General features: G+C 43.0%; 53 protein-coding genes and 6 tRNA genes. 30 read left to right on the top strand and 29 right to left on the bottom strand.

Annotated elements, in window-relative coordinates:
- Nucleotides 1-133 precede the first annotated feature (133 nt).
- Together ACM0P2_RS10795 and ACM0P2_RS10790 are read left to right on the top strand one after the other, a co-directional pair.
- Nucleotides 134-225, top strand: a tRNA-Ser gene (locus ACM0P2_RS10795).
- 142 nt (nt 226-367) lie between these two features.
- Nucleotides 368-1,834 carry a DUF3360 family protein gene (locus ACM0P2_RS10790; protein WP_173358565.1) on the top strand — a complete coding sequence of 489 codons (1,467 nt, stop codon included), beginning with the start codon at nt 368-370 and terminating at the stop codon, nt 1,832-1,834.
- 29 nt (nt 1,835-1,863) lie between these two features.
- Here the strand turns inward: ACM0P2_RS10790 and ACM0P2_RS10785 are convergent, their stop codons facing one another.
- Complete coding sequence (locus ACM0P2_RS10785) at nt 1,864-2,769, bottom strand: LysR family transcriptional regulator (RefSeq protein ID WP_159119062.1); 906 nt, start codon at nt 2,767-2,769, stop codon at nt 1,864-1,866.
- A gap of 165 nt (nt 2,770-2,934) precedes the next feature.
- Here ACM0P2_RS10785 and ACM0P2_RS10780 point away from each other — a divergent pair, with 165 nt between their 5' ends.
- The 21 genes from ACM0P2_RS10780 to ACM0P2_RS10680 all read left to right on the top strand — a co-directional run bounded on the left by ACM0P2_RS10780 (nt 2,935) and on the right by ACM0P2_RS10680 (nt 20,315).
- Nucleotides 2,935-3,384, top strand: coding sequence for a DoxX family protein (locus tag ACM0P2_RS10780; protein ID WP_173358566.1), 450 nt, complete (start codon nt 2,935-2,937; stop codon nt 3,382-3,384).
- 62 nt (nt 3,385-3,446) lie between these two features.
- The gene (locus ACM0P2_RS10775; protein ID WP_173358567.1) at nt 3,447-4,301 is read left to right on the top strand and encodes a DODA-type extradiol aromatic ring-opening family dioxygenase; all 855 of its coding nucleotides are present in this window, start codon (nt 3,447-3,449) and stop codon (nt 4,299-4,301) included.
- Between the two features lie 138 nt (nt 4,302-4,439).
- A tRNA-Ser gene (locus ACM0P2_RS10770) sits at nt 4,440-4,531 on the top strand.
- Nucleotides 4,532-4,850: 319 nt separating this feature from the next.
- A tRNA-Ser gene (locus ACM0P2_RS10765) sits at nt 4,851-4,942 on the top strand.
- 651 nt (nt 4,943-5,593) lie between these two features.
- Nucleotides 5,594-7,705: a 5-histidylcysteine sulfoxide synthase gene (ovoA, locus tag ACM0P2_RS10760; RefSeq protein WP_419226590.1), complete on the top strand. Its 2,112-nt coding sequence runs from the start codon at nt 5,594-5,596 to the stop codon at nt 7,703-7,705.
- Between the two features lie 172 nt (nt 7,706-7,877).
- Nucleotides 7,878-9,368 carry an aminotransferase class I/II-fold pyridoxal phosphate-dependent enzyme gene (locus ACM0P2_RS10755; protein WP_419226589.1) on the top strand — a complete coding sequence of 497 codons (1,491 nt, stop codon included), beginning with the start codon at nt 7,878-7,880 and terminating at the stop codon, nt 9,366-9,368.
- A 169-nt stretch (nt 9,369-9,537) separates the two neighbouring features.
- Entirely contained in the window at nt 9,538-10,275 is a 738-nt protein-coding gene (locus ACM0P2_RS10750; RefSeq protein WP_419226588.1) for a pirin family protein, read from the top strand.
- A gap of 192 nt (nt 10,276-10,467) precedes the next feature.
- Entirely contained in the window at nt 10,468-11,112 is a 645-nt protein-coding gene (uvrY, locus tag ACM0P2_RS10745) for a UvrY/SirA/GacA family response regulator transcription factor (RefSeq protein WP_105931368.1), read from the top strand.
- A 31-nt stretch (nt 11,113-11,143) separates the two neighbouring features.
- Nucleotides 11,144-12,961: an excinuclease ABC subunit UvrC gene (gene uvrC / locus ACM0P2_RS10740; RefSeq protein ID WP_159119054.1), complete on the top strand. Its 1,818-nt coding sequence runs from the start codon at nt 11,144-11,146 to the stop codon at nt 12,959-12,961.
- Nucleotides 12,962-13,085: 124 nt separating this feature from the next.
- On the top strand, nt 13,086-13,658 hold the full coding sequence (gene pgsA / locus ACM0P2_RS10735) for a CDP-diacylglycerol--glycerol-3-phosphate 3-phosphatidyltransferase (protein WP_159119052.1): 573 nt from the start codon (nt 13,086-13,088) through the stop codon (nt 13,656-13,658).
- 169 nt (nt 13,659-13,827) lie between these two features.
- A tRNA-Gly gene (locus ACM0P2_RS10730) sits at nt 13,828-13,903 on the top strand.
- 41 nt (nt 13,904-13,944) lie between these two features.
- Nucleotides 13,945-14,018, top strand: a tRNA-Cys gene (locus ACM0P2_RS10725).
- A 59-nt stretch (nt 14,019-14,077) separates the two neighbouring features.
- A tRNA-Leu gene (locus ACM0P2_RS10720) sits at nt 14,078-14,164 on the top strand.
- Between the two features lie 209 nt (nt 14,165-14,373).
- A complete protein-coding gene (locus ACM0P2_RS10715; protein WP_419226587.1) occupies nt 14,374-15,066 on the top strand; it encodes a tRNA-uridine aminocarboxypropyltransferase in 693 nt (230 codons plus the stop codon).
- 74 nt (nt 15,067-15,140) lie between these two features.
- On the top strand, nt 15,141-15,638 hold the full coding sequence (gene tpx, locus ACM0P2_RS10710) for a thiol peroxidase (protein ID WP_105931364.1): 498 nt from the start codon (nt 15,141-15,143) through the stop codon (nt 15,636-15,638).
- 150 nt (nt 15,639-15,788) lie between these two features.
- Complete coding sequence (locus ACM0P2_RS10705) at nt 15,789-16,625, top strand: sulfurtransferase (protein ID WP_419226586.1); 837 nt, start codon at nt 15,789-15,791, stop codon at nt 16,623-16,625.
- An 87-nt stretch (nt 16,626-16,712) separates the two neighbouring features.
- On the top strand, nt 16,713-17,438 hold the full coding sequence (gene cobB / locus ACM0P2_RS10700) for a Sir2 family NAD+-dependent deacetylase (RefSeq protein ID WP_419226585.1): 726 nt from the start codon (nt 16,713-16,715) through the stop codon (nt 17,436-17,438).
- Between the two features lie 10 nt (nt 17,439-17,448).
- The gene (locus ACM0P2_RS10695; protein WP_419226584.1) at nt 17,449-18,075 is read left to right on the top strand and encodes a LysE family translocator; all 627 of its coding nucleotides are present in this window, start codon (nt 17,449-17,451) and stop codon (nt 18,073-18,075) included.
- Between the two features lie 80 nt (nt 18,076-18,155).
- Nucleotides 18,156-18,887, top strand: coding sequence for a stress protein (locus ACM0P2_RS10690; protein ID WP_419226583.1), 732 nt, complete (start codon nt 18,156-18,158; stop codon nt 18,885-18,887).
- Complete coding sequence (locus ACM0P2_RS10685) at nt 18,880-19,671, top strand: glucosaminidase domain-containing protein (protein WP_419226582.1); 792 nt, start codon at nt 18,880-18,882, stop codon at nt 19,669-19,671. The genes ACM0P2_RS10690 and ACM0P2_RS10685 overlap by 8 nt, the downstream gene beginning before the upstream one ends.
- Nucleotides 19,668-20,315: a DUF2987 domain-containing protein gene (locus ACM0P2_RS10680; protein ID WP_105931359.1), complete on the top strand. Its 648-nt coding sequence runs from the start codon at nt 19,668-19,670 to the stop codon at nt 20,313-20,315. The genes ACM0P2_RS10685 and ACM0P2_RS10680 overlap by 4 nt, the downstream gene beginning before the upstream one ends.
- Before the next feature lie 17 nt (nt 20,316-20,332).
- Here ACM0P2_RS10680 and ACM0P2_RS10675 read toward each other — a convergent pair whose 3' ends face one another.
- The 12 genes from ACM0P2_RS10675 to ccoN all read right to left on the bottom strand — a co-directional run bounded on the left by ACM0P2_RS10675 (nt 20,333) and on the right by ccoN (nt 31,542).
- Nucleotides 20,333-21,358, bottom strand: a complete 1,026-nt coding sequence (locus ACM0P2_RS10675) for a patatin-like phospholipase family protein (RefSeq protein ID WP_419226581.1) — start codon at nt 21,356-21,358, stop codon at nt 20,333-20,335.
- On the bottom strand, nt 21,359-22,312 hold the full coding sequence (ttcA, locus tag ACM0P2_RS10670) for a tRNA 2-thiocytidine(32) synthetase TtcA (protein WP_159119017.1): 954 nt from the start codon (nt 22,310-22,312) through the stop codon (nt 21,359-21,361).
- A 73-nt stretch (nt 22,313-22,385) separates the two neighbouring features.
- Complete coding sequence (gene uspE, locus ACM0P2_RS10665; protein ID WP_159119015.1) at nt 22,386-23,315, bottom strand: universal stress protein UspE; 930 nt, start codon at nt 23,313-23,315, stop codon at nt 22,386-22,388.
- A 249-nt stretch (nt 23,316-23,564) separates the two neighbouring features.
- Nucleotides 23,565-24,305 carry a fumarate/nitrate reduction transcriptional regulator Fnr gene (gene fnr, locus ACM0P2_RS10660; RefSeq protein ID WP_173358569.1) on the bottom strand — a complete coding sequence of 247 codons (741 nt, stop codon included), beginning with the start codon at nt 24,303-24,305 and terminating at the stop codon, nt 23,565-23,567.
- A 46-nt stretch (nt 24,306-24,351) separates the two neighbouring features.
- Complete coding sequence (locus tag ACM0P2_RS10655) at nt 24,352-25,011, bottom strand: sulfite exporter TauE/SafE family protein (protein ID WP_159119011.1); 660 nt, start codon at nt 25,009-25,011, stop codon at nt 24,352-24,354.
- Entirely contained in the window at nt 24,998-25,228 is a 231-nt protein-coding gene (gene ccoS, locus ACM0P2_RS10650) for a cbb3-type cytochrome oxidase assembly protein CcoS (RefSeq protein ID WP_419226580.1), read from the bottom strand. Before ccoS ends, ACM0P2_RS10655 begins: the two co-directional genes overlap by 14 nt.
- Before the next feature lies 1 nt (nt 25,229).
- Nucleotides 25,230-27,659, bottom strand: a complete 2,430-nt coding sequence (locus ACM0P2_RS10645; RefSeq protein WP_419226579.1) for a heavy metal translocating P-type ATPase — start codon at nt 27,657-27,659, stop codon at nt 25,230-25,232.
- The gene (locus tag ACM0P2_RS10640) at nt 27,659-28,138 is read right to left on the bottom strand and encodes a FixH family protein (protein WP_159119005.1); all 480 of its coding nucleotides are present in this window, start codon (nt 28,136-28,138) and stop codon (nt 27,659-27,661) included. Before ACM0P2_RS10640 ends, ACM0P2_RS10645 begins: the two co-directional genes overlap by 1 nt.
- Nucleotides 28,139-28,354: 216 nt before the next feature.
- Nucleotides 28,355-29,308: a cytochrome-c oxidase, cbb3-type subunit III gene (gene ccoP / locus ACM0P2_RS10635; protein WP_159119003.1), complete on the bottom strand. Its 954-nt coding sequence runs from the start codon at nt 29,306-29,308 to the stop codon at nt 28,355-28,357.
- 16 nt (nt 29,309-29,324) lie between these two features.
- Complete coding sequence (locus ACM0P2_RS10630; RefSeq protein ID WP_012518547.1) at nt 29,325-29,486, bottom strand: cbb3-type cytochrome oxidase subunit 3; 162 nt, start codon at nt 29,484-29,486, stop codon at nt 29,325-29,327.
- A 1-nt stretch (nt 29,487) separates the two neighbouring features.
- A complete protein-coding gene (ccoO, locus tag ACM0P2_RS10625; protein ID WP_159119002.1) occupies nt 29,488-30,093 on the bottom strand; it encodes a cytochrome-c oxidase, cbb3-type subunit II in 606 nt (201 codons plus the stop codon).
- Between the two features lie 15 nt (nt 30,094-30,108).
- Nucleotides 30,109-31,542, bottom strand: coding sequence for a cytochrome-c oxidase, cbb3-type subunit I (gene ccoN, locus ACM0P2_RS10620; RefSeq protein WP_159119000.1), 1,434 nt, complete (start codon nt 31,540-31,542; stop codon nt 30,109-30,111).
- Nucleotides 31,543-31,770: 228 nt separating this feature from the next.
- Here ccoN and ACM0P2_RS10615 point away from each other — a divergent pair, with 228 nt between their 5' ends.
- Nucleotides 31,771-32,250 carry a hypothetical protein gene (locus ACM0P2_RS10615; RefSeq protein ID WP_159118998.1) on the top strand — a complete coding sequence of 160 codons (480 nt, stop codon included), beginning with the start codon at nt 31,771-31,773 and terminating at the stop codon, nt 32,248-32,250.
- Between the two features lie 221 nt (nt 32,251-32,471).
- Here the strand turns inward: ACM0P2_RS10615 and bfr (ACM0P2_RS10610) are convergent, their stop codons facing one another.
- The 3 genes from bfr (ACM0P2_RS10610) to ACM0P2_RS10600 form a co-directional block, all read right to left on the bottom strand.
- Complete coding sequence (gene bfr, locus ACM0P2_RS10610) at nt 32,472-32,939, bottom strand: bacterioferritin (RefSeq protein ID WP_120959188.1); 468 nt, start codon at nt 32,937-32,939, stop codon at nt 32,472-32,474.
- Entirely contained in the window at nt 32,939-33,415 is a 477-nt protein-coding gene (bfr, locus tag ACM0P2_RS10605) for a bacterioferritin (protein WP_159118996.1), read from the bottom strand. Before bfr (ACM0P2_RS10605) ends, bfr (ACM0P2_RS10610) begins: the two co-directional genes overlap by 1 nt.
- Nucleotides 33,416-33,549: 134 nt before the next feature.
- Nucleotides 33,550-35,121, bottom strand: a complete 1,572-nt coding sequence (locus tag ACM0P2_RS10600) for a cation:proton antiporter family protein (RefSeq protein ID WP_159118994.1) — start codon at nt 35,119-35,121, stop codon at nt 33,550-33,552.
- Between the two features lie 355 nt (nt 35,122-35,476).
- Here ACM0P2_RS10600 and ACM0P2_RS10595 point away from each other — a divergent pair, with 355 nt between their 5' ends.
- On the top strand, nt 35,477-37,108 hold the full coding sequence (locus ACM0P2_RS10595) for an FMN-binding glutamate synthase family protein (RefSeq protein ID WP_159118992.1): 1,632 nt from the start codon (nt 35,477-35,479) through the stop codon (nt 37,106-37,108).
- A 73-nt stretch (nt 37,109-37,181) separates the two neighbouring features.
- Here the strand turns inward: ACM0P2_RS10595 and ACM0P2_RS10590 are convergent, their stop codons facing one another.
- Complete coding sequence (locus ACM0P2_RS10590; protein ID WP_373996019.1) at nt 37,182-37,655, bottom strand: c-type cytochrome; 474 nt, start codon at nt 37,653-37,655, stop codon at nt 37,182-37,184.
- 192 nt (nt 37,656-37,847) lie between these two features.
- Between ACM0P2_RS10590 and ACM0P2_RS10585 the strand changes: the two genes are divergently transcribed.
- Nucleotides 37,848-38,270, top strand: a complete 423-nt coding sequence (locus ACM0P2_RS10585) for a universal stress protein (RefSeq protein WP_159118990.1) — start codon at nt 37,848-37,850, stop codon at nt 38,268-38,270.
- A 95-nt stretch (nt 38,271-38,365) separates the two neighbouring features.
- Complete coding sequence (locus ACM0P2_RS10580; RefSeq protein WP_159118988.1) at nt 38,366-38,722, top strand: diacylglycerol kinase; 357 nt, start codon at nt 38,366-38,368, stop codon at nt 38,720-38,722.
- Between the two features lie 30 nt (nt 38,723-38,752).
- Here ACM0P2_RS10580 and ACM0P2_RS10575 read toward each other — a convergent pair whose 3' ends face one another.
- The 6 genes from ACM0P2_RS10575 to ACM0P2_RS10550 form a co-directional block, all read right to left on the bottom strand.
- Nucleotides 38,753-39,103, bottom strand: a complete 351-nt coding sequence (locus ACM0P2_RS10575; protein ID WP_159118986.1) for a hypothetical protein — start codon at nt 39,101-39,103, stop codon at nt 38,753-38,755.
- Nucleotides 39,104-39,335: 232 nt separating this feature from the next.
- The gene (locus tag ACM0P2_RS10570) at nt 39,336-40,538 is read right to left on the bottom strand and encodes a tyrosine-type recombinase/integrase (RefSeq protein ID WP_419226578.1); all 1,203 of its coding nucleotides are present in this window, start codon (nt 40,536-40,538) and stop codon (nt 39,336-39,338) included.
- Nucleotides 40,539-42,392: 1,854 nt separating this feature from the next.
- A complete protein-coding gene (locus ACM0P2_RS10565; RefSeq protein WP_159118984.1) occupies nt 42,393-43,712 on the bottom strand; it encodes a DUF2254 domain-containing protein in 1,320 nt (439 codons plus the stop codon).
- A gap of 129 nt (nt 43,713-43,841) precedes the next feature.
- On the bottom strand, nt 43,842-43,997 hold the full coding sequence (locus ACM0P2_RS10560) for a DUF2256 domain-containing protein (RefSeq protein ID WP_159118982.1): 156 nt from the start codon (nt 43,995-43,997) through the stop codon (nt 43,842-43,844).
- Nucleotides 43,984-45,522: a cryptochrome/photolyase family protein gene (locus ACM0P2_RS10555; protein WP_159118980.1), complete on the bottom strand. Its 1,539-nt coding sequence runs from the start codon at nt 45,520-45,522 to the stop codon at nt 43,984-43,986. Before ACM0P2_RS10555 ends, ACM0P2_RS10560 begins: the two co-directional genes overlap by 14 nt.
- Before the next feature lie 3 nt (nt 45,523-45,525).
- On the bottom strand, nt 45,526-46,950 hold the full coding sequence (locus tag ACM0P2_RS10550) for a cryptochrome/photolyase family protein (RefSeq protein ID WP_419226577.1): 1,425 nt from the start codon (nt 46,948-46,950) through the stop codon (nt 45,526-45,528).
- A gap of 110 nt (nt 46,951-47,060) precedes the next feature.
- On the opposite strand from ACM0P2_RS10550, the gene ACM0P2_RS10545 reads away from it, so the two are divergent.
- Nucleotides 47,061-48,368, top strand: a complete 1,308-nt coding sequence (locus ACM0P2_RS10545; protein ID WP_159118976.1) for a DASH family cryptochrome — start codon at nt 47,061-47,063, stop codon at nt 48,366-48,368.
- Between the two features lie 11 nt (nt 48,369-48,379).
- Nucleotides 48,380-50,011: a deoxyribodipyrimidine photo-lyase/cryptochrome family protein gene (locus tag ACM0P2_RS10540; protein WP_419226576.1), complete on the top strand. Its 1,632-nt coding sequence runs from the start codon at nt 48,380-48,382 to the stop codon at nt 50,009-50,011.
- Here the strand turns inward: ACM0P2_RS10540 and ACM0P2_RS10535 are convergent.
- Nucleotides 50,008-50,295, bottom strand: a complete 288-nt coding sequence (locus tag ACM0P2_RS10535) for a hypothetical protein (RefSeq protein WP_105931335.1) — start codon at nt 50,293-50,295, stop codon at nt 50,008-50,010. The genes ACM0P2_RS10540 and ACM0P2_RS10535 overlap by 4 nt on opposite strands.
- A gap of 206 nt (nt 50,296-50,501) precedes the next feature.
- On the opposite strand from ACM0P2_RS10535, the gene fabA reads away from it, so the two are divergent.
- Entirely contained in the window at nt 50,502-51,020 is a 519-nt protein-coding gene (gene fabA, locus ACM0P2_RS10530) for a bifunctional 3-hydroxydecanoyl-ACP dehydratase/trans-2-decenoyl-ACP isomerase (RefSeq protein ID WP_120959213.1), read from the top strand.
- Between the two features lie 103 nt (nt 51,021-51,123).
- On the opposite strand, the gene rmf is transcribed toward fabA, so the two are convergent.
- The 5 genes from rmf to rlmKL all read right to left on the bottom strand — a co-directional run bounded on the left by rmf (nt 51,124) and on the right by rlmKL (nt 57,639).
- On the bottom strand, nt 51,124-51,300 hold the full coding sequence (gene rmf / locus ACM0P2_RS10525; RefSeq protein ID WP_105931333.1) for a ribosome modulation factor: 177 nt from the start codon (nt 51,298-51,300) through the stop codon (nt 51,124-51,126).
- Between the two features lie 302 nt (nt 51,301-51,602).
- Nucleotides 51,603-53,360: a DUF3466 family protein gene (locus tag ACM0P2_RS10520; protein WP_173358576.1), complete on the bottom strand. Its 1,758-nt coding sequence runs from the start codon at nt 53,358-53,360 to the stop codon at nt 51,603-51,605.
- A 12-nt stretch (nt 53,361-53,372) separates the two neighbouring features.
- On the bottom strand, nt 53,373-55,313 hold the full coding sequence (locus ACM0P2_RS10515) for an ABC transporter ATP-binding protein (RefSeq protein ID WP_173358577.1): 1,941 nt from the start codon (nt 55,311-55,313) through the stop codon (nt 53,373-53,375).
- Nucleotides 55,310-55,543: a glutaredoxin family protein gene (locus tag ACM0P2_RS10510; RefSeq protein ID WP_159118968.1), complete on the bottom strand. Its 234-nt coding sequence runs from the start codon at nt 55,541-55,543 to the stop codon at nt 55,310-55,312. The genes ACM0P2_RS10515 and ACM0P2_RS10510 overlap by 4 nt, the downstream gene beginning before the upstream one ends.
- Nucleotides 55,540-57,639, bottom strand: coding sequence for a bifunctional 23S rRNA (guanine(2069)-N(7))-methyltransferase RlmK/23S rRNA (guanine(2445)-N(2))-methyltransferase RlmL (gene rlmKL / locus ACM0P2_RS10505; RefSeq protein ID WP_159118966.1), 2,100 nt, complete (start codon nt 57,637-57,639; stop codon nt 55,540-55,542). The genes ACM0P2_RS10510 and rlmKL overlap by 4 nt, the downstream gene beginning before the upstream one ends.
- Between the last annotated feature and the right edge of the window lie 32 nt (nt 57,640-57,671).

The following is a 57,671-nucleotide window of genomic DNA, read 5'->3' as shown; positions in this document are numbered from 1 at the left end:
GTGTCAGGTGAATACAAAACCATCTTTTATACGCGTGAAGCCTTGTATTTGTTTGATTTCTCGGCACTTGAACAACTTTTTTAATTTTTCGCTTTACAGTCATAAAAATATCATTAAGATACGCAGCACTTCAGGAGAGTTGGCAGAGCCCGGTTTAATGCACCTGACTTGAAATCAGACGTGGGGTCAAACCCACCGGGGGTTCGAATCCCTCACTCTCCGCCAAATACGAAAAACCCGCAAATTGTTGCGGGTTTTTTTATGCCCTTTTATTAATTTAAACTTTAGTATAAGACCACAGTCGCATTGTTACATCCCATTCACATGTTTAGGCTTGCGTTTTCTTCGCGCAATCTAAAGGTGTTATGTGTCACAAGAAAGCTCTTCTTATCAAAACCTTCACAAGCCAAGTAACAAATTTAATTCAAGAGACGAATATTTAGACCACGAGCTACAAATATTAGCGCCTAAGCGTTGGCGCTTGAATTTACCAGGAAGAGACTACCGCATTGAGTGGGAAGACTGCGTTCCGGGCATGGCCGCAACGATAGGTAAAATCGTAATGGTTGCAGCGGTTGTCGGTGCATTTGCTGCGCCTTTAGGGCTATCGCCAGAGTTTGTCATTGAAAACGTACGTTTTGAATTACTTATTGCTGCAATCTTATTCGTCGTTTTGATTTCAGGTTTTTTAAACCCTTCTGCTAATTTGGCTGGAACACACGGCCCGCTTCTTCCGCTGGTCCCGCTTATCGTGGCGTCAGGCGGCCATCCAATGGCCCTTGGTTTACTCATAGGCTTATTCGGCTTTATTTTAGGAATAACCAAAGGCGGAAGTCTGTTAGCTAAACTAACCAGTAATGGCGTATGTGGCGGTCTACTATTGTACCTAGGCTTTATTGGTATTACTGGGCAAGTAAAAAAGCTCTTTGCATGGGCAGAAAGCTTCGATATGGCTTATTTAGCCTTTGTGGTAATTATCGCTACTATTTTAATGTATGCATGGCTAGAGCATATAAAGAAACGTTGGTTAGCCATACCACTCGGTGCGGTAATGGCAGCAATTATTGCTTTTTCCTTTGGTGCTCCTTTTGAATTTACCACGTCGCCCGGTATCCCTAATTTAAATCCTGCATATTGGTGGGGCGAAGACACAGGGTGGAAATTAGGTTTACCCGACTGGTCGCATTTCATTGCTGTGTTACCTTTCGCCGTGCTTGCCGTGTCTATGTGGTCACCGGATTTTTTGGGTCACCAAGTATTTCAAAAGCTAAGTTATCCTAAAAAGAGCGAACGAGCCCACATGAATATAGATGACACCATGATTGCTGCTTCGAGTCGTCAGGCTGTGGGCAGCTTGTTGGGCGGCGGAAATATTTCATCATCGTGGGGTACCTATATTATACCGGCTTCCATTGCACGTAGACCCATTCCCGGTGGCGCGTTAGTGACAGGCTTTTTATGTGTGGTCGCAGCACTGTGGGGGTATCCCATGGATTTAGCTATTTGGCCGCCAGTGCTATGCGTTGCGCTAATTGTAGGTGTATTTTTGCCGTTAATGGAAGCAGGTATGCAAATGACCCGTGAAGGTAAGACAACCCAGTCAGCGGCTCTGGTGGTTATCTCATCAGTTCTGGTGAATCCGGTGTTTGGCTGGTCATTCACTATGTTGTTAGACAATTTAGGTCTGGTCGGTTGTAAGGATAGAGCTGGTGAACTTGGTAAAGCGGGCCGTTGGCTGATCCCCGGCATCACGTTTTTAGTGCTTTGTACCGTAATGGCATTAATCGGCATGTTCCCTGGTGTGCCAGCAATAATGGAAGCATTTAGGCAATAAAGATAGTGAATTGGTTATGCGTAACCTTTTCACTGGTCCCAATAGGGCGTATCTTTAAAATATTCGCAGAGAAAGTCTATGAAAACCCTCAGTTTATTTGATATGAGCTTTCGATGTGGGTAAACCGCATACAAAGAAATAGACTGAGGGACATAGTCTTCGAGTATTGATATGAGTTCGCCCTTACTTAAGGCTTCTCCAGCAATGAATGTAGGCTGCAAAACGTAGCCTTCTCCTTGCTTTGCAACATTTGTCAGTACCTCACCATTATTAGCCGTTAGCTTTGGCGTTACTTTTTGCGCGTTCGCCTTGAGGGCTGCAATGAGCGTTGACGCTTCGTTATCATAGTTCACATAAGAATATTCAAGATAGTGTTCAGGTTTAAGATCTTTTGGGTGGCGTGGTGTGCCATATTTTTGAAGATAAGCAGGAGAGGCGCATAGCGCGAGTTTGATGGAGGTGATTTTCTTAGCAATAAGCGATGAGCTAGTCAGGTTTCCAGCTCGCAAAGCAACATCGAACCCCTCATCTATCACATCAATTTTTCTATCATTTAATTGCAAATTTATAGAAACGTTTGAATGTGCCTGCTGAAATGCGCTAAGCGCTCCAGCTAAATGTAACGTGGAAAATGAAACTGGTGCACTCACGTGCAATAAACCTTTTGCCTCAGAACTTAACTGTCCGAGCTGACTCTCCATATCATTAACGCTTTCAAGAATATGATTTGCATGTTGCAAGCACTGCTGGCCCGCTTCTGTAAGATGTATTTTTCGCGTGGTGCGATTAAATAGTCGGGTATCAAGTTGTTTTTCAAGCTCAGCGATATATTTACTTACCAGCTGATTAGACGTATCGAGCTTAAGTGCTGCCCTTGTAAAGCTTCCTTCATTCGCAACAACACTGAATGTTTTCAGCAGAGATAACTTATCCATAATTTTTGATGATTAACAACAATTTGTTGGTAATCATTCTATATTTTGCCGCTTTATTCAATAGCTGTTGGTAACTATTCTAACGGCATAGGGTTAGCGGGCCACGTGGTTAAGAGTGAGTAGGTCGCTGATCAAATCTAATACTTAATATTCGAGGATACGACAATGAACAATCAATTTATCGCAAATATTTTCACGTCTAACAACAGTGTTTCTAGCCTAGTGCTGCGTGTACCTGTGGGCATTATTCTAACCGCCCATGGGGCGCAAAAGCTTTTTGCGTGGTTCGGTGGCTACGGTCTTGAGGGCACAGGTCAATGGATGGAAAGTATCGGTCTAGCCCCAGGCTTTTTAATGGCACTACTTGCGGGGAGTGCAGAATTCTTTGGTGGGCTAGCGCTTATTTTGGGGGCGCTTACTCGTCCTGCAGCATTGGTGAGTGCATTTACAATGTTGGTAGCGATATTTAGCGTTCATGCATCAAACGGCTTGTTTATGAGCAATAACGGTTATGAATTTGCGCTTGCACTGCTAGCAGTTACAGCTGCTTTAACTATTCAGGGTGGTGGCAAGTTTTCTGTTGATGGTCTTATCAGCGATAAATTGACAAAGTGAATAGAGTTAAAAATAAGCGTTACTAAAACTGACCAATATTCACGTTTATAAGGACTATATCGATGGTGCGCTCCACACAAATTACAACGGCGTATATTTCTCATGGCGGAGGTCCGCTTCCGCTTCTTGAGATGCAATCAAGTGAGGCGGCAGCGCGTCCTGATTACCATAGAGAAATGATTGACGTTCTAACCGCGCTTTCAGAAGAAATACCAAAGCCAAATGCAATAGTTGTGATAAGCGCACATTGGGAGAGCCGTGAAATCAACGTAACAACAAACGCTTGTCCAACGTTAATTTACGACTATTACGGGTTTCCTGAAGAGGCATATTCAATTAGATATGACGCGATAGGGGAGCCTAGCCTAGCTACATCAATCGTAGACGGTCTAAATAAAAAGGGAATTAATGCAAGCGGGAATGGAACTCGTGGCTTTGATCACGGGATGTTTATTCCACTTAGCATTATGTACCCGGATGCAGACATTCCCGTCGTTCAGCTTTCGCTTGCAGCAGACCTAAACGCTGCAAAGCATGTTGCACTTGGTGAAGCGTTAAGGGATATACTGGCAGCTCATCAATCCATGGATCGGATTTTAGTGTTGGGGTCAGGGTCTTCTTTTCACAATATGAAGGGCTTTTTCGATAACTCCGACACTGCGCTAAAAAGAGCACGTAATTTTAACGCTTGGTTACAAGATACTATACATTCTAGTGCTTACAGCGAAAGCGAGCGAAGGGGAAAATTGATAGAGTGGTTTAAAGGGCCTAACGCCCTATATGCACATCCGAGGGAAGAGCACCTGTTACCCTTACATGTGTGTTACGGTTTAAACAATAGGGCATCAGACAAAGCAATATCGCTAACTTTGCTAACCAAGCCTGCAAGCATGTTCCTGTGGCAAAACACCCTGTGAATGGGTCGTCTTTTTTCTTGAATCTTCTTATGTTTGTCAAATATTAAACATATCGTTCATCAATTGTTCGCTTGAGCGTGAAAGTTCAAATTAGTGCTTTACACCCTTGGTTAAATCATTAAGATACGCAGCACTTGAGGAGAGTTGGCAGAGCTCGGTTTAATGCACCTGACTTGAAATCAGACGTGGGGTCAAACCCACCGGGGGTTCGAATCCCTCACTCTCCGCCATATTACGAAAAACCCGCACACTGTTGCGGGTTTTTTTATGTTTGAAATTCACTCGTCAACTAATTGAAAACTATTGGTGCTTGAAATTACGGACGCACGAGTGCGCTAAACTTAATGGTTTGCAAATTAACGCCCGCAACATACGTTGCATATCGCTTTGCGAAAACGTTGTTTAAACGATAATCAAGCAGAAAGGTCATGTCGTTGTTCTTGAAGTTATGGCCAAAAAACGAAAGGCCAATATTTCACCAGTTGATTGATTTAATTGAAATTAGTGCTTTACAGAGACATTTAAATCATTAATATACCCATTACTTCAGGAGAGTTGGCAGAGCCCGGTTTAATGCACCTGACTTGAAATCAGACGTGGGGTCAAACCCACCGGGGGTTCGAATCCCTCACTCTCCGCCAAATATGAAAAACCCGCACACTGCTGCGGGTTTTTTTATGGGTCAAATAAAACTTCTATAGAGTGAGGGTGAGAGCCCCCGTTGTTCGACCAATCGTCGGGAACGATTGGTGCCGCCGCAGGCGCCCGAAGGGGCGGGTACAGGACGTACCCGAGCACATCCCTCACTCTCCGCCAAATACGAAAAACCCGCACATTGTTGCGGGTTTTTTTTATGGGTTAAATAAAACCTTTTAATATGTGGCTTGTAACGATGAATACAAATACCACCACGGTTTCAAGTCTTGGTCTACCTTCATTTGCTTATTACATACTCAATATGACGAGTAATAAGCCAAATAATCCTGCCGGTAGTTACTACTTGAGTGAATATAGTAAAACACTAATCTGCGCTAGAATGACTGTGTTCATCATGCTATGACGACTCGTTTTTATGAAATATTTTCTGATCTCATCTTGTCTATATTAGGTAATTACAGAACATTTCAAAGAAAATCTAGATGTGTCGCGCTTTCTTCATAAAAAGCTGCTACTTATAAATAGATATGCAATCAACTGAATTCACGCTGCTTACATGAGGCTTTCCTGCTTCTAAACACGCAAAACTATTTTTGTGCAGTTGGTAGTACATAAAAATAATACGAGAGGACATTATGCAGGCAATGCCCACACTCAACCTCAGGGAAGGAACGGTTGAGCAAAAAAGAAAAGAAATCAAAGCTTATTTTCTCGATTCTTTTGATACCTATGAATCACTTTTCTCTTGCCTAACTAGCGACGAAGTATTCTTTCAACGACCCGAAAAGCTTCGTCACCCATTAATTTTCTATTTCGGCCACACGGCTACGTTTTTTATTAATAAATTAGTGTTGTCCAAGGCAATTAACGAGCGAATCAATCCAAAATTTGAATCTCTTTTTGCCATCGGTGTGGATGAAATGAGTTGGGACGATCTTAACGACGCTAATTATGAGTGGCCCAGCGTAGACGAGGTTCGACAATACCGAAGTCAAGTTCGCACATTAGTTTGCGATTTAATTGATACCATGTCGTTTACTATGCCCATCGATTGGGATAACCCTATGTGGCCTGTGGTAATGGGTATTGAACACGAGCGCATCCATTTAGAAACATCGTCGGTGCTTATACGTCAACTGCCCATTGAATCTGTTCGCCCTAAAAGCGAATGGCCAGTGTGTCGAGATATGACAACAGACATTGAGCAACTGCAGGCTAATGAATTGATTACTGTGCCATCGCAAGATGTTATAAACGAAAAGCCGTGGGACAGTGAGTATTACGGTTGGGATAACGAATATGGTTATCAGGCCGAATCGGTGAGTGAGTTCAGTGCCTCTAAGTTTTTGGTCAGCAATGGTGAGTTTTTAGCCTTTGTACAAGATGGCGGTTATAACAACGCTAAATACTGGGAAGACGAAGGCAACAAATGGCGTGAATATACAAAAGCGCAGCACCCTGTGTTTTGGATAAAGAAGGGGAACAGCTTTGCTTACCGCAGCATGTTAGAGGAGCACCCATTACCTTTAGACTGGCCAGTCGACGTGAATTATCACGAGGCGAAAGCCTTTTGCAATTATAAAAGCGAGTTGACTGGTGAGCTTATTCGCCTGCCTACTGAAAATGAGTGGTTGGCGCTTCGTCAACAGGCGGGCGTGACGCAGGCGGTGTACGCTGATGGATTTAATATTGCGCTTCAAAAGTATGCGTCGAGCGAGCCCGTTACGGTAAACCGTTCTGGCGAATTTTTTGATGTGGTTGGCAATGTTTGGCAGTGGACTGAAACACCAATTTACCCCTTTGAAGGTTTCAAAGTTCATCCTCTTTACGATGATTTCACTACACCTACCTTTGATAATAAGCACAATCTTTTCAAGGGGGGAAGCTGGATTTCTACAGGTAATGAGGCGATGAAAGACAGTCGTTATGCATTTAGACGACATTTCTTTCAGCACGCAGGTTTTCGATATGTTCAAGGGAAGCGAGTTATAGCAGTGAACGATTTTGATTATGAAAGCGATACGCAGGTTTCACAGTACAGTGAATTTCATTATGGGGACGAATATTACGACGTACCTAACTTTGCGAAAGCAAGCGCACTGTTTTGCATTAACGCTATGAAAGGAAGGCCAAATGCTAAAGCCCTTGATTTAGGGTGTGCGGTAGGTCGTTCATCATTTGAATTAGCCAAGCACTTCAAGCATGTCGACGGTATAGATTTCTCGGCGCGCTTTATTAAAACCGCATTTGATATGCAAGAGCGTGGCGAAATTCGCTATAACCTAATAGAAGAAGGTGAGTTGACGTCATTTAAGGCGCGTAAGCTTTCTTCATTAGGCCTCGCCGAGTGTGCAAAAAATGTTGCGTTTGCACAAGGCGATGCGTGTAACTTGAAGCCTCAATTTACCGGGTACGATCTCATTTTCATGGGTAACCTGATTGATAGAGTGTACAGTCCACGGAAGGTGTTGAGAGACATGGCTACGCGACTAAATAAGGGTGGCTTGTTAATTATAGCTAGCCCCTTTACTTGGCTTGAAGAATATACCGAGCGAAGTGAGTGGCTAGGTGGCTATAAGGATAAAAACGGCGAGACCTTAAGTTCAACCCAGGCTTTAGAAGATGCATTAGGTGACGGCTTTAAACGAGTGGGAGAGCCAACCGAGATCCCTTTTGTTATACGTGAAACTAAACGTAAGTATCAACATACACTCTCAGAGTTCAATGTGTTTGAAAAGCTAGATTAGAAAAGCAAAAATGCTAGTTGGGATGCGACGTTAAATACTGGGTCAAGTCGCTTGAAAATAGCTTTGGCTCAGTAACTAACTCGCATCCACGCTAGCAGTGAGAAAGGGAAGTGATAGCGTGGACCATGGGTTGAAACAGATTTCTTTGTTTTCGTCGTTACAAAGTGAATTTATGCCTTTTAAGGATGTATGGCATTCACCTTCTCATTTGAAGCGAGATAAATCCCGATTAAAGTATTCTGCCATTTTCCACCGGTTTAACATTCCTGAAAATGCCCCTGCAGAAGACAGTTCTTCAGATATAAGTCCAATTCCAATGTGGATAGCCGATATGGACATTCCACCTTGTGATAGCATAATCAGTGCGGTTAGCAATAATCTGCGCAGTACCTATGGTTATCAGTCTTGTGATATCGGTGAGGCGGTGGCGACGTGGTATGAGCGCAGCAGGCCAGCTCGCTATCGTTACAGAATTGAAAGCACAGACATTGTTGATGTGGCAAGCGTTATTAGTGCTGTAGATGTGGCGCTTCGTACATTTTGTCGAGCTGGCGATAAAGTCATGGTGCTAACGCCTACCTACGAACCACTCACATCGTCCATAAAACGTAACGGTTTACAGCCTGTTTATATTCGATGTACAGAAGCATTCACAGATACCAGCGCTGCTCTCAAAGCGGATCCTAGTCATCAAAATTCGGTAAACGTAGAGACAAATAATCAGCAAGGTCATGAAGACAGTGGCAATCTCGCTATGAGAAAAAGTGTAGATTTATCTTCACTTGTTAAATCGGCGACAGCCTTTGTGATATGCCACCCGAATAATCCAACTGGCACCGTATTTACTCTTGACGAGCAGAAAGCGATTTTTGAGTTTTGCTCGCAACACGATATTTTATTGATAACCGATGAAGTACACAGTGAATTTGCCTTTAACTCGGTAGATGAGCCATCAATTATCTCGATGTTTGGTCTTGAACTTCAAAAACACGCTAATAAAAACAGTACTGATACGAAGTCAAACGCCGAGCCTTTTACACTACCAAGAGCGATACATCTAAACAGCGTTTCAAAGGCATTTAATTTAGCCAGCATTCCTGGTGCGTCTTATGCTGTTATAAAGAATAAAAAAATCAGAGAAACCTTTGCAGAAGCAATTAACAACAATCATCTTAATGCAAGTAACCTAGGCAAGGTTGCGCTAATTTCTGCCTATACCGAAGGTAGTACTTGGCTAGACGAAGTAAAAGGTGCGCTGAGTTTAAATAGAAAGTTGGTTAAACGCTTTTTCCAACACTATGGTATTTCGGTTGAATTTACCATGGGTCGTGCAGGGTATTTTCTATGGTTAAATCTAAAAACGTTTAGCGCAACACGTACTGAATCATCGTCCTTGATAGCTAATGAGACCGATAGTGAAAGGCAAAAGCACGAATCAAATCAATCGAGCTCTTTTGACAGAGCCGATGCAAGTCATCAGCGTACGCGTGAACCGTATTATTCTCCAGCTAATACCGTTGAGGCATGTATTGACCGGGGCGTTATTGGGAATGATGGTGCGCCTTTTGGGGCGCCAGATCACATTCGACTCAATTTAGCTTGTCATCCAGCCTTAATAGAAGAAGCATTACTACGTCTATGCTTTGCTACTGAATCTATATAACGTCATCTCTCATATCCTTATTTATAGAACGAAAAGCTCAATAATCTGACATTTAATTTCTAGTTATTGGAATCTAAAATAATTGGTATCAGAGTAAGCGTAGTTTTTGTGCGATGTATTAAATAAGAAAACGTACGCCTTACCATTAGAGATTCAAGAGGAAAAGGTAATGATTTATTTGAGACGGGCTAATGAACGAGGGCAGGTGGACTTCGGTTGGCTAAAGAGTCAACACAGCTTCTCATTTGGCCACTACTATGACGCAAATCACATGGGCTTTTCAGTACTGCGTGTTATTAACGATGATGTAGTGCAACCAGGCAGAGGGTTTGAGACACATGGGCACAGAGATATGGAAATCATTTCTTATGTGGTGAGCGGTGCGTTGAAACACAAGGACAGCACTGGAAATGAGTACACGGTGCCAGCTGGCGACGTGCAGGTAATGAGTGCAGGAAAAGGAATCATGCATTCAGAGTTCAATCCGTCAAACAATGAGGCGGTCAACTTTTTACAAATATGGATTGTGCCAGATGAAAAAGGAGGGGAACCGAGCTATGCGCAAAAAACCTTTGGTAAGAATAATCACGGCACTTTGAATCAAGACGAGCCATTAGAACTACTCGTGAGCAGTGATGGTAGAGAAGGGTCGTTAAAGATAAAGCAAAATGCTGAGATTGCCCGGTTAACGCTTAATGCAAATGAAACATGGAGAAGTGCAACTAAGTCACGTAAAGGTTATCTGCATGTGATATCTGGCAATGTGAGGGTTTCATCCCAAAGCACAGTTGAGTGTGAGTCTATCAACCTGGGAGCTGGAGACGCAATAGGTATATATGAACACGATTCTTTTTCAATAGAAGCAATTGAAAATGCAGTGGCACTTTGGTTCGACTTGCCAGTTTGATTATCCAAAAGCAATTCAGATCAATAATTTAGTTTCAAATTGTGTATCTACACTTCACGAATCTCTATCTCGTGGTATGATGACTTGGTTATGGTGAGAGACCCGTAATGTTAATTGTTATCGATGACAGTTGACTGATTTAACGGCCTCGAAACCAGATATCTATAAAACTGAAGTCAGTGAGATACTAGAGTGATAAAAATAATCCTAGCAGACGACCACGATTTGGTCAGAACAGGGATACGCCGAATTCTGGAAGACGTTAATGATTTCACTATTATAGCGGAAGCGAAAAATGGTGAAGACGCGGTACAGTGGTGCCGAAAAAATGCGCCGGATGTGGTACTCATGGACGTGAACATGCCTGGTATAGGCGGGCTCGAAGCGACAAAAAGAATTGTTCGAATGTCTGAAAATACGCGGGTCATTTGTGTGTCTATGCACAAAGAGAGCCCGATACCTATGCAGGTTATGGATGCCGGTGCCTTCGGCTTTCTAACGAAGGACGCTGAGCCTGATGAAGTTATTCTCGCTATAAGAAAAGTAGCGGCCGGGCAGAAATACATTGATAGCGAAGTGGCTAATAGTATCGCTATTGGTAAATTACTACCCAGTTCGGATAATCCATTTGATGAGTTATCGAGTAGAGAACTTACTATTGCCATGCGATTAACCGAAGGTCACAAAGTGCCAGATATAGCTCGAGAGCTATGTATTAACTCCAAAACTGTTAATACATATCGCTACAGAATGTTTCAAAAATTAGGTGTGAGTTCAGACGTAGAGTTAACCCATTTAGCTTACCGTCACAAGCTTATCAACCCTAATACCTTTTAAGCGTCGCAAAGCACGCAATGTCAAAGTAATTATGTCTGCATTCGATTCAGCAGCATTTCTTAAGAATTTAACCTCTCAGCCTGGTGTGTACCGCATGTACAATAACCAGGAAGAGGTTATTTACGTAGGAAAGGCCAAAAACCTCAAAAAGCGTGTGTCGAGTTATTTTCGTACTAACTTAGACAATGCTAAAACCCGCTCATTAGTCAGCCAGATTGCGAACATGGACGTTACTGTTGTTAACAGTGAAACCGAAGCGTTCTTACTCGAAAACAATTTTATCAAGAAATACAAGCCGCGTTACAACGTAGTAATGCGTGATGATAAATCCTATCCGTTTATCTTCTTATCAGATCATGAGCATCCGCGGCTTTCCTTTCATCGCGGTCCACAAAAAAAGAAAGGCGAATATTTTGGTCCTTATCCTAGTGCTTGGTCTGTTAGGGAGAGTTTGCGCTCAATGCAGCGTATATTTCCTGTACGTCAGTGTGAGGATAGCTACTATCGCGCGCGAAGCAGACCTTGCCTTCAATATCAAATGCAGCGGTGCAGTGCACCTTGTGTTGAAGGTTATGTGAGTGATGAGGAATATAAAGAGCAAGTAAATTTTGCCCGCTTGTTTTTAAAAGGAAAAAACCAGCAAGTTATTGGCGAGCTGGTGGATAAGATGGAAAAAGCCAGTGAAGCCTTAAATTTTGAAGCGGCCGCGCGTTATCGCGACCAGATAAACGCGCTTAGAAAAGTTCAAGAACGTCAGTGGGTGGCCGGTACACAAGATGAAATGGACGTATTCGGCTTTGCCTTTAAAGGCAATATGGCCTGTATTCAAGTAATGTTCATTCGCGAAGGCCAATTATTAGGTAGTAAAGCCTATTTTCCGAAAGTACCCAACATTGCTGATGAGCAAGAAGTGTTCGAGTCCTTCTTTTTACAGTTCTATCTGGCAGGCAATAAAGTCATTCCCAAGCAAATTGTGTTAAGCAATACGCTAAGCGATGAGAGCGCGATAGCTGAAGTATTGGCCAGCGAAGCGGGGCATAAAGTACATTTCTTCAAAGGTGCCAGAGAAGAAAAACGGAAGTACCTTCAGCTCGCCCAATCAAATGCGCAAACAGCCCTTGAGGCACAATACAGCCAGCAGAAGTCAGTCTTTGCCCGCTATCTCGATTTAGAAGCGTCTTTGGAAGTAGAAACACCCTTACAACGTATGGAGTGTTTTGATATATCTCATACCTCTGGGCAACAAACTGTCGCTTCCTGTGTGGTGTTCAATCGCGAGGGGCCACTAAAAAGTGACTACCGCAGATACAACATTGAAGGCATTACACCTGGTGATGATTATGCTGCCATGGCACAGGCGCTGAAACGCCGCTATAAATCAGTTAAGGAAGTGCAAAAAATTCCGGATCTGCTTTTGATTGATGGTGGTAAAGGGCAGCTTGCGCAAGCGGAGCAGTTTTTCGAAGACTGGCCTCATGATAAAAAGCCTATGCTGTTAGGCGTAGCTAAAGGCACTACACGTAAGCCTGGTTTGGAAACCTTGATTCTTGCAGGTAGTCACCAAGTACTTCCTATGGACAGTCATTCTCCTGGGTTGCATCTCATCCAGCATATTCGCGATGAGTCTCACCGCTTTGCCATTACAGGGCATCGCAATCGACGTCAAAAGGTTAAAACAACCTCTAGTCTGGAAAGTATCCCTGGTATAGGCGCGAAGCGCAGGCAGTCTTTACTCAAGTTCATGGGAGGTTTACAAGGCCTCAAAAAAGCGAGCAAAGACGAAATTGCGAGCGTGCCTGGAATTAGCCCTGAACTGGCTGATACGATTTATGACCATCTGCATCAATAAATGAATGACTAACAAGCAATGCATTGCAATTTAAGGTAATGTGTAACGAGAATGAAAGGTGCCAAGCATCTAGGCGATCGCGCTAAACGCCCATAGAGGCATATAACACTGAGACGTATTTTTTATGTGGACTGTTCCAAACTGTATTACTTTATTTCGAGTAATTCTTATTCCTGTTTTTGTCACTGTATATTTCCTCGATTGGCGTTGGGCACAAGAAGCAGGTGCTTTTATTTTTTGGCTAGCTGCCATAACAGACTGGTTCGATGGTTATCTAGCGAGAAAACTTGAGCAATCCACGCCTTTTGGTGCGTTTCTAGATCCAGTGGCAGACAAATTGATTGTGGGCGCAGCACTTCTCATGATCACACATAGTTATGCAACCCTCTGGATAACATTGCCGTCGATAGCGCTACTGGTTCGTGAAATTTATGTTTCAGCACTACGAGAATGGATGGGCTCAAACGGTGTAAGGGATGCTGTTCAAGTATCTTTTATAGGCAAAGCAAAAACCACTGCGCAAATGTTAGCCTTAATAGGTCTTTTATCGGGTCTTGAGACATTCATGGGCTTTCCAATCTACTGGGTTTCTTTGGGTTATATTCTTTTATATTTCGCCGCAGTGTTGTCAATTTGGTCAATGGTTGTTTACACAAAAGCAGCTTGGCCACACCTTCGCGGTAATGCGATAAAGTGAAATTGATCGCGGTTTAATCAAAGTGAATAAAAAAATAGCAAACGATCATAAAAAACCGCATTTATCTCAATTTAAACACTTTTTTGTGTTGACAGTTTTGAATGGGTAGGTAGAATGCACCCCACATTTCGAGAGGACATCAACCAAACGAAATGGTCGATTAATACATGCGGGAATAGCTCAGTTGGTAGAGCACGACCTTGCCAAGGTCGGGGTCGCGAGTTCGAATCTCGTTTCCCGCTCCAATCTCTCAAAGAGATGTTTTAATCACGCGCCAGACGCATCTGGCGGAATGGCAGAATGGCTATGCAGCGGATTGCAAATCCGTCTATCTCGGTTCGACTCCGGGTTCCGCCTCCATAAGCTGCAACGCAGCATCAGGTTCTACGCCTGACACCTTTGCTGAAAAGCAACCCGATGCCCGGGTGGTGAAATTGGTAGACACAAGGGATTTAAAATCCCTCGCTGGTAACAGCGTGCCGGTTCAAGTCCGGCCCCGGGCACCAATATTTTCCATTCTAAATCAATAGCATACGCTAATTTTGTTTTTGATGGGATCTCAGTGGGATCTTTTTGGAACATTTGCGATACCGTTTTTGCCATACCAGGCATTTCAGAATCCATTCATTTCTCGCTTTTTACGCTCTTTCACCGCGTATTACTATGGTAAAATCCGTAAAAAATTTGGCAAAGACGCATTAACTTGAATTCCATTATGTCACTTCGTTTAGACGAACTTTCTCGTTCTGAACGTCCATTTCACGCCCGTGGTAGCAAAGTAGTTCGATGTGATGCGTGCCTGCTACCAACGCAAAATTGTATTTGCACTTACAAGCCTGAAGCTGGCACTGACGTGGCAGTTTTATTTCTGATGTACAAAGGTGAATACTACAAGCCCACCAATACAGGGCGCTTAATTGCAGATGTAGTGAGAGATAACCGCGCATTTTTATGGAAGCGCACCGAGCCTGATGACGAGCTGATGCGCATCCTTGGTGACGAAAAATACTTTCCCATTGTGGTATTTCCACACGAATATGCGGCAATTGATCGCTGTATTAACACGCCGCCATTGAATACGGGCAAAACGTTACTATTTATCTTCTTGGATGGAACATGGCGTGAAGCAAAAAAAATGTTTGCTAAGAGCCCTTATTTACATCATTTTCCTGTGTTAGGCGTAAGCATGGATGCGGCTTCAGACTATCTGCTGCGAGAATCTACACATGATTTTCAACATTGTACCGCTGAGGTTGGCATTAGCGTTTTAGCACTAGCCAATCAAAAGGAAGGAGCACAAACGTTAGCGCATTATTTTAGTGTGTTTAGACGGGAATATTTAAAAGGTAAGCCTCATTTGCAGCACAAGCTTGCGTTTGCCGAAGCGCAGGTTAAAGATAGCGTATAAAAACCGTCACTTTAATTTGCGAAACTGTTGTTTTACATCCACTATTTTAATTCAATAAATCACGGAGAAAGCCAATGGCATCTGTTACTTTTCAAGGTAATGAAGTTAAAACAAAGGGTCAACTACCAGAAGTGGGTTCAAGTGCACCAGCATTTACCCTTGTCAAAGCAGATTTGGGCGAAGTGACACTGTCTGAACTAGCAGGTAAAAACGTAGTACTCAATATCTTTCCGTCGATTGACACGGGTACCTGTGCAACGTCAGTACGTAAATTCAACGAGGAAGCGTCGAAGCTAGACAACACTACAGTAATTTGTGTTTCTGCTGACTTACCGTTTGCTGCTGGCCGTTTTTGTGGTGCAGAAGGTATCGAAAACGTACTTACCGGTTCTACGTTCCGTTCAAGCTTTGGCGACGATTACGGCGTGACCTTCGAATCTGCGCCTCTAACAGGCCTTCTTTCTCGCTCAGTAGTGGTTATCGATACAGAAGGCAAGGTGATTTACACAGAGCAGGTTGCAGAGACAACTGAAGAACCTAACTACGAAGCAGCCATTGCTGCATTGGGTTAACGTTTTTTAGCGATAATAGTTAAGTCAGTGCTTTTTGATATTGGATAATATCGCTAATAGTAGTCCGGTTTTTAGCGCTAAGTTTATTGCTTACTAAGGCCGGTATAGAAAGAGACACCCGCTTTAGTGGGTGTCATTAAGGAGAATGCTATGACGTCGGCGTTAATTTCAGTGGGTGATTTGGCCAACATTATGCAGCAAAAGCCTGTTACGCTTGTGCGGGCACTGATGGACGACCCCGTTTCTAAAACGCCTGACGCGCGAAACGCGATGGTGTTGCCAGCATCTGTCGACATTGATTTAGATGGAGACGGTAGCGATCACACCACAGGATTTCCTCATAGCATGCCTTCTGCAGATGCTCTTGCAATTTATTTGGGCAACCAAGGTATTACGGCTAACACACCAATAGCAGTTTATGATACTCGTGGCATGTACAGCGCGCCACGCGTATGGTGGATGTTAAAAGCTATTGGTCATCAAGACGTTTACATATTAGATGGTGGGCAACCGGCTTGGGAAAACGCAGGCCTTCCTATTTCTGAACAGCAGCAATATGGAAAATTAACCTATCAGGCCACGCCTCGCCCAGGCTGGTTTGCAAATTCCAGCGCTGTTCTTCAAGCATTAAATACCGAAGCGCAGTTAGTTGATGCTCGTAATGCGCTCCGTTTCAAAGGCGAGGTGCCAGAGCCTCGTCAAGGCGTGAGGTCGGGACACATGCCCGGCGCATATAATGTTCCATTCGATACACTTCTAAAAAACGGCCATTTCCTTGCCAAGGAAGAACTGAAGAAGGTTTTTGAGCAAGCAAATATCAATTTAGACAGGCCTATTATCTGTACCTGTGGTTCGGGTGTTACCGCGTGTATTGTTGGCGTAGCTGCCTTGATGTGTGGAGCTACTCAAGTGTCAATTTACGATGGTTCATGGTCGGAGTGGGGCGCTGATACACAATTTCCTGTCATTAACGACCATACAAAATAAAGATGTGTGCGATGGCTGTTATTTGTTTTAACCTGGGGTAAGGTTATGACCAAATCTGCTCGCATATCTCACGTTTGAATCACGTTTATGAACACTAAAAACACGCTACCAAAAATAGTTGTACTTACGGGCGCAGGTATTTCCGCTGAGTCAGGACTCAAAACCTTTAGAGACAATGACGGCCTTTGGGAAAAAAATCGTGTAGAAGACGTTGCCACGCCTGAAGCTTTTGAGCGAAACCCCAGTTTGGTCTATCGTTTCTACAATGCCCGGCGCGCTCAGCTTCAGGAAGACGATGTTAAGCCGAATGCCGCTCATATGGCGCTTGCAAAGCTTGAAACCATATTCGGTGATAATGTAATGCTGGTTACGCAGAACGTAGACGATCTTCATGAGCGTGGCGGAAGCAAAAATGTTTATCACATGCACGGTGAACTGCTGTCAGCCCGATGCGCAATTTCTCAGGAAACGTTTGAATGGCGCGATAGTTTTGACCATACCTCGAAATGCCCATGCTGTAATCGGGTCACATTAAGGCCGGATATTGTGTGGTTTGGTGAAATGCCCATGTATATGGATGAAATATACAGTGCATTAGCAAACGCAGATTTATTTGTTGCTATTGGCACATCGGGCAATGTTTACCCGGCTGCGGGTTTTGTTCAGATTGCAAAAGAAAGCGGTGCACACACCATTGAAGCAAATTTAGCACCGGGCGCAACAAATGCCTTATTCGATGAATCGTTAACCGGTCCAGCGTCACATATCGTTCCCCGATGGGTAGACAACTTAATTTCAAAATACGCGCTGTAGGAGGCGCAAGATGCAGTATATGAACGAATTCCTTACCATTGCACTTGTACACCTTGTTGCAGTGGCAAGCCCAGGGCCTGATTTTGCTGTGGTGGTGCGAAATAGCGTAGCGTACGGAAGACGCATCGCGCTATATACTAGCGTGGGGATCGGTTTAGCGATATTGCTGCATGTTGCTTATTCGCTTGTGGGGCTGAGCGTAGTTATCGCCACGACACCTTGGTTATTTACCACCTTTAGCTATGCAGCTGCCGCATATTTGCTTTATCTGGCTTTTGGCGCGCTTAAAAGTGGGCCGATCAAGCAGGATGAAAGCCCCTCATTTGAAAAGAAGAGCACGCAAATTTCAGCTAAACGTGCGGTGTGGATGGGTTTTTTAACCAATGGGCTCAACCCAAAAGCAACACTTTTCTTTCTTTCTCTTTTTACAGCAATCATCAGTATCGATACCCCTTTTGCCGTAAAGTTAGGTTATGGTATTTATTTGGCTATAGCGACAGGGCTTTGGTTCTGCTTCCTCTCTTATCTTTTAAGCACGAGTAGAGTCGCTGAACTTATTGGTAAAAAAGGGTATTGGCTAGATCGCGCTATGGGCGTATTACTTGTCGGTTTAGCAGCAAAGCTGGTACTGGGTTAACTTTTGTTTAGCATACAGGCAGGCATTTGTTTACGCGAATTGATATAATCACGAAGATTTTCAGAAATTAAGAGAGTTGTGTGAAAGACGTAAACACTGACCGATTAAACAATACCTTAGCGAAACAGTATCACTTCGATATCAAGGGCTTATTGCGCCGCGCTGCTGGGTTAACGAAAGCAAATTTTTCTTCGCTATTACAAGGTAGCGTGGTGTTGTTTTTAACGTTCGTTATGTTGGGCGTATTTGCACAGCAATACATCACTATAAACGATGATGGAACTTACGTTTTTGAGCACCAGTCTATTATAGAAATTGTGGCTATTTGCATTGTTGCTCCGCTGTTAAGCGGTTTGTATATGATGGGCGTGTTCGTCGCGCGGGGCATCAAAACATCTGTTTTTACTGTTTTTCAGTTTTTTCCCCTCGTTTTGTTGTTAGCGTTAACGCAGTTAGTGAATAGCATTCTTGTTCAGTTAGGGATGATGCTACTTATTTTACCGGGCGTGTATTTTTACTTAGCCTCTTCGTTTTCGCTTATGTTAGTGGCCGATAGGAAGCTAACGCCTATAAGCGCTATCATTTTATCTTGTCGCGTGTTTAACGCTTACTGGTCGCAAATTGCGAGTGTCTTCGGTGTGTTCTTTCTACTGTTCGCGTCGGTGCCGCTCACCTTTGGTCTGTCTTTAATTTGGGTGTTACCTTTCTATTTTAGTATGATGGGATTGCTCTATCAGGAATTGATTGGCGAGCAAGGAGTGGGCACGGAAGCATCTGTAAATGATGTGAATGAGTCAAGCTTTGATGCATAAGCGAGAAACGTTTAAAATTGTCCTTATTACGTTAGGGGTTTTGGCGGTAATTGTTATTAACGCTATTATCTTTACAAAAGACGAGCCGGATATTCTTGATGTTCCGCAAACGGTAAAAGACAACAAGCCAGTGCCTGATTTCTCTGTCTATACGGATGTAAAAGAGAAAAAGGAGGCGTTCTTCAATTACTTAAGGCCTGAGGTAGAAAAGCAAAATGCTTATCTTCTGACGCTTAGACATTATGTGCAGACCCTTTACAGGAAAGCATTGGTAGACGAGCCACTTTCAAAAGATGATGTAGAAAGATTGGCGTGGCTTGAGGAAGAGTATCGCGTTAAGTCAACGCAGCCTCTCAAAGTAAAACTACCCGCCTTGCTGCAAAAAATAGACGTGTTACCCGTCGAATTGGTTTTAGTTCAAGCTGCGAATGAGTCGGCATGGGGAACAAGTCGCTTCGCAAGAAAAGGCTATAACTTCTTTGGTTTGTGGTGCTTTTCAAAAGGGTGTGGTTTTGTTCCAAATCGCAGGAATAACGGCGCTTCTCATGAAGTCGCTAAGTTCAATAACTTATCTAGAGCAACATATACCTATATGCGCAACCTAAATCGTCACGATGCTTATGCTGATTTAAGAGAAATACGCAGTAGATTGCGCGCAAACCAAATACCTATCACGGGAGTGGCGTTGGCCGAGGGGCTGATGAATTACTCTGAGCGCGGAGCTGCTTATGTTGAAGAGCTTCAAACCATGATCCGATTTAACGAGGAGTTTTTATCCGAATGATACGCGCGGCACTATTTTTAGCATCATCTTTTGTCATTGGTTTTAGCAGTACACAGGTTGTTGCTGAAACGATTGACGTTGAGTACAGCCGTTTCTATAGCCATGTAAAAAAATTAGATAATGAAGACACGCAAGCGCTCCAGTTTGCTTTCGGTTTTGTCCGAGTTGGCGAAGGACGTTTATGTGGAGTTAATGCGGCTTCTATCGTCACGGACAAAAAAACCATGGAGTTAGAGGTCAGCGACGAAGGACGTTTTACTGTTCCGACGGAGAGAGCACTCAAACTAGCTAACGCCTTAGTGAGAATTGACTTAGTCGAGCGAGCAAATGTGTGCGATATGTCGGTTCAACTTGAGACTAAGCCCGAATACCTGAAGCAGTATTACAAAAAAGAAGAGCTTACTTTTTTATATGAGCAGTATGAAGCCTTCTTTAATGAAATGGGAAGTTTCCTATCTTTTATGATGCCTTCAGTCAAAGGCCTTATGATTCAGTTTGATGATAAGAATCTAGACTTTATAACGCCTCAGGGTGTGCAAATAAATAATGGTGTTCTGCAGATTGAGCAAGATTGGATAGATGACGCAAAAGGTTTAACGTTGCCTCATGCGCCACTTCGTATTACCGCAATGGCATCAAGCTAAGTGTTGACGAGTTCTATCTACGTCAATAATTGATACCTAATTTGCTCGGCTAAACGCGCGATAGTCTCTTCGCCTTTCGCGCATAGCTCTTCGGCCCTGTGAAATTCCATGATGCCAACGTCAGTGAGCTGAGGTTCAATGAGGATGTCAGGCGGATCGCCTGCCAATCGAGAGCGAGTGACGCGGGCCTGGAGTATTTCAAGAGAACTGCTCATCACGCTCATAATACCTGGAGGATTTCGTTTATTTACCTTTGCTGGTACCTCAGTGAATTCCTCCTCAACTTTTTCAATGACTTCAGAAGCGACACCGTCTTCGCTTTCCACGTTATCAGTTGCGTTTACATCCAGTTCATCATTGTTGGTTTCAGGTGATTTTTCATCTTTGCTGTCTGGAGAAAACCACTGACGCAAAACATTTTGACTCTTAGTAAAGAAGTCCTCGGTTTTACGCTCATTCTCTTCGTGATCTTGTCTCAACTTTTCAAGACGAATAGGGCGAAAATCGGCATTAAGATTAACCGCAATCACAAAGTCTGCGCCTAACTGTCGACACAGGTTAACAGGTACCGGATTAACAACCGCACCATCAACTAACCACCTATCGCCGTGGGCCACGGGCGAAAAAAGGGCAGGGATTGCACATGAGGCTTGAATGGTATCGCCGATAGGGCCTGAATTAAATACCACTTCACGGCCGGTATAAAGATCGGTAGCGACGGTAGCAAACGGCTTTTGCATTGCCTCGTATGAAGATTCACAAAACTCATTTGCTAGCTTATCAAACACCTTTTGACCGCTTGCAATACCGCCGCGTCTTAGGCCAACACCCATCAAGGCAAGTACTTGCCAATCGCTAAGAGAGCATGCCCATTCTTTAAGCCCTTCCAGCTTGCCACTTGCGTAGGCGGCGCCAACATACGCACCTATAGAGCATCCTGCTACCACGTCAATTTTAACGCCTAACTTTTCTAAAGCTTGAATAATACCTATGTGCGTCCAACCCCTGGCAGCACCGGCACCTAACGCAAGTCCAATTTTCATTTATCTGGGTTCCATAATATTTACCACTTCAATAGTGTGCTCATCATCACTTAACGAGGATGTATTTTCAGTGGAAAAAGAAGGTTGATCAAAGCCTATGTCGCCATCTTCAACGGGGCCGTCTTGGGTTGTAATAGATTTAAAGTCGTGAAGATTGCTGTCTATTAAATGAGAGGGGGCCACATTTTGAAGTGCCCTAAACATCGATTCGATACGACCAGGAAACCTGCGATTCCAGTCTTGAAGCATAGCTTTAATGTTTTGACGCTGCAGGTTTTCTTGAGAGCCGCAAAGGTTACAAGGAATAATAGGAAACGCTGCTGCCTGAGAATATTTTTCAATATCTTTTTCAGTGCAGTATGCTAAAGGGCGAATAACGATGTGCTCGCCGTTATCGCTGACCAATTTAGGGGGCATAGATTTAAGTTTGCCACCATGAAACATGTTGAGGAAAAAGGTTTCTAGCATGTCATCACGGTGGTGACCTAGCGCAATTTTAGTTGCGCCAAGTTCTTTAGCCGTTCTATATAAAATGCCCCGACGTAATCGTGAGCACAGCGAACAGGTTGTTTTTCCCTCGGGAATTTTATCTTTTACAATTGAGTAAGTGTCTTCTTCAACGATTTTATACTCAACACCAATTTCGTCTAGATAAGCCGGCAGGATGTGCTCTGGAAAACCTGGCTGTTTTTGGTCAAGATTTACCGCAACGATATCGAAGTGAATAGGCGCAATCTTCTTTAAAAACATCAAAATATCGAGCATGGTGTAGCTGTCTTTCCCACCAGATAGACACACCATCACCTTGTCATTATTCTCAATCATGCCAAAGTCGGCAATGGCTTTACCCACGTTGCGACGAAGACGTTTTTGAAGTTTGTTGAAGTTGTACTTTTGCTTACTTTGTGCAGCGTTCAATGCAGATGGCTCAACGCTGCTTGTGCCTAAACTCATAATTCACTAGCTTGGTTTGTGATAAAGCAAGCATTATACAATAAAGCGCCTTTTTTAAACCATGGTTGTGTCGTTAATTTTGTACCTTAAGCGGTGGAACAAAGCCATCTGGCTTAATAGCCAAAACGTCACAGTTAAGTTCGTCGATCACATGCTCTGCTGTATTTCCGATAAGCGCGGCTGAAATGCCCACGCGGCCTACAGTTCCGATGATAACAAGTTCAGCGTCGATGGTTTTGGCTACGTGGGGAATAACTTTTTCGGGCAAACCTTCTTTTACAATGCATTTCTCTTCGGAAATGCCATATTGTTGAGCATGGCGACGCATTTCGGATTGATGGTGATTTTTAACCGCATCATGATAGGTATCGGGGTCGAACTCCGGAACTTCTATCGCAATGTTTAGTGGAGTAGAAGGATAGCTGTTGACTAAATTCACATTTCCTTTCAATAAGGCCGCATAATCGTTTGCAATAATTGTAAGCTTGTCATTAAGCGCAGCATGTTCGTCGTCTTCACTTCCTACGTTTACGGCTGCGATGATCTCACCACCTTCTGGCCAATCATGCTCTTTAACCAATAACACTGGGCGAGGGCACTTACGCATTAAATGCCAGTCTGTTGGTGTGAAAATGACAGAGGCTAAATCATCGTGGTTCTTTGTCGCTTTTACCACTAGATCAATTTGGTTGTTAAGCGTGTAGTAAATAATTGACTCAAAAGCACGGTTGTTCCACTCAACTACAATATCGGTATCAGCAAAGCCTTGTTTCCTAAGTTGCTCAGAAAGCCACTTGCCTTGCTCTTTAGTTACTGCATCGCGCATGGCTTCGCGCTCATCTGGGCTTAGCATGGTGGTCATATCATAAGATAGATCGTAGACCACCATCATTGCGGTCACTGTTGCACCTGTTTTCGACGCGAGTTCATAGGCTCGACTTAAAGCAGGTTGGTTGTCCCGTTCAGCATCTACCACGGCAAGAATTCGTTTATATTCAATCATAACACCCTCCAGTAAGCACACAGCTTGATGTGACGATAAATAAAGCTATTTTTCTAGTCCATCTTCACTAACTATAAACGACATTTGAAAAAACGTGTTGTTTTGGGTCAAGAATTTTACAACTCTCTCAGGCATTTCTCTTAGGCATTTTTAGTGTGGCGATTTATGGGTGCTTGGGACAATAAAAAATAAAGGTAATAAAAAACGCGCTTTGCGCGCGTTCTTAAACAATTTAAACGAAGAGACAACCTAGCCGCTACATACAACACTTGGTCCGTTAAGGGCAGACAGTTTATTTTCTAACAGTGCAAAATCTAGAATGGTAATGAGTTTGCCATCTACCTTTATAATGTTTTCTTTTTGGAAACGACTTAACAGGCGGCTTATGGTTTCTATCGTTAAACCGAGGTAATTGCCAATCTCATTTCGTGTCATCGTTAAATGAAACTCACGATGAGAAAAGCCTCGCTCCTCAAATCTTTGCGATAGGTGGGAGATAAAATAGAGTAAGCGTTCTTCTGCTGTTCGTTTATTGAGAAGCATGATCATGTCGTGATCCTGCTTTATCTCTGCACTCATGAAGCTCATTATCTGATGGCGCAGTTTCGGAAACTGAACCGACATTTCATCTAACATTTCATAGGGAAGTTCACAGACCATCGCTGTTTCTAATGCAGAAGTGTAGCTCTGGTGCTTATTTTCGCGCAGCGCATCGAAGCCGATAATGTCGCCGGGAAAATGAAAACCTGTAATTTGCTCCTCACCTTCAGAGTTGGTAACGAACGACTTGAAAGAACCGGTTCTTACGGCAAAGAGCGAACGAAATGTATCGCCAGTTTGAATAAGCGTATCGCCTTTATGCAGCGGTTTTTTACGCTCAATGATGTCGTCTAAAGACTCAATTTCTGTCTTGTTTAATGCAACAGGCAGACAGAGATGGCTGAAACTACAGTTCTGACAGTGGATTGAAAATTGGCTTCCTTTGCTCATAAAACCTGCTCTTTATAATTTATACACGACAATAATACCTATTTTTTTATAGGATTGCGCCCTGAATAAGATAAATAGCATAGATAGCCATTATACTTGCAATAAGTTGCCTTACGCCGCTTTGCTGAAAAGTACTCACTAGATATTGACTACCTGCGCTGGCGGCAAGCAGGGTGGGTAAGGTTCCCAACCCAAAGAAAAACATAATACCCGCGCCTTGTAACGCGTTGCCTGCGGCCAATGACCAGGTTAGGGTTGAATACACAAGCCCGCAGGGTAACCAACCCCAAATAAAGCCATAAGGTATTGCGCTAAATGGGGTTTTGAACGGTAAAAACCGCTTAGAGAGAGGCTGAAGTTTGGAAAATAGACCTTTACCTGCGCTTTCCAAAAGGGTTAGGCCTGTCCACCATTTCCCTAAATAACAAGCGAGTAAAAGCAACATAACACCGCTAAAAAGAGATAGGACATAGCTGGCAAGGGGAACGAAATCTGACGCAATTTTTCCTAATGCGCCAGTGATTGCACCGGCAATCGTATAGCTGGCAATCCGGCCCATGTTGTAAGCGAGTGTATAGGGTACAGCGGATGAGCCTTTTGGCGAGACCATTCTGAGCGCCGCAACGATCCCTCCACACATTCCCACACAATGAACACCGCCCGCCAAGCCGATAAGAAAAGCAGAGAAGTAGTTAATCCCGTCCATTATCTTCTTTGTTCTTGATTGCCTTGCTCTCTTGAAGCTGCTTGCGCTGTTCTGCTAATTTTTTTTCTTCAGGTGACAAATCATCATCGAAAAGAATGCTGTAGCCTTGTCGGTCTAAATCCTCAAACTGATTGGTCTTTACCGCCCAAAAGAAAATTACAATAGCGACAGCAACAATAATGATGGCGATTGGAATTAATACGTAAATAATGCTCATGCTATTTGCTCAAAAGTCGCGTTGAGTTTGTAACGACAATAATACTGCTTAACGACATACCTACAACAGCCATCCACGGCGAAAGTAGCCCAGACACGGCGAAGGGCAGAATCAAAACGTTGTATCCTACAGACCAGCCTATGTTCTGTCTTATTTTCTTCTTCACTTGGTGAGAAGTGCTTATAAGCGTTGGAACAGATAAAAGTTGATCGCCAAGCAAAATAACATCTGCTGCTGTCTTAGCAACATCGGTAGCATTGCCAACCGCTATTGCCACGTCTGCACTGGCAAGAACAGGTGCATCGTTGATACCGTCCCCCATCATCATTACTTTGGCTCCCGCTTGCTGCATAGCTTGAACAGCTTCGTATTTAAGTTCTGGTGTAAGCCCACCTTTGGCTGTTTCGATTGGCAATGACGCAGTTAGTGAGTCCACGTTTTTTTGTGTATCGCCGCTTAAGACTGTAAGCCTATGGCTTTTTGCCAAGATATCGAGGGTTTCTTGCGTATCAGCACGAAGCGTATCTCGCACTTCAAACGCTGCCATAATACGGCCTTTAACAGTGAGATAGACGTTAGCTGAAGGGTAGTCTTCAATGAATTCTTGCTGTGACTCGTGAACGCAAAACGCAGCAGAGCCCATTGAAAACATGGTGTCATTGATTTCGCCACATATTCCGCCTCCGGGCGCTACAGTAAAATTGACTACCTTATAAACGGTGTAATCGGATGCGCTATCATCGCCAAGGGTATTATTCTCTGTGAATGCTTTCGCTATGGGATGCTCAGAGCGCGACTCGAGCGCGCGTGCGATAGAGAGTGCCGTGTCACTATCTACGCCGTCAGCATACCAAGCATTTGAAATGGTGAATTTGCCTTGCGTGAGTGTGCCTGTTTTATCTAGTGCAATGGTATCAATGCCCGTAATTTGCTCTAAGGCATCGGCGCGTTTAAGCAAAATACCTTGCTTGTTCAGTTTTGCCATAGCACAGGTGAGTGCTGATGGTGTGGCTAAACCTAGTGCGCAAGGGCAGGTTGCAACGAGCACTGATATGGTTATCCAAAAGGCATCGTCGCTACCTTGGTACGACCAAAATCCATAGGTTAACGCTGAGATCATCAGCACGGCGGTAACGAAGTATCGAGAAAAATTATCCGCTATTTGCGCAGCTTTTGGCTTGCTAGCCATTGCACTTGCTTGGAGCTTGACAATTTGGTTTACCAGTGCGTTTTTGAGGGTTTGGGTTACGATAATGGATAGGCTGCCGTCTTGACATACCGTACCCCCGTAAACAACGCTATTGTTCTCTTTGCGTACGGGGTTAAACTCGCCGGTAAGCATAGATTCGTCAACCGATGCATGACCTTCGGTTACTACGCCATCGATAGGAATTGTCTCTCCGGGTTTAACCAGTACTACGTCGTTTATTCGTAGTTGTTTTGCTAGACATTCGGTAACGCTGCCATCTGACATTAACTTCGTGGCTGAAACCGGGACATATTGCATCATGTTAGCGGAGATCTGCGCAGCGCGATGCCTGCTACGATGTTCCAAAAACCGGCTGAGTAACAGCAGGAAAATGAACATACAGATAGACTCAAAATACACTTCGCCTTGTTCAAGAACCGTAGAGCGTATTCCGGCAATGTAAGTACCGAAAATGGCGAGCGTAACCGGAACGTCCATATTAACCGTTTTTGCGCTTAACGCTTTGGCAGCTCCAATATAAAAAGTGCTGCCAGAATACAGTACAACAGGGGTTGTTAGCGTCAGCGCAACCCAGTAAAAATATTGTCTGGTTTCTAACTCAATGGCACCAAACCAGTCAAAGTAGAGACCTGTCATTAACATCATGACCTGCATGGTCATGATGCCCGCTAGCCCTAGCTTTTTCAGAAAGGTTTTTTGCTCACGTTTATAGCTGGCCTCGTGTTCATCAGGATGAAACGGCGAGCCTACATAGCCTATTCTTTTCAGCGTAGAAAGAATTTGGCTAAGCTTTATTTGCAGTGGCGACCAAGTAACTAGCGCGCGACGCTCTTGAACGTTGACCGCAACTTGCTTTATGCCTTCTACTTTCGAAAGTTGTTTTTCAATTAACCAACCACAGGCCGCACAAGTAATACCTTCAAGGGTCAACTGTATCTGCTTATCTTGACCTTCATCGAAAACAAATTCCTCCTGCAGGGAGGGGTCGTCATACACCTTAAGTTTATCGATGGTTTCTAAAATGCCGTCGTCAGACTTTTTAGCAGGTTCAGTTCTGAACTGATAATAGTCTTCAAGGCCATTCGATACGATAGCTTCGGCCACTGCTAAACAGCCCGGGCAACACATGTCGCGCTGCTGACCTAAAATAACCGTTTTAAACTTATCCTCGTCGTGGTTCGCTATGGGCAAGCCACAATGGTAACAATCGTGCTCTGCCATTACGGATTAAATTTTATTTTTCCCTCATGGGGAAGGTAGATCGTGTTTTGAATTTTCCAACTTTCGTCAATTGGCGTTAGCGACACTCGCCATTTACCATCTAAACTTTCTTCTACAAAACCGCGATAAATTCCGTTGGCATCACGGCTTAGCAATACGCTTACGTCACGATCTTCCAGCGTCACGTGATAAAAACTGAGTTTAACGGCGTTTCCGTCTTGTGGAATACCTGAGTGAAATTCAAGGGCAATGCTGCCATCTGTAATAGTTAAGTCCGACGTTATGTTTAAACGCTTTGCAACGGCTTCTTTGTCTAGACTTGCGTTGATTGCTTTACCTTCTTTGTAATAGTCGTCGATTACCAGACTATCTTCTGTAGATATTGCAAGATTGAGCAACACACCGCCCATGATCAGGGTAATAACTGGAACGGCAATTAAGAACCAAGGCCAGAACTCTTTATACCAGGGTCTATTCATTAGAATTTTTACTCTTGATTAATTCGCTAACAACATATTTATAAATACTGCCTAAAACGCTTCACTGTTAGGTAGTACCCACAAATAGAGTGTCAGTAATATTAGATAAAAGTGTCTGAATTTTACTCGCTACAGCACTTTGTATATCGCTGTATTTTCTCATAAAAAAAGCCTCGTAGTAACGAGGCTTTCTAAGATATTTAATGATTTAAATCATTAATCATTTGAAAGGCTGTAAACGTACGCTGCAACAACGTGAATTTTGTCTTCACCCAAGGTTTTCTTGAATGAAGGCATTACACCGTTACGACCATAAGTAAGCGTTTCTGTAACTGCTCTGTGGCTGCCGCCGTAAAGCCAGATATTATCGGTAAGGTTTGGTGCCCCAAGCATTTGGTTACCTTTACCATCCATACCATGACATGCCGCACATGCTGCGAAACGCGCTTTACCCGCTTCTGCAAGCTGAGGGTCCACATCGCGACCGCTTAGGCTAAGTACGTAGTTAACCACTTCTTCGATACCGTCTTCACCCATCGCATCAAGCCATGCTGGCATTGCTGCCTTACGACCAAGCGTAAGGGTTTCAACGATTTTCGCACCTGAACCACCGTACAACCAGTCGTTGTCCGTTAGGTTAGGGAAGCCGCCATTTTGACCACGTGCATCAGAACCGTGACACTGAGAGCAATTTTGTAGGAACAAACGCTGACCTACTTTATTTGCTTCTGGGTCTTTCGCCAGTTCTTCAACAGGAACTTGTGCATACGCTTCAAAGATCGGATCGAACTTCTCGGCAGCGAAATCTAGTTCACGGTCATACTCAACCAAGTAGCCTTGCTCTTTAGCGTCAATACGCGCTTGAACAGACTCTTCTAGCGATTGAATATTTTGGTTAGAGCTCTTCCAGCCCAAAATACCTTCATACGCACCTAGGCCAGGATAAAGCGCTAGATATAAAAAGCCCCAAACGATGGTCATGTAGAACATAATTGTCCACCAGCGAGGAAGTTGGTTGTTCAACTCCTCAATACCATCAAATTCGTGCCCCATTGACTCGCCTTCAGCTACGCCGGTCTTGTTAGACAGGCACCAGCGCAGAAGGAAGTAGCAACCAATGATCAACCCTAGGGTTATCACTGAAATCCAAATTGTCCAAAACATACTCATGAGTTCGAGACTCCTGCTAATCTTCTTTTGATTTTTCTTTTTCTTCGTCTGCAAACGGTAAGTTTGCAGCTTCATCGAATTTCTTCTTGTTGCGGCCGCTAAACGCCCACCACACAACACCGATGAAGCTTACAAAGACGATGACAGTAAAAATGCTGCCTACAATTCCTTGATCCATATTATTTCAAATGTGTGCCAAGAGACTGAAGGTAAGCAATAAGGGCCTGCATTTCCGTTTTACCCTGTACTGCCGCTTTCGCACCCGCGATATCTTCGTCGGTATACGGAACGCCAAAGCCACGGAATACTTCCATTTTTTTAGCTGTTAACTCGCCATTTAGCGTGTTTTCCGCAAGCCAAGGAAACCCTGGCATATTCGACTCTGGTACAACGTTACGAGGATTAAGCAGGTGAACTCGGTGCCATTCATCACTGTAACGACCACCAACACGTGCTAAGTCAGGCCCAGTACGCTTAGAACCCCAAAGGAAAGGGTGTTCCCATACTGACTCACCAGCAACGCTGTAGTGACCATAACGTTCAGTTTCTGCGCGGAATGGACGAATCATCTGGCTGTGACAACCTACACAACCTTCACGGATGTAAATGTCACGGCCTTCAAGCTCAAGCGCGGTATATGGACGTAAGCCTGTTACCGGTTCCATGGTTTGCTGTTGAAACATCAACGGCGTAATTTGCACCATGGCACCAAAGCTGATAGCGATAAGAATTAATACCGTTAACAGACCGACGTTCTTTTCAATTAACTCATGTGCGTTTTTCATTATTCGTCTCCTTTACTACGCTGGCTGAGTCGCTGGATCTGCAGCGATACTGCCTTTAGGTGCACGAACGGTTTTCCATGTGTTGTATGCCATAACAAGCATACCCGTTACCACGAAACAACCACCAATGAAACGAACCACGTAGAACGGCTTAGACGCTTCTAATGACTCAACAAAGCTATAGGTTAACGTACCGTCAGCATTTACTGCACGCCACATTAGACCCTGAAGTACACCAGACATCCACATTGCTACGATGTAAAGAACAACACCGATAGTTGCTAACCAGAAATGCACGTTAACTAGCTTGGTGCTGTACATTGCACGCTGACCGAATAGCACTGGAATTAAGTGGTAAATTGAACCAATTGAAACCATTGCAACCCAACCTAGTGCACCAGAGTGTACGTGACCAATTGTCCAGTCAGTGTAGTGAGATAAAGCGTTAACGGTTTTAATTGCCATCATTGGACCTTCGAAGGTAGACATACCGTAGAAAGACAATGAAACAATTAGGAAACGCAGTACTGGGTCAGTGCGAAGCTTATGCCACGCGCCGGATAGCGTCATGATACCGTTAATCATACCACCCCAAGATGGAACGAATAAGATAATAGACATCACCATACCGAGTGACTGAGTCCAGTCTGGTAGGGCAGTGTAGTGAAGGTGGTGTGGACCAGCCCAGATATACAGAGAAATAAGTGCCCAAAAGTGAACAATTGAAAGTCTGTATGAATACACCGGGCGACCAGCTTGCTTAGGCACGAAGTAATACATCATACCAAGGAAACCCGCAGTCAGGAAGAAACCTACCGCGTTATGGCCGTACCACCACTGCATCATCGCATCTACGGCGCCTGCATACAGTGAATACGATTTAGTGAAAGACACCGGAATAGCCATGCTGTTACCAATATGAAGAACTGCAACAGTTAGCATGAACGCACCTAAGAACCAGTTCGCTACATAAATGTGCGACACTTTACGGATTACTAGGGTTCCGAAGAAGTTGATGATATAAGCGACCCAAACCAGTGCCAATAGGATATCTATTGGCCATTCTAGTTCAGCGTATTCTTTTGTGCTAGTTAAACCCATAGGCAGAGTAATAACAGCTAAAACGATTACGGCCTGCCAACCCCAAAAGGTAAACGCGGCAAGCTTGTCACTGAACAGTCTTACCTGGCAGGTACGCTGAACGATGTAGTACGACGTTGCAAATAGCGCACAGCCGCCGAAGGCAAATATAACGGCATTAGTGTGCAACGGGCGCAAACGTGAGAATGTTAGCCATGGTGTATCGAAGTTAAGCATAGGTGCAAATAGTTGCGCGGCAATAAATACCCCTAGGCCCATACCTACAATACCCCAGACTATGGTCATGATGGTAAATTGCCTAACTACTTTATAATTGTAGTCAGGTTGTGCTTGGCTTATTTCACTCATTTTAATGAATCTTCCACTTCAAATGAACTATGGTCTCCAACTGCCGGAATAGTGCGGTCGAGACGTGTATCAGCAAGGAATAACGCTTCACACCGAGCTCGGAAAGAGTAATAATTATTGTCTCCAAGCCAGTTGGTACGCGGATGATAAGGTTTTTAATTACAAAAAGATACCATAAACTACCTAAGCTTGATCTCCGTCAATGAAGAAATATACAAAATTTAAGAAATGCTAAATAATCATAACAATAAACGATCAAAACATTTACATTCTCAACTGCCGTTGGTCGCCATCATCGTAGTAGCAGTGTGTGTTTATCTCGCGCATGAATTTCAATCATCAGCGTTGAACGAGAACGTCGTTATTAATGGAATAGGAAACAGCTGCAACTTTGTCAACGAAACTTGCGAATTCTTAATTGATGGCGAGTTGGCCATTGCCACATTTTCAACCATGCCTGAACCTGAAGAGTCGGTAACGTTAAAAATTTTAATTCCTGAAAATCAGGAAATCGAGAGTGCCTGGATTGAAGGGGTAAACATGTATATGGGTAAGATACCCGTATTACTAGATAATAATACTGATGGCGTGTGGTCTGGTTGGTTTATGTTGGGAGGGTGCAGCGAACCGATAATGAAATGGCAATTGCGGCTCAACATTAAAGATAAGGAAAGTCCAAACTACCTATACTTTGTTACGCAATATTAACGGTTATCAGACACATTTTTGAGAACCCGATATTGAGCAAGAATTTGGCAGAGATAACAAATGGCGAGCAAACCAGTTCTAGTGTAAGTCAATTCACATTAAACGCGTCAGCAGTTAAAGAAACAAAACAATAATACGCAGTAATGATGAGTGAATAGAATGGTAATAAAAACGGCCACCGATATGGCAGCCGTTATATTTTATTAATGCTAGCGCACTACCTACATTTGTGATTGCAAGTAGTTTGGTAAGCCCAAGCGTTTAATAAGACCCAATTGCTGCTCTAGCCAATGGGCATGATCCATTTCTGTATCGTCTAATAGCACGATAAGCATGTCGCGGGTTACATAGTCTTTCTCGGTTTCGCAAAGTGCAATTACTTCGCGCAACTTCGCATCTACTTCATATTCAACCCGTAAATCGCTTTCAAGCATCTCAGGTACATCTTTACCCACTTTGAAACCAGTACGCTTCGTCATGTCAGGCGTACCTTCTAAAAACAGCATACGCTCAATTAGCTTGGTTGCGTGCCCACGTTCATCGTCAAATTCGTGGTCGATACGCTCATAAAGCTTGTTTAAGCCCCAATCAAGATACATCTGAGAGTGAATGAAGTACTGATCCATGGCGGCTAACTCATAAGAGAGTAGTTCATTTAAGCCATCGATGATTGCTTGGTTACCTTTCATTAGTCATCTCCCATTACTTGCGCTTGTAGATAATTTTCAATACCCATCGCATCAATTTGGTATTCTTGAGTCTCAATCCAGTCTAAATGCTCTTCTTCGTATTCAAGCAGACCTTCAAGAAGATCCCGAGACACATAATCTTGTTTTTCCTCGCACAGCGCGATAGCGTCACGAAGGAGAGGAAGCTGCTCTTTTTGAAAACGTGCGTCGCAAGATAGCATTTCAGCGGTGTCTTCACCGATGTAAAGCTTGCCCAGTGCTTGTAGGTTAGGCAGACCTTCTAGAAAGAGAATACGTTCGATAAGATCGTCGGCCTGCTTCATATCCTTAATGGATTTCTTATAGTTCTTTTCGTTGAGTTCTGAAAAACCCCAATTTTTGAACATACGTGCGTGCAGAAAGTATTGATTTATCGAAGTAAGTTCGCTTGTTAGTACTTCGTTCAATTTTGCAACGACTTGTTTATCACCTTGCATTGTGAAAACCCTTTTAACCTATTTGCGTGAAGTGTAGTCTCATTTTAGCGCTTTGTCAAAAAAACCTATTTAAAACATATATTTACAAACGATAACGTTTCTCAATTCATCCATTGTTCGCATTTAGAACCGCATTACTGTTGCGTTTGGGCATAAGCTAAACTTTCTTCAGCAAAACCAAGTCCTGCTTCGGTAAAGAAATTAAACACTTTATCAACGCCGTTCTCTAGCAGGTGTGACACTTCATCTTCATAGCGGGCAATGGCCGCAACTTTACCGGTATACCCAGCATTTTTGAGCTGACGAGTAATGTTGATGGAGTCTTGGATAGAAGGCAGTGCCAGCAACACTAACTGAACGTACTTTAAATCTAGGTTGTCCCATAAGTCTACGTCTTCGCCATCACCACAAATTACATTATATCCTTCAGACGACATTTCTTTTATTTTCTGTCTGTCAGCATCCATCCCCCATACATTAACGTCGCTTAGTTTTGACAACGCATTAAACGCTCCTCGCCCAACTCGTCCCATGCCCAAAACTAAAAACTCTGCGTTATTTAATGTTGGATAGACGTCTTCTTTTAAACGCTCTTCCTTCTCAAAACGTTTTATCACGTGTTTGTAACTGTGGTATTGAGAATGGGAATTTCGATAGAGCACACTGGTAATAACGAACGAGATAGAAACAGCAAGAGCAATTACGACCAACCATGTATTTGCGATTAGCCCTAATGACACTGCTAAAGCACCCACAATAAGCCCAAACTCGCTGTAGTTAGATAGTACTAAACTGCTTAAATAGGCTGTTCTTCCGCGCAACCGTAATGACGTAAATAGGCCAAAAAAGAGCGCTGCTTTCAAAGGAATGAATAAACAGAAAATAAACGCAAGGGTAATCATGCCGAGATCAGGTAGCGCGGTGAGTCCGATGGTTAAGAAGAAACCAATTAATAAAAGGTCTTTAAAGCTTAGCAGCGACTTTGCAAGTTCTGATGCTTTTTCGTGTTGAGCCAGCATAATGCCAAAAATTAGCGCACCCAAATCACCCTTTATATTGACGAGTTCAAATACGTGGTAGCCACCTAGCGCCAAAATAAATCCAGTGAGTGGAAGTAACTCTCCGTGTCCAGACTTATTTAACATCTTTTTAATTAGGGGCATCGCTGGGAACAAAGCTAGCAAGGCTAACGACCATATAGAAGGAAGTTTGCCGGTTGCTACCACAAGAAAGACAACTGCGAACACATCCTGCATTACTAAAATACCAATGGCCAAACGACCATGGCGAGTTTTGCTTTCACCGCTTTCCTCTAAAACTTTGACAACGCATACTGTACTACTAAAACTCAACGCAAAGGCAATAAGTGCCGCGCTCTTCCAGCTAAGCCCATCGACGAAATTTGCTGCAATGGCGCCTAAGAGATAAACACAACACGTAATAATGCCAACCCAAACAAGTGTGTGGGTTACACTGCCACCCCAAACCTCCCGTCGGCTTAAATCTCTGATATTGAGTTTTAACCCAATAGTGAAAAGCATAATTGTAATGCCCAAATTAGCGATTTGGGTTAAATCTTCGGTTAACGAATAACCTGCAAAATTAAGCAAAAAACCGGCAACGAGATAGCCGACAAGAGGAGGAATGCCGATGAGTTTAACTGTTAAACCGCACACAAATGCGAAGAGAAGAAATGCATACTCCATGAATTACCTTTCAAAATGTTGAACGTAAAATCCGTTATTCTCAGATAAGGTTATAATATCTAGCACCAAACCATGTCTTGAGGGTTTTTAAAACCAGCTAAATAGCTTAATGTTTCTGTTTTAAATCCTGACCTTAGACTAGCACGTAATAATCTGTTTTCGCAGCTAAAAAGACAGAAAAAGCGACACTTCAAGGTTATGCGTAACCATGTTGGATTCGTCCTATGATAATAGATTGTCGCTATATTTCAGTGAATTAACGCAAATATGAAACTGGTTCGCTTATTTGGGTGTATTGATGATTGCAGTGAGCATAATATGTGCTGTGACATGCCGAATTAAAGAAGGAATTTGAATGCGATTTACTATATTAACGGTACTCTTACTACTTGTGGCTTTTAATGTGATTATTGGAGTACTGTGGGCACCAGTTTGGTGGTTCCTTCTGCTCTCCATTACTTTATTAATGTTTGGGTTACATGATGCGTTTCAGAATAAGCATGCAATCCTCAAAAACTTTCCACTAATCGGCCGAGTGAGATGGACTGTTGAGGGGCTGAGACCTTATATACAGCAATACATTATCGAAACAGACACCGGTGGTGCACCGATTTCAAGAATGTACCGATCAATTGTTTACCAGCGTGCGAAAAATAGTCGAGAAACCATACCTTTCGGTACACAACTCGACACTTATAAAGATGGATATGAGTGGATAGGTCACTCTTTGTCTGCACGAGAAGTAGAGGACATGGACGAAGACCCTCGAATAACGGTAGGGGGCCCGCATTGCAAGAAACCGTATAGTGCGAGTGTATTAAATATCAGCGCGATGAGTTTCGGGAGTTTATCAAAAAACGCCATTCTCGCGCTCAATAAAGGCGCGGCTAAAGGTGGGTTTTATCACAATACGGGTGAGGGAGGTTTAACGCCTTATCACTTAGAGAATGGCGGCGATATTGTCTGGCAAATAGGGACAGGTTATTTCGGTTGTAGAACTGAGGATGGCGGCTTTGATGCGGATTTATTTCAAGAAAAAGCCAATCTTGAAAGCGTTAAAATGATTGAAATTAAGCTTAGTCAAGGAGCAAAGCCTGGGCATGGTGGCATCTTGCCAGCCTATAAAAACACCCCGGAAATTGCAGAAATAAGGGGGGTTGAACCCGGCACGCAGGTTGATTCACCGCCCAGACACAAAGCTTTTTCAACGCCATTGGAAATGATTGATTTTATCACGCAGTTAAGAGAACTCAGTAACTTTAAACCCATAGGTATTAAGCTTGCCTTAGGAAGAAAAAGTGAATTTATAGCTATGTGTAAAGCCATGGTAGAGAAGGGGGTTACACCCGATTTCATTACCGTCGATGGTGGTGAAGGAGGCACTGGAGCGGCCCCTCTAGAGTATTCAAATTCTATCGGATTTCCCCTTCGTGAGGCGCTGGCATTTATTGATGACTGTCTAACGGGCTTTGGACTGCGAGATAAAATAAAGATCATTGCCTCGGGCAAGATTATTACCGCATTTCAGTTGGCTAAAAACCTTAGTCTAGGGGCTGACATATGCAATAGCGCCAGAGGCATGATGCTGGCACTGGGCTGTGTACAATCCCTGTCGTGCAATACAAACAGGTGCCCAACCGGTGTTGCGACTCAAGACCCCAAACTCGCCAAGGGGCTAAATGTCGAAGATAAATACGAAAGGGTTTATCGGTTTCACAACAAAACCGTTCTTGCGTTGATGGATATTCTTTCTTCTACTGGGCACATAAGCACAACTGAGTTAAACAGAACCCACATCTTTAGAAGGGTCGATCAATGCCACGTAGCGCGCTACGATGAAATTTTTCCGCTCGTCAAAGCGGGTAGTTTTTTAACTGAAGAGGTGCCTGACCGATTTAAACTCCATCTACAGGAAGCCAATGCTAAGAGTTTCATGCCCTGCAGTTTGTTGGCCGAGATTGAAAAAGAAACAAAGGCTGTTTCCTAGTTACATTAGCGATACCTAATGAATGTTATGAATTAAAGCCCCAACGGAAGTGGTGGGGCTTTTTTACTACAAATTATTCTGTCTTGTCAGGAATGCGTAATTGATAGAGACGGTAATCACTCGTTCTGTAGGGCGTAACTTTATATTTGGGTTGTAAATATGCAACTAAATCTATTAATTCTGATACCGTAAGTTCATCGTTCACTACTCGCATCAACGATACGCCGTCTTCGCTCGTAAAGCTTGCTGGTTGACGAGGTGTGAGCTTATGAGACGGATTAATAATACTGGTTACAAGTTCTCCATATGTCTTAATTCGACCACTGCTACCGCCCAACGGTATTGGTTTTGCCAATAGATACTGAGCGTTTTCCGGCTCTTCTTCTCCAGCTATTCGATGGCAATCTTGACACTGATACTTTTTGAAAACTTGATAGCCTTGTTCCATATTCCCTTCGGGAAGGCTAAATCCTCTTGGTGAATTTGCTCCTTGTTCGCAGGCAAAAAGCAAGAGCGTAGCTAGTAGTAATGCTGTAATTCTCATCATCAACTTCTCCGGTAAATGTTTGAATATTTCAATATGCCTAAATTGCTTTCTAATTAGTATGGCTTATGTAACAGAACAAACATTGACCTAGCGCAATGTTAAACTAGATTCATAGGATTATTATCGGGGTAATTATTGTGAAGGTATAACTTAATTTTCATGCTTTCTCATTAGAAACTAAGGAGAAACTCCATGCAAAGCTACGACACTATTCTAGTACCGATCGACGTTTACTCTGACTACGAGTTGGTCGTTGAAAAAGCTATTGCTGTAGCCGGTAATAGTCATAAGATTCATCTTCTTTATGTTGCTTACCCCCAAACAAATATGGAACCCTATGGATTGTTTTTAGAGCGAGATTTTTCAGAAGAAGTAAGGGAACAAGCATTAAGGCAGTTAAAAGATGTAGCGTCAAAGCACGATATTCCGTATAGCCACGTGAATGTGGAAATCGGTTCGCCCGCCGATGAAATTCACCATGTGGCAGAAAAAATAAATGCTGACCTTATCGTTGTGGGCACTCATGGGCAAAGTGGACTTCGCTTGTTATTAGGCTCCACGGCAAATGCAGTACTACACGGAGTGAAAACTGATGTGCTTGCAGTTAAGGTCTAAATAGAAAGGGAAGGTTGTTCGAACCCAAAAGATGCTTTCCGTCATGTAGTTGTAATGAACGTTCGATAGCTTAACTATTTTTGTGAGTTTGAACGATGATTGTAAAACGGAAGGGTCTATCACGGGTTCTTTACGCCACGTATTATTCGATAAAAGGTTTAAGATCAGCGTTTGCAAGTGAAGCCGCGGTAAGACAAGAAATTTTCGCGATGCTATTTCTTGTCCCGTTTGCAGTTTATGCTGATGTTACCAACGTAGAACGTATCCTCATGATAATGTCGCTATGTATCGTATTAATAACAGAGCTTCTCAATACCGCTGTTGAAAAGCTCTGTGATCATGTATCAACAGATATTCATCTACTCATAGGCCGAGCAAAGGACATTGGCTCTGCAGCAGTATTTGTCAGCCTGTTACTGGCCGCATTTGTTTGGCTAACTATTTTATTGTGAATGGTTAAACGAAAATTCATCAACGTAAACCTAAAGTGCCTTTATCTTTTTATCACAACACTCATCAACTAAAGTACGAATTGTACTGTCTAGATTTTTGATATGAGAATAGTGAAGTGAGGTCTCGCCGCCATTGCTAATGTCTTTTATAGTGAACACTACATCATCGTCACGAGACGTGACACATATTCGAACGAAATCTTCAGACTGTGCCAGTGGAACATGAAGATAAAAAGGTTCGTTATGTGAATTTAAATAGTCCACCGCAGCCTCTTTCGTTTTGAAAGGGTCTTGTTTTTCTGGTTGGACATGCCAAGAAGAAGATGGGACGACCAATTCTGCGAGTAATTTTCCGTGCTTGGTATCAATTCCACTGCTCATGTAAAACTCCTTTATTTAAAAGCATCAACGCATCACATTAGCGTGTAATCTCCCACACGCTGATGCGCATTAATATTATTATTTAGGTACGGTACTTATGCGTCTTTGGGTTCAATAACAGGATAATGAGTAAGAATAGGCCGGGGCGAGCCAGATATGTTCTAGCAGGGCGAGGTTACGCGTAACAAAATAACTTTAAGAGAGAAACGTAAGTCTTTGAATAAATGCGCTATCATCGTTTTCTTTTAGCTGACAGCTTCGCCATACCCCCGCGTTTTACGTTCGCTTGTCTAGTATAGTGCCCCGGCATTTCTGGCGATTGCCATCCGCCAGCAAGCTGAAGTTCCGGAAGAGATGCACCATCTTCCGCAAGTGAGACTGCACCGCCAACGCGCCCACTGTGAGGTGTAATATTTTCTGTTATTCCTGCACGAAGTGCTATTCGCTGCCAGATTCTATAAACACTGGAGTAATTTAATACGTTCGCCATGTGGCTAGGAACATTCTCATCAAACGGTAAAAGCGCCGTTTTGTGATTTGTAAGGCGTCGAAAAAGAATACCTTTATGTAAACCACGTAGGTCTGATAGCTCTCTAGGCATTTTTGTTTTAGGGTCAAGATTGGCTTCGTTAATATATTCTTGAATCATAGAAATGGTACTTGAAGAAACGAACCTATATTGGCCTTGACCTGATTGATCACTTTTAGAAGAGACAACAAGCAACGTATTATTACGAGCAGATATGTGATCGACACAAACCCGAACTAATTCATCAGCGCGCAACAATGCATCGAACATTAGATTAATGATAGCGATGTCTCTCAACTCTAAAAGAGAATCAGGAATGATGGCGTTATTAATCTGTTCTAGCATTTCAATGGTAAGCGGAACTGCTTGCTTGTGAGACAAACGATATTTTCGATTCTCTATAAGGGACAAGCGAATAAAGTCTCTTAGATACGCTGAGCGTATAATTGGATTTGGTAGTTTTGCCACCCCAAGAAACTTACTCAGAGCAGAAAGGCGACGCTTGATAGTTCTGTAGGCGAGGGGAGAGCGGCACAACTCACCGACGTACTGCTTAATACATGTTTCATTGTGAGCGAAGTCATTGGTAAAACCTTGCATACCAGATTGTTTGCAAAAAATAGCAAACTCATTGTAATCACTAATATATGCTCGTTGCGTGTTGTACGGCAGTTTAGTAAAAATATCATGGTAATAATGTCCAAAGTTATGCGCTGAGGACGCGTCACTAGGTGTGATTAATTGAGCATTTAAATTGAGGGTGCTATTGTTGCTCGAATAGCTAGATTCAAAAGTTTTTTCGTGCGGTGTATTGGTGCTATCTTTGTCATGTGGGTAAACATTACTACGGGGCGCACCCGTCGACTTTTGCGGTAAAAATCGTGACGTATTTTGTTTAGAGGACATTGATAAGCCTTTACTGACAATAATGATGGCAAAAAATAAGCTACAATAATTATTTAAAAAATTGTATAGTACTGATTTATATAGATATTCACGCATGATAACTGTAATTATCATGCGTGAAAAACTGTAAATATCTCTTAGATGCGACCTAGTGCTATCAACCTTCCTTGTGATGTTTCGCTACATGTCTTTGTTTATTGCCTGCACTTTACCACACCACTGTATAATTAAACAGTATTGGTGTTTTCGTTGTCGATAGTCGTTAAATAAACGCACCCTCTAGCTAGGTTTTCTCAGTTTTTGGCTATTTCACATCGTGCGCTATGTGAAATGTGCAAGGCAATACCTCTATTGTTTGTTCAGATTTCACGTAGCGTCGCCTGAAAAATGAGCGCTTATTATGACTTTCAAAACAATGCCTATTTTAAACGGCTAAGCACTAAGGCGTTTGTACGACTGTTTTCTGCATGTTAGTAGGCAATGTTCTTAATCGCCCTTTGTGCATAACTATAATAGCAAAGCCGTTAACGGAGAATCTGTGGGATAGGTGACAGATGCGGCATAAACAGTTCTTCATAGAAGTAAACACCAAGGCCGCTCTCGATATGGTAGTTTTTAATTATGCTAACAGTAACGTTTATCATCGACCGTGGACAAAAGTGAATTCTAATTAAGAAGCTATTTTAAATAACCCACGATTTTGAAATTTTACTTTTATAAATACAATGCCAGCTGAGTGCTAAGTAACATATTTTGTCCTTAACTAGCTGACTTAACAAGTGCGGCCGCCTGTGACCAAGATTATTTATCTAGTTTTATGAATTCCGAACTTATTAAAAGTAAGTAGCTAATAAAGGACATGAACGTTTGATAATGCTCGTATTTTAAATAATCGAAACTACTTATTTTTTCAGTTTTTTGTTTTCCAGGAATGCTATAAGTATTTTATCAACGTCATATTAAAGTCTATTGAGTTGATAAAATATAATTCAAATCGCTAAACAATCAATTACTAGTTACATCAATATAAAGCACAATTTAAAAAGAGAGTGCTGAAATTATCTAAACAACGATTGAAAAGAAGCTTATCTATTTGAGGCTTTAGGTTAAGAATAAAAAGAGCGTCACATATTTCTTTCTACTGAACTCGCTATATTTATCAATAAACAATCTCTAACCACTGGTTTCGTATAACACCTCAGTTCTATTGCTTAATCACATATTCTATTTAACATAATATACATTATGCGTAATTAGGTATATGGACGATTAGGGAGTTGATGTCGCTCTATTTGGTTGGTTTGATGGCTGTGATTACTCACAGACTTTTATGCGTGGCTGCTGTGTTGGCTCTGCGTTTTGTTTTGGGCTTGTGCGTGAACGTCTAACTTACGTCGGTGTTTTTAATTTAAAACTGCTCAGATGATTTGATTTAGGTGTAATAAACTTAATCGTACGCTACGTGAAATCAGCAGTATGATTACCCTGATTTTTTGATTTCATTCACGTAGCGTTACGTCGTTAAATTAGGACTGTTTGAGGGTTATTTTGGAAAGTAAGTTATTAGTAGTTGCCAGCAGACTATTTTGATAACGCCACTTAAAATGCCATGAAGTATTTCATTGAGTTGGTACTTTGAATAGCTTTAATGTTTGCAACGGTTTGTTTGCATGTTTTGCTTTATCGAGTTCGCGTATAATTGTGTTGAGCAAAACATATTGTTGTTCATTACTATATTGACTTACGGTGTCTTACTGATGAAAATTAAGTTACATATCTATTGAAAACTTATACTTATTTCAGTGTTACCGCGGCCACTAGTTCAGTATATAGCTTTTCTAGTAGTCATTTTATTTAAGAGTTATTTCCTTTATATATGCTGGTCAATCGTTTTTTATCTTGTTCATAATCAAGTGCCATCATGCTTCGTTCGTAGCTTTGTTTAGCCAATACGGATGCAGCCTCTACAAAGGTCTTATCAACATCGTTAAAACAAGCCTTAATAGTCTTGAGCGATTTTTGGATACGTAAAGCCACTTCGATGTTAGCAGCTCCGTCTCGCGCTATACTTGTATATGCATCATCAAACAGATCGTTAACATTAAGTGCCGGTATAGATACGCGGTCGTATTTGTATATGCTTTTTGTATCACCCTTTGTAGATGTTTTTTGTAAGCCTGTATTGTTATCTTCTTCATCTATTGTCTCGCTTTTGGCTCTCCACAATAAAATCAAGCGTGTAATACTTCCGACAGCGTTAATAGCGGTTCCGTGATCGTTAACTGACGGAGATAGCGCTCTCGACGCGATTTCTGCCAATACAATGAGTCCGAAGCGAGGGTCAGCTTCAAAAGAGCGCGCTTCATTAATTGAAAATGCGCTAGCAATCTCATTGGCGTCAGACTTTGATTCTATATAGGCTAGTGGACGCTCAGGTGTAGCAAATTCACCTGGCAATATAACAACATTAACGAAACTTTTGTTTGTCTCGGCCCAGCGCTGTAGCTTGGCAATGTCGATCATCTGAACATAGCCTACCTGCTGTGAAAAAATAGCGTGTGTCCCCTGCTCTTTCACAAGGTTTTCGGGCACAGCACCAAGGCAAGGAGTATCTATTCTGTTTTTAATAGCGCGTTCCGTTGCCTTTTCGACTTTAAGCAACGTTGACTCCACTCGACCTAGGCGTGCCACGCTGTCTACCCAACGGATAAAGGTTAAGATCACCATGCCAAAGGTTAGACACGTCAAGCCGAAAAGGATAAATATTCCGGCTTTTTCGAAAAATGTATGGCTTATTGCTGTAAGGGCAACTGCACTATAAATAAAGGCACCAATAAAAACAGAGAGCGCATTTTGTGACACGTCATCAGAAATAATTAAACTAAGTGAGCGAGGTGTGGAAGATTGACTCGCCGAGGCGTAAGCATTCACCATGGTTCCTGCAGAAAAGGTCGCGATAACCATCATGCTAGATGCCATTATAGACAGTAACGTTTCGACAGATTCTGCTTTAATTTCGGGTATATGCTCGGCAAGTGATGTGCCATCGGCAATCTTTGCCACAAATACAACCATTAGCGATAACATACAGAAGCCCAGTGGTTTAACCCAAAGCTTTTCTTTAAAGCTGTATATTAGGAAACGCAATCGATCAACGGTAATAGGTGCTTCCACAACACACTCCTTGTTATTTGTTTTATCCATGTTTATACGGATGTGTGCAGGTAAATGATTAACCTGCGTTAATTGGCGACCTAAATCGTTTTCACTGGTCTTAATTTTATTCCCTATGGATATAATAAGTTATGCTTTCTGGGGTGATTGCGCGCTGCGCTTGTTGCCAGCGCAGCGCTTAGAACAGTAACGCACATTTTCCCAGTTCTTTTCCCATTTTTTTCGCCAAGTGAACGGCCTTTGACAAACGGGACACATTTTCGTCGGTAGGTCAGACTTCTTCATTTTTTGTTAACTTTGACAAAAAAGTTGCGGCATCCTGTTTCATTGTTTCTATGTTCTCTTCTTTCATCCGCCCATAGGTTTTATAAATCATGGCCATACGATGATTATTGCTAAGCTTTTCTTTTTGCTTATCAATAAAGTGCCAGTATAGGTAATTAAAGGGGCACGCTTTTGGCCCTGTTTTTTTCGAAACTTGATATCCGCAGTTTTTGCAGTAGTTACTCATTTTATTGATGTAGCTACCGCTAGCTACGTAGGGCTTACTTGCTAAATTACCGCCATCGCTATACAAAATCATGCCCGCTACATTAGGTAGTTCAACCCATTCATAAGCATCGGCGTAGACCAATAAATACCATGCTTGAACTTCTTCAGGACTCAACTCAGTAAGCAGACTAAAGTTCCCTATAACCATTAGCCGTTGAATGTGATGGGCATACGCGTTTTTCTGGGTCTCTTTTATGCACTGACGCATACAGTTCATATTGGTTTGTCCGTCCCAGAAAAACGAAGGAAGAGCCCGGCTGTTATTAAAATAGTTATCTGTTTTTAAGCCCGGCATGAAGTGCCAGTAGAATCCGCGTACGTATTCCCGCCAACCCAGAATTTGACGAATAAAGCCTTCGGCCGAATTTAAAGGGGCCTGCCCTGCGTGATACGCTTGTTCAGCAGCCTGAATAGCTTCACTGGGCGTTAGCAAACCACAGTTTAAGTAGAAACCAATGTGCGAATGATATAGCCAGGGCTTACCTTCCACCATAGCATCTTGGTACTGGCCAAAGTTAGGTAAGCGTTCATCTATAAAAGTATTGAGTACGGCTAGCGCATCCTCACGGGTAACCGCAAAATGAAAATCTTCAATTTCACCGAAATGCGCTTCGAAATTGTTATTGACGAGCTCAATGACTTCGGAGGAAATGTCATCTGGTTTGAAGACTGTGTGCTTAGGTACTTGATGCGTCTCAGGCATAGATTCACGGTTTTGCGCGTCATAGTTCCATTTTCCGCCTATTGGATTTTTTCCATCCATTAACACATTATGTTTGCGCCGCATTTCACGATAAAAGAACTCCATTCTAAGCTGCTTTTTACCCTCAGCCCATGAACTAAACTCTTCAGGCGTTGCTAAAAAGCGGTTGTCCTCACAAATGGTCACCGGGATGCCAAGTACACTTTGCCACTGCTCCATACTTTTAAGTAGCCGGTATTCACCTGGCGACGTAACTTTAACGTCAGTGAAACTTTGCGATGCAAGCGAATGCTTTACTTGCTCCAGTAAACTGCCCTTGTTCTCTTCATCGTCATAATGAACATAGTTAACGTTATAGTTGCTATCCCGCAAATGCTTCGCAAAGTGACGCATAGCACTAAATAAAAAAGCAATTTTCTTCTTGTGGTGCTTAACGTAAGTGGCCTCTTCGCGCACTTCTGCCATTAAAATCGTGTCTTTCGTTTTACGCGCATTAGCGATGGCGGGTAAGGTGTCAGTAAGCTGGTCGCCTAAAACTAAAATAAGTGATGCCATACCCTACTCTTTTATTTCCTGAAACGCATCTAAGGCACGCTGGCGGGATGCTTTTAAATCGACAATGGGTTTCGGATAGTGCTTGCCTAATTCAATTCCCGCGTCTTTCAAAATGGCTGAAGGTGCTTCCCAGGGTTTATGAATGTATTTATCTGATAAACCATTAAGCTCAGGGCAATATTTACGAACGTATGTGCCCTTTTTATCGAATTTTTCACCTTGTAACACAGGATTAAATACTCTGAAGTAAGGTGCAGCGTCTGCTCCAGACCCTGCTACCCATTGCCATCCCGCACTGTTGCTCGCTAAATCAGCATCTAACAAGGTATCCCAAAACCAGCGTTCACCTTCGTGCCAGTCAAGCAGTAAGTTTTTCACCAAAAATGACCCAACAACCATGCGTATGCGATTATGCATATAGCCCGTTTGCCATAATTCTCTCATGCCTGCATCGACAATGGGTATCCCCGTTCTTCCTTTTTGCCATGCTTTTAGTGCTTTAGCATCAGTGCGCCAAGGAAACTTATCGAACTTATCGTTGAAGTTTTTATTTGGAAGCGTAGGAAAGTGAAACAGTAAATAGTAGCTGAACTCACGCCAACCCAATTCGCTTAAATAGGTTTCGATACTTTTATCTTCACTATTACCAAACTTATCTTTAATGGCATACCAAACTTGATTGGGCGATACTTCACCAAAATGTAGATGCGGAGATAGGCGTGACGTGCCACGTGCAGACGGAATGTCGCGACCATCTTTATATTTTCTCGCAGAGTTCTCGATAAAATCAGATAAGTTATCAGCGGCGCCATCTTCGCCTGGTGACCATTCTTTAGCGATAGTCTCATCCCACTTGATGCTTGGCAATAATGCCAATGATGCTAATTGGTCACCTTCACTTTTCACGTCAGCGTAAGTAATTCGTGCTGGAGGTGCTTTGGGGTAGCGCGGTTCTTCAACTTGTAAACAACCATTTTTGTAATACGGAGTGAAAACGCGGTATGGAGTACCGTCTTTTTTCAGTACCTTCATAGGTTCCCACAATAAACTACCATTACAGCTATGTGCCTCAAAACCCTCGTCTATAAGATGCTTTTTGAGTGCTTTATCCCGGTTTATCTGCCATGGCTCATAACAGCGGTTCCAAAATATAGAGCTCGCGTCGAACGTCTCCATTAATCGAGGAATAATAGTTTGCGGATCGCCTTTGAAGATCTGTAAGTGACCGTTTAATCGCTTGTTTAACGACTCAAGTGAATGATGAAGCCACCACTGGCTCGCACCGCCAGGAAGCCTGCCGTCAGGCGCATTGTCATCATAAATATAAATAGGAACGATTTTGCCCATATCACAGGCTGCATTTAACGCGGGGTTATCTTTTACGCGAAGGTCTTGTCGGAACCACATAATGCTTGTAGGAACGGTCACTTTTTTTCCTTTTTCACTGCACTTAATTTGAATTATTTTCGTAGTGTTAGATGTACGTATAATTTTAGATTCTGGATCCGACAAAAAACTAAAAAGCGTGACAAATTAGTATGATAAATAACCAGCGAGAAAGTGAACTTACAAACGATGTTCGCAGAGGTTTGTTTTGGTTTCGACACGACCTAAGACTTCACGACCAACCGGCGATACTAAAGCTTTGTGAAGAAGTATCAGAGATAACATTTACCTATATATTGGATGAACAACATTTTCTTCCCAACGAGTTTGGCTTTTCGCCAATGGGTGAACACAGGTATACATTTCTACTTCAGACGCTAAGCGATTTAGAGCAATCACTTAATAAATATGGTCATAAACTGGTAGTGTTGAGAGGTAAAACAGCTGACTGTTTAGTTAACCTTCTACGAGTCGGTGACTATACGCACTTAGGTGTAAGTCAGCATTGCGGCTATAACGAAACGGCTCAACTTAATACCGTAAAACGCTTCTTTGACACATTAACGGTTATAGAAACCGCTACTTACGGCCTTTTCGACGTTAATAGTTTTCCTTTTGCGATTGAAGATATGCCTGATGTATTTAGTCCATTTCGCAGAAAAGTAGAAAAGCACTGTGAACCAATACCAGTGGTTAAAACGATATCACAGTTGCCGAGCCCTTATGCCCCTGAAGTTGAGCAGCAATATCGCTTTGAGATAAACGTAGAACTGCCCGCTTCGCCAAGCCATACTTTTGTTGGTGGTGAGAAAGCTGCGCTTACTCACTTGAATCGCTATCTTTTTGATTGGCATGCGGCCGCAACCTATAAAGAAACACGAAATACGCTCGATACGTGGGAGCATAGCACTAAACTCTCTGCGTGGTTAGCGAATGGCTCCCTATCTGCTCGCGAAGTAGTTAGGCAAGTTAAAGAATTTGAACAAACTATTGAAAAAAATGATTCCACCTACTGGATTTATTTTGAGCTTTTATGGCGTGAATTTTTTCATTGGTTGCAGTGTAAGTATGGGTCTAAGTGGTTTCGCTTCAGTGGAATCCAAGGTAAAACGCCTTCAACCAAACACGATCCAGAAACCTTTACTCGTTGGTGTGAAGGTAAAACAGGTTATCCTATTGTAGACGCCTGTATGCGTCAGCTTGCTGAGACTGGCTATATGTCAAATCGAGGACGTCAACTAGTTGCGAGCTGCTTTGTACACGAACTTCGTCAAGATTGGCGCTATGGTGCAGCATGGTTTGAGCATCAACTCGTCGATTTTGATGTAGGTAGCAACTGGGGAAACTGGCTATATCTTGCGGGTGTTGGGAGCGACCCCCGTGGTCATAGGCAGTTTAACTTGCAGAAGCAAACTGATACTTACGATCCAGACGGCACTTTTCGTAACAAGTGGCTGTAGTTGCTTTTTCTATGCCGACATCAAGTAGTAAACAAGCGGTAACGGTAGTTTGGCTTAAAAGAGATTTGCGCTTACGAGACCACGAACCGCTCTTTCGAGCAGCGATGGCCAATGAGCGTGTACTTCTGCTTTACTGCTGGGAGCCTTCACTTTTAAGAGACCCCCACATGAGCGAGCGCCACTGGCGCTTCGTTCAACAAAGTCTTGATGATATAAACCGACAGCTACCAGAGAATATCACAGTCCTCTCACTGCACGCAGAAGTCGTGGAAGCTCTTGAGTATATTTCTCATTTTTTTTGTATTTCTTTGGTTAGAAGTTACCAAGAAATCGGTCTAAAGGTTACGCATAACCGTGACAGGAAAGTATTTAAGTATCTGAATTTAAGAAGAATACCTTTTATTGAGTCATCTTATGGTGCTGTCATACGCGGATTGCCACACCGGTCAGAGTGGCAGATAAACTGGGAACGTCATTTTGCTGAACCAACCTTTGATTTCGACATTAATCATGTGAATTGGATAGACTGGCGAGCCAATCAGAAAATACACATCGCTGAGCAAACACTTAGTGCGTTATTGGCATCATATAGTTCTTATGGGGGCAACTTTGATCAAGGCGAGCAAGAACCACATTATGTCGCGCAAGATGAAACGCAAATATATGGCGAGGGTATGCAGCCAGGCGGAGAACGTCGTGCTTGGCAAGTGCTGAAAGATTTTTTCAATCATCGGGGTCAGTTTTACCATCAGCATATTTCAAAGCCCGAACATGCAAGACGCGCATGTACACGCCTGAGCCCTTATTTAGCATGGGGCAACGTTTCAATTAAGCAGGCCTATCAAAGCGTACAGTTACAAAGGCAATTAAAAAAATCCCTTTCCCAAGAAGAAAAAAAGAGATGGAGTCGCGCACTTTCTGCCCTCACCTCTAGGCTCCATTGGCATTGCCATTTCATTCAAAAGTTTGAGAGTGAATGCAGTATTGAATGGCGACCAATGAATAGCGCATACGAAACCTTTCCTTATATCGACGGTCCGGAAGCGGAACGGCGTTTCTATTATTGGAGCATCGGGCAAACCGGTTATCCTCTTGTAGATGCGTGTATGCGTGCGTTAAAGCATACGGGATATCTCAATTTTCGAATGCGTGCTATGGTTACCAGCTTTCTATGTCACCATTTAAACGTACATTGGCTAAAGGCTGCTCACTACTTGGCGACTCAGTTTTTAGATTTTGAACCGGGTATTCACTATCCACAAATTCAGATGCAGGCGAGTGTGACCGGCATCCATACTGTTCGGCTATATAATCCTGTTACACAATCAAAAAAACTGGACTCTGACGGCGTGTTCATCAAAAAGTGGATACCAGAGCTTTCAGCGCTGCCAGATGATGCTGTGCACGCGCCTTATCTGCTTCCACCACTTGAGGCGGTCATGCTAGACTTTGAGCTTGGCAAGGATTACGTTGCTCCTATTATTGATATCTCAGAAAACAATCGAGCCACGGCAAAGCGTTTATGGGACTACCGAGAACGGGATGATGTGCTTAAAGAAGCGAAGCGTATAGTTCAGCGACATACTATGCAAAATAGCCCTAGTCGAACATGGCTGAAAGCCAAGGCAAATAAAAATGCCTAACGATTATTTTTTCTAAGCCACTCATTGAGCAACTTTATTTGACCGCATTTGTAAGCGGCATACATTAATCGCATAGCATTTGACATGGCTTCGCTATCTGTCCATCCGGTTTTATCGCGAATTTCGTCGTAACACGCTTTAGCTTCCGGACTAACATAGCCCCTAACCAGTTTTTTACCGGCTTCTTTCTGTCTTTCTCTAAAACGACGCTGTTTATCGGCGTTTGCTTTTGCCTTATCTGTCGAACTACTTTTATTGGGCGTTTTTGTTGTTTGTTCTGTCATAGTTTTCACACGAAATTACGTTATTGTAGATCTAAAGACAATTTCTGTATAAATATCACGCTATTAGTGCGATATTTGTTCTAGCCTGATAACTAAAGCTATAGTAGCACGCGTTTTTCTTCAGAAAAATGACTGTTCAGAGTTGTTTAGCTTACAAGTGTTCGCTAGATTAGCAACATCATTTTAATAACAACATCGAGTTGGGAATGTCAGAGAAGAAAAATAGTTTTAATAAAGAAGATTTACTAGCATGCAGCCGTGGGGAAATGTTTGGTCCTGGTAACAGTCAACTTCCTGCGCCAAATATGCTTATGATGGATCGTGTAGTGTCGATTACCGAAGACGGTGGCGAACACGGTAAAGGCGAAATTGTCGCTGAATTGGATATAACCCCTGATCTATGGTTTTTTGACTGTCACTTTCCTGGAGACCCAGTAATGCCAGGCTGCCTTGGGTTAGATGCGATGTGGCAGCTTGTTGGTTTTTTCTTAGGTTGGAGCGGAGGTCCTGGTAAAGGGCGCGCACTGGGTGTTGGTGAAGTCAAATTTACAGGTCAGATATTACCGACGGCTAAAAAAGTAACCTACAAGATTACTATGAAACGCGTTATTAAGCGTAAGCTGTTCATGGGAATGGCTGACGGTTCAGTAGAAGTCGATGGCCGAGAAATCTATGTGGCAAAGGATTTAAAAGTTGGGCTATTCCAAGATACGTCAAACTTCTAGCATTTAAGGCTGCTAACTGCTTTGAAGGAAATACTTCAAAAACAAAAAAAGCCCCTTTTCAGGGGCTTTCCTTTTTGCATAATCAGTTCATAAAAGAGAAGTGTTATTTAACACTCAGACCTAAGTGTCTATCTTCTACTGCCTCGCGCCATCCACCTAACCATTGTGAACGAGCATCGTTTTGCTGAAATGGACATAATTCCTTCGAGCGACCGCTAATACCAGCTTGATAGCCTTTTGCATGTGCGCGTGTCAGTTTATCTCTTTTTTGTCTTTTCATTGATTAGCCTCTTTTGTTTGTTGAATGTACAACAAATCATTTTCTCGAGCGCTCTACATCATTTCGGTTGATAGTGCCGGAAAAGTTTTTGCGTACACTACTTTGATAGTGCAATTATCAAAATGGTTCAAGAAAAATAAAAAATTAAAGGGCTTGACTTTATTTAAACAAATGAAGTTTCGATGAAATTTATGTTACATTTTTTATGCATAAATATGTCACTTGTTACAATTTTTAGGTATAAAAAAAGCCACAAGATTGTGGCTTCTTAATGTCAGAATAAATATTAAACAGTTATTCTTCTATTTTTTAAAACGTCTGCGTATAAATGCCGCGGTAAGCAAGCCGAACAATGCAAACCAGCCCGTGGAAGCGCCACTGCGTTCAAAGGGTTGCTCGTCTTCTGGTACTTCACACTCGTCGATAGAGCCATTAGCAATAGGCGATAGCTTTACTGCGACAATGGTGTCAACGTCCACAGTTTCTCCGTCTGAGTTAATTATGTCGTTGCCGGTAACATATTTACTCGTCGCCTTGATACGCGCGTTCGCAATTATCTCGTTGTTATCGTTTATATCAACCGCTTCAAGCAGTTCATAATTGTTGTCACAAGATACGAGGTCATTGAGGTCAATGAATTCTTCAGTATCAATGTTATACATGAACGCAGCGGTTTCTCTAAGGGTATCGCTTGTTGCGTCAACATCAGCTTTACCAACAACGATATTGTTGTTATTGATTGCGTTCGCCGTCACGCCGGCACTTGAGAAGAAGCCAGCCGGATAATGCTGCTCTTGCGTGTCTAGATTGTAAACAAATAACCGAGAGCGTGCGATATCACTCTGAGAGCGAAGCACCGCGCCCGTCACCCAATTCTCATCGTTTATTGCGATGGCTTGGCTAAGCAGGTTTTCTTCTCTTGGAAGAAGCTCAATGGTCTCACCGTCTCTAAAGACTGTAGCGACCCGCTCACTCTCAGATAACCCAGACTGATTTGGGCGAGTGATAGTAATTCTGTCACCTGTAAGTCCCTCACCTACGGCAATGCCCTGGTTATTAATATCATAGGCATAAGTAAAGTAGTGACGCTCGTCGTCTTCGGCAGGCTCAAAAAGCAGTGGATACGTTTCTGTGCTAATCACATCACCATTAACGTCCATTTGCCAAATGGTAGCGTTCACTTCAGAAAGTAAAACGAAGCCAGGTAAATAATTCGACGAAGTATTTATGAAATAGCTCGAAATTCTTGGTACTGCAAAATCGCCATTGTACACGGTAAATAAACAACGTCCCTCGGACTGATCGCCACGTTGCTCTTCATCTGTACACGTTTCGAGTGCCTCGTCAACGTCTTCGCGAAAGCTTACCGTACTAAACCCCGCTACCTGAAGGTTTTCGTTTACCGCACGGGCTGAAGAAAATCCGCCTGCTTTGGTGTCAACTGCCGGAAGGACTTTCGTTACACCTGATGCTTGAACAAACCCCTGTTGTGCCGATTCGGGATATGTGTAGTTAATCGTATCGCCATTTTCGTTTTCGTAGGAGTCTAAAACAACTAACCCAGAGGAATCGCCAACAATGAAGTTACCGTTCAAACTGTCTCGGCCAGTGACTTCAACTGACTGCGTGTAGTCATCAAACTTATCCGTTACTTCATCGAGACCAGGTACAAGTGAAATATCTTGCGTGTCGGTAACATAGGTACGAAAAGACGCGAGTTTTTGCCCTTGGACTGTATTCGTGTTTTGGAGAAGGAAGTTTACAATTGTTGTGTAATCAACATCAGTAAAGACACCTTGTCGAACATCTTCTTCGTTCTCTAAACTTTCACCAAACTGGTCGAAAAAGGTGGTGTCGTTCTCAAGCTGCTCCACATCTACAGGTGGGTTGTACTCAAGCTGTACAACAGACAGCATTTTTCCCGAGTTGTCGATGGAGCGAGCGAAATTATTTCTAGCGGTATCCTGTAAAGGAAGAGGCGTCACGGAATAGGTCGCGGCGAATGCCGAAACACTTCCTGTTGCCAACAGAACGGCGGCGGCAAGCTGAGTTCGTTTCATTTAAAATCCTATTTACTGCTGATTATCTTCCAGCATACTTTCTAGTTCATCCCAGCGCGCATACTTCTGGGAAAGTAATTCTTCTTTATCCGCTAATTCGGCTAGAGCCTTGGCGGTAGTGTCGCTATCTTGTTTGAAGAAATCCGGGTCGTTAACCTTTTCCTGCATGGCTTCAAGTTCTTCCTCTAACGTTTCTAATTCTTTGGGAAGAGACTCAAGCTCTCGCTGGTCTTTGTATGATAGCTTTTTCGTCTTACGGGGGGCAGACTTAGCACTAGGACTCCCCGAAGTTGAATTAGTTTCATTCTTTACTTTGGCTTTTTCTTCTTTTTCGATTTGCTGACGCTTTTCGTGTTGGTCTTTATACCAGTTTTCTACGTCAGTGAAACCCCCAATGAACTCTCTAAGCACGCCATGACCTTCAAAAACCACGCTACTATTTGCTACGTTATCAACAAATTCCCTATCGTGACTTACTAACAGAACCGTCCCAGTATACTCATTGAGCAAGGTTTCCAGCATTTCCAGCGTTTCAACATCAAGGTCATTGGTGGGCTCATCGAGTACCAAAACATTACTCGGCTTTAGCATAAGCTTAGCCAACATCAAACGGTTCTTTTCACCGCCAGATAGGGATTTTACCGGCGCATTTACACGCTCAGGTGTAAAAAGATAGTCTTGCAGATAGCTGATAACGTGGCGCGGGTGGCCGTTAACCATCAGATCTCTTTTCCCATCGCCCACGGCATCGATCACGGTCTGTTCTAAATCCAATCCATGTCGGTGCTGGTCGAAATACGCAACCTCTAAATTGGTGCCTTGTTTACAGTTTCCAGCATCAGGCTGTAGCTCACCTAACAGTAACTTGATCAGTGTACTTTTACCGCTACCGTTAGGGCCGATAAGTGCAAGCTTATCACCACGCAGCACATTAAGGTTTAGGCCTTTGACAATAGGTTTACCTTCAATGCTGTAGCTGAGGTCTTTTACTTCAAATACCATCTTGCCTGAACGTGCGCCTTGATGTTGGTTAACCACAGCATTACCCTGCAATGCACGTCTTGCTTTACGCTCCTCACGCAGTTTCTTGAGGGCTCGCACTCGCCCCTCATTGCGTGTACGGCGAGCTTTGATACCCTGACGAATCCAAACTTCTTCTTGCGCTAACTTTTTATCAAACTCAGCGTTTTGAGACGCTTCAACCTCTAAATCTTGTTGTTTTTTCTCTAGGTAAGTTTCGTAATTTCCGGGATAGCTGGTAACAGAGCCTCGGTCAAGGTCAATAATTCGTGTGGCCATTGCGCGTATAAAAGCACGGTCATGGCTGACAAATACAATGGCACCTTGATAATTGCTCAAACTTGATTCAAGCCATCGTATCATTTCAATATCAAGGTGGTTAGTAGGCTCGTCTAGAAGCAGTAGGTCTGGTTGACGAACAAGAGCTCGCGCTAGTGCCGCTTTTCTGCGCCATCCTCCAGATAACGTTGATAGCGAAATCTCTGGTTCTAGCTTGAGCATCGTTAGTGTTTGTTCTATTTGCTGTTCAAACTGCCATGCATCGCGCGCTTCAAGTTGTTCTTGTAAACGTTGAAGCTTATTTAAGTTAGCTTCACTAGGGTCTTCACCGACGATACGGGTTTGATGAAAATAGGCTTTCAGCGTTTCCCCAACGTCAGATAGACCTTCTGCAACGTAATCGAAAAGCGTAACATCTGTGGTCTGCGGAGGATCCTGCTCTAAACGGGCAATAACCGTATTACTCTCAATTATCCGCTGGCCGTCATCAGCAATAATATCGCCAGCGATGACCTTCATTAAGGTAGACTTTCCACTGCCGTTACGGCCAACGAGACACACCCGCTCTTTCGGTTGAACAACAAGTTCGACGCCGTCTAAAAGCGGCGGATTTCCATAAATAACAGTGATGTTTTTTAACTGCAAAATGCTCACTGAAGAAACTCCTCTAAATCGGCTGTGGTGAAAGGCCAACCGATTTCCTTATTATTGTCATGTCGCTTCAGCACCGGAATACGAGCGCCATATAGGTGGTAAAGCTCTGTGCTTTGGCGGATATTAACCTTTTCTATCGTTAAAGATGAAGACATAGACGTGCGCGCTATCTCCAAATCGGCTAAATCACATAAACTGCAATGAGGACCGGTGTAAAAATAAATCTTCACGATGCTAGTATCCAGCACTGATGAATTTTACCTTTACGGGCAAAATCTTCAGGAATAGTTTCATTTGTGATATTTTTCACAGAGAGACCAAGTGCGCTTATTGTCGGTTCATCTAACTTAAAGCCACGCTTATTATTGGAAAAAATAATCGTCCCTTGCGCTTTCAAACACGCCTTGGCATCGCTAAGCATTTTTACGTGATCGCGCTGCACATCCCACGTATTCTGCATGCGCTTTGAATTTGAAAATGATGGTGGGTCGATAAAAATTAAGTCGTATTTGCCTTTATGGCTACTGAGCCACGTTGTGCAGTCTGCCTGAATAAACGCGTGCGGCCCCGTAAGCTTGTTAAGCGCCACGTTTTTCTTTGCCCACTCCAGATAAGTATTTGACATATCAACCGTAGTGACTGATTTAGCGCCACCCATGGCTGCAAATACAGACACGCTTCCTGTGTAAGAAAAAAGGTTTAGTACGTCCTTACCCGCTGACATCGCTTTTACTTTTTGACGAGTATTGCGATGGTCTAAGAAAAGGCCGGTATCTAAATAATCTGTTAGGTTTACTAAGAAACGCGCGCCATTTTCATACACTTCCATCATGTCGCCAGACTGATTAATTTTTTCGTACTGCTTAGTGCCTTTTTGTTGGGCACGGACTTTTAATGCAATCTTTTTGGGCGACACGCCTGTCACTGCGGGTAAATGAAGAAGCACTTCCTGAAGGCGTTTTCGGGCTTTGTCTTCCGATACGGTTTTTGGTGGCGCGTACTCTTGTACTACAAGCCAATCATCATATCGATCTACCGCTACATTATAATCCGGCAGATCGGCATCGTAGATGCGATAACAGTTTGTGTTTGCGCTTTTTATCCAGCCTTTCATACGCTTGAGGTTTTTCTTCAAGCGATTAGCAAATTCGTGATTGCCGGCATCTTCGCTGAACTGCACCGTGTTATCTTCATCTAGCACGTAGTTAGCAAGGCGACATTCTAACTTACCATTATTCATGGCGTAGTCTTTAGTTGCACGAAGTTTTAATACGCGAAGTAAGTCACGATTACTGCTTAGCAGCGAAACGTGCCATCCCTTCCATGCTTCTTTAAAACGCTTGCCCCAATCACTGAAAAGAGGAATAAGCGAGGTAAGTTCACCAAGACGTTCGCCATACGGAGGGTTTGATACTACGTAGCCGGGTGTTGCTACTGGTGGTGATGACTTAGTTGCATCTTGCTGAGAAAATGATATATCACTAAACACGCCGGCAAAATCTGCGTTGGCTTTGGCAATAGCAACCATCTTACGGCTAAAGTCACCGGCGTAAATGCCACCTCCACAGCTTGGTTTTTGAACCGTAATTGCGTTTTCGAGCAAAGCTTCCCAGAGCTTTTCTTCATGGCCTAACCACTTAGTAAAACCCCAATAAGAGCGCCTAATACCTGGTGCGATATTTCGGGCAATATATGCGGCCTCAATGGCGATGGTGCCTGAGCCACACATTAAGTCAACCAATGGCGCACTTGTATTTTCTGTCCAACCACTGCGTATTAGCATTGCACTTGCGATGTGTTCCTTTAGTGGTGCATCACCGGTTTCTTGCCTGTAAGCACGCTGGTGGAGACTGGCTCCAGCCAAGTCAATTCCTAAGATCACGTTATCGCGATGAAGTCTTGCATAAACAGAAATATCAGGCGTTTTGCGTTCAACTGAAGGGCGAGGTAAACCTTGCTCAACAAACGAGTCAACAATCGCATCCTTAACGCGCACTGCGCCAAACTGTGTGTTTTTAATCGCAAAATTGGTGCCGATAAATTGTACAGATAAAGTATGACGTGAATCCATCTGCATTTGCCAATCGATGCCCATCGCAGTGTTGTACAGGGCTTCAGCATCCCCTGCTTTACCAGACGCAAGCACCCAGATTACGCGGTTTGCTAGTCGCGACCACAAGCAAAGTTTATAAGCATCTTCTTTTGACCCTTCAAACTGTATAGTGCCAGGCCCTTGTTTAATTTGTGCATCAGGGCATAGGTTCAGCACTTCTTGCTTTAATAGTTCGTCAAGACCGCGACTGGTCGTAACCAGAATAGTATTCATTCAATTACCTGTTTGGGGTGTGCATGCTTTTT

It is taken from the genome of Alteromonas sp. OM2203, assembly GCF_048517045.1.
Taxonomy (GTDB): Bacteria; Pseudomonadota; Gammaproteobacteria; order Enterobacterales; family Alteromonadaceae; genus Alteromonas; species Alteromonas gracilis.
The sequence above is the reverse complement of the archived record's forward strand: the minus strand, read 5'-3'. Positions and strand labels throughout refer to the sequence as shown.

Coding starts and splice junctions, on each gene's coding strand:
- ACM0P2_RS10630 (WP_012518547.1), bottom strand. CDS start 29,486: ATGGATCAAGGAATTGTAGGCAGCATTTTTACTGTCATCGTCTTTGTA.
- bfr (WP_159118996.1), bottom strand. CDS start 33,415: ATGCAAGGTGATAAACAAGTCGTTGCAAAATTGAACGAAGTACTAACA.
- ACM0P2_RS10570 (WP_419226578.1), bottom strand. CDS start 40,538: ATGTCCTCTAAACAAAATACGTCACGATTTTTACCGCAAAAGTCGACG.
- ACM0P2_RS10615 (WP_159118998.1), top strand. CDS start 31,771: ATGCTAAATAATCATAACAATAAACGATCAAAACATTTACATTCTCAA.
- ACM0P2_RS10705 (WP_419226586.1), top strand. CDS start 15,789: ATGACGTCGGCGTTAATTTCAGTGGGTGATTTGGCCAACATTATGCAG.
- ttcA (WP_159119017.1), bottom strand. CDS start 22,312: ATGAGTTTAGGCACAAGCAGCGTTGAGCCATCTGCATTGAACGCTGCA.
- ACM0P2_RS10575 (WP_159118986.1), bottom strand. CDS start 39,103: ATGAGCAGTGGAATTGATACCAAGCACGGAAAATTACTCGCAGAATTG.
- ccoO (WP_159119002.1), bottom strand. CDS start 30,093: ATGAAAAACGCACATGAGTTAATTGAAAAGAACGTCGGTCTGTTAACG.
- tpx (WP_105931364.1), top strand. CDS start 15,141: ATGGCATCTGTTACTTTTCAAGGTAATGAAGTTAAAACAAAGGGTCAA.
- bfr (WP_120959188.1), bottom strand. CDS start 32,939: ATGAAAGGTAACCAAGCAATCATCGATGGCTTAAATGAACTACTCTCT.
- ccoN (WP_159119000.1), bottom strand. CDS start 31,542: ATGAGTGAAATAAGCCAAGCACAACCTGACTACAATTATAAAGTAGTT.
- ACM0P2_RS10685 (WP_419226582.1), top strand. CDS start 18,880: ATGCATAAGCGAGAAACGTTTAAAATTGTCCTTATTACGTTAGGGGTT.
- ACM0P2_RS10780 (WP_173358566.1), top strand. CDS start 2,935: ATGAACAATCAATTTATCGCAAATATTTTCACGTCTAACAACAGTGTT.
- pgsA (WP_159119052.1), top strand. CDS start 13,086: ATGTGGACTGTTCCAAACTGTATTACTTTATTTCGAGTAATTCTTATT.
- rlmKL (WP_159118966.1), bottom strand. CDS start 57,639: ATGAATACTATTCTGGTTACGACCAGTCGCGGTCTTGACGAACTATTA.
- ACM0P2_RS10695 (WP_419226584.1), top strand. CDS start 17,449: ATGCAGTATATGAACGAATTCCTTACCATTGCACTTGTACACCTTGTT.
- ACM0P2_RS10680 (WP_105931359.1), top strand. CDS start 19,668: ATGATACGCGCGGCACTATTTTTAGCATCATCTTTTGTCATTGGTTTT.
- ACM0P2_RS10535 (WP_105931335.1), bottom strand. CDS start 50,295: ATGACAGAACAAACAACAAAAACGCCCAATAAAAGTAGTTCGACAGAT.
- ACM0P2_RS10645 (WP_419226579.1), bottom strand. CDS start 27,659: ATGGCAGAGCACGATTGTTACCATTGTGGCTTGCCCATAGCGAACCAC.
- ACM0P2_RS10585 (WP_159118990.1), top strand. CDS start 37,848: ATGCAAAGCTACGACACTATTCTAGTACCGATCGACGTTTACTCTGAC.
- uvrC (WP_159119054.1), top strand. CDS start 11,144: ATGTCTGCATTCGATTCAGCAGCATTTCTTAAGAATTTAACCTCTCAG.
- ACM0P2_RS10655 (WP_159119011.1), bottom strand. CDS start 25,011: ATGGACGGGATTAACTACTTCTCTGCTTTTCTTATCGGCTTGGCGGGC.
- ACM0P2_RS10560 (WP_159118982.1), bottom strand. CDS start 43,997: ATGAAGAAGTCTGACCTACCGACGAAAATGTGTCCCGTTTGTCAAAGG.
- ACM0P2_RS10595 (WP_159118992.1), top strand. CDS start 35,477: ATGCGATTTACTATATTAACGGTACTCTTACTACTTGTGGCTTTTAAT.
- ccoP (WP_159119003.1), bottom strand. CDS start 29,308: ATGAGTATGTTTTGGACAATTTGGATTTCAGTGATAACCCTAGGGTTG.
- rmf (WP_105931333.1), bottom strand. CDS start 51,300: ATGAAAAGACAAAAAAGAGATAAACTGACACGCGCACATGCAAAAGGC.
- ACM0P2_RS10520 (WP_173358576.1), bottom strand. CDS start 53,360: ATGAAACGAACTCAGCTTGCCGCCGCCGTTCTGTTGGCAACAGGAAGT.
- ACM0P2_RS10675 (WP_419226581.1), bottom strand. CDS start 21,358: ATGAAAATTGGACTTGCGTTAGGTGCCGGTGCTGCCAGGGGTTGGACG.
- ACM0P2_RS10775 (WP_173358567.1), top strand. CDS start 3,447: ATGGTGCGCTCCACACAAATTACAACGGCGTATATTTCTCATGGCGGA.
- ovoA (WP_419226590.1), top strand. CDS start 5,594: ATGCAGGCAATGCCCACACTCAACCTCAGGGAAGGAACGGTTGAGCAA.
- fabA (WP_120959213.1), top strand. CDS start 50,502: ATGTCAGAGAAGAAAAATAGTTTTAATAAAGAAGATTTACTAGCATGC.
- ACM0P2_RS10785 (WP_159119062.1), bottom strand. CDS start 2,769: ATGGATAAGTTATCTCTGCTGAAAACATTCAGTGTTGTTGCGAATGAA.
- uspE (WP_159119015.1), bottom strand. CDS start 23,315: ATGATTGAATATAAACGAATTCTTGCCGTGGTAGATGCTGAACGGGAC.
- ACM0P2_RS10750 (WP_419226588.1), top strand. CDS start 9,538: ATGATTTATTTGAGACGGGCTAATGAACGAGGGCAGGTGGACTTCGGT.
- fnr (WP_173358569.1), bottom strand. CDS start 24,305: ATGAGCAAAGGAAGCCAATTTTCAATCCACTGTCAGAACTGTAGTTTC.
- ACM0P2_RS10640 (WP_159119005.1), bottom strand. CDS start 28,138: ATGAATAGACCCTGGTATAAAGAGTTCTGGCCTTGGTTCTTAATTGCC.
- ACM0P2_RS10540 (WP_419226576.1), top strand. CDS start 48,380: ATGCCGACATCAAGTAGTAAACAAGCGGTAACGGTAGTTTGGCTTAAA.
- ccoS (WP_419226580.1), bottom strand. CDS start 25,228: ATGAGCATTATTTACGTATTAATTCCAATCGCCATCATTATTGTTGCT.
- ACM0P2_RS10715 (WP_419226587.1), top strand. CDS start 14,374: ATGTCACTTCGTTTAGACGAACTTTCTCGTTCTGAACGTCCATTTCAC.
- ACM0P2_RS10580 (WP_159118988.1), top strand. CDS start 38,366: ATGATTGTAAAACGGAAGGGTCTATCACGGGTTCTTTACGCCACGTAT.
- ACM0P2_RS10590 (WP_373996019.1), bottom strand. CDS start 37,655: ATGATGAGAATTACAGCATTACTACTAGCTACGCTCTTGCTTTTTGCC.
- ACM0P2_RS10600 (WP_159118994.1), bottom strand. CDS start 35,121: ATGGAGTATGCATTTCTTCTCTTCGCATTTGTGTGCGGTTTAACAGTT.
- ACM0P2_RS10755 (WP_419226589.1), top strand. CDS start 7,878: ATGCCTTTTAAGGATGTATGGCATTCACCTTCTCATTTGAAGCGAGAT.
- ACM0P2_RS10545 (WP_159118976.1), top strand. CDS start 47,061: ATGATAAATAACCAGCGAGAAAGTGAACTTACAAACGATGTTCGCAGA.
- cobB (WP_419226585.1), top strand. CDS start 16,713: ATGAACACTAAAAACACGCTACCAAAAATAGTTGTACTTACGGGCGCA.
- ACM0P2_RS10555 (WP_159118980.1), bottom strand. CDS start 45,522: ATGGCATCACTTATTTTAGTTTTAGGCGACCAGCTTACTGACACCTTA.